Origin of the sequence: Citrobacter sp. Cpo069, from assembly GCF_030332785.1 — a bacterium.
Taxonomy (GTDB): domain Bacteria; phylum Pseudomonadota; class Gammaproteobacteria; order Enterobacterales; family Enterobacteriaceae; genus Citrobacter; species Citrobacter portucalensis.
On the sequence record NZ_JAOWHD010000050.1, the window covers coordinates 57,672 to 107,424 of the forward strand.

The window sequence follows — 49,753 nt, forward strand, 5'->3', positions numbered from 1 at the left end:
AGATCATTTTCGTTGGGGGTTAACGCCGCAGGGGCATTTTCAGTAAGCTGGCTGTCCAGCGCTACGGTAACACGGTGGGTGTTGCCCGCGCTGTCCGGCTGCGGCAGCTTTCGCACCTGCACGCGTGCCCAGTTATCCGGACCTTCAACAAACGTACGCGGCGGGTTAAAGCGCAAAAACGGCAGCGGCAGCCAGACGCCGTCGAGCACGTCCAGCGAATAGTGCAGCGTCTGAGTGCTTTCCGGCTTCACCACTTCGGGTTGCGCGCCGGTGCTGCCCGGTAGGGTATAGCGTCCTGACGTCAGATCGAAGTCTAGTCTCAGTAGCGGACCGTTTGCCGTTTTGCGCACAAAGCGTCCATGGTGCGCAGATTCCTGCGGCGTGAGGCCGAAATCCAGAAATTGCACACCGCTATTGGCGATGAGCGTCACGCTCTGTTTGTAATCACACAGATTCACCAACATAAAATCAGGCACCTATCTTTTTGATCGTCAGAGGGATTTCCGCGTGATCGTCATAACGCGCGGTACAGGCGGCGACGTCATTGGTTCCCGCTTTGCAGGTAATTTCAGGCATCGGATAACGTGAACCGTCGGTACAACGGGCATTGCCGCGACTCTTAATCATTAATTCACCCGACTGGTGCAAACCGGAGAAAATCTCGGCACGACAAACAATATTGTCACCATGCACCACGCGCGCAGTGCCTTTATTGGCCTGGATCTGATAGCGCAGCGACGGCGCTTTGCCGCTCACCGGATCTTTAACATCGACCATGACGCGCCAGTTACCGTTGAGAAAACGCGTCGTTCCTGCCTTCATCTGGTTGGCATCCATCACCAGCGCATCTTTTGGAATTGCGGCAATCACCACCGGTCCTTCGACAGGTTTCTCTTTCTTCGCAGCTGGAGTCACTTCAGCACGATGCAGGGGCAGTACAGATGTCAGTGCTGGCAGCGATGCCATATCAACCTTAGCGACTTCAATAGCGGCGACTGCGGGTACGGGCTGGGTGGTCTGTTGCTTCCACAGCAGCGGCCCAACGATGGCTGCAATAATCACTGCGACAACGGGTAGGCTCCACAGCGGCAGGCGGCGTATGGGCTTCTCCTGTACCGGCGGCGCAGTGACTTCAGGTTCGTTAACAATAACCGGGGGTTGAGGTTCAGGTTCAGCCGGTTTTGGCTGATCAACGACCGGCGTCAGTAAGGGGACATCGGCCTCGGCAAAGGTAATTTCCGGTGCGATTTCTTCTTCCTGTTCTGGCTCTGCTACGGTAACCACAGGAGGAACATCGGCAATGCGCAGGCAGTCGAGCACATCGTCGCGGGGATTTTCATTCAGATTGACGAAGCCCCAGAACGTAATAACGGGTTTGCCATCAACCAGAAACACGTGATTTTCACCGGGAAATTGGATGGCTTTTTCGAGCAGTGAGCCAAACAGCTGTAGGGAGGTTTTCCCCGATTGCAGACTTTTACGGCTCAGGGACGCCGCATTTTCCAGCGTGCTCCCCAGATAGCGCAGCGCACGAAAACGTGCTTCTTCATCAGCGGCTTTCCACGCCACGGCTTTCCCTTCTATCGGGGAATACCAGTCAACCCGATCGCCGTTGTCGTTAATTTGTGGGATCGCCAGACAATCCACCATCGCCTGCTGTTTACGCAGACGAAGCGTTTCACGAATTTGCAATGCTGAATCAAACACGGCCTGACCACCGCCGCCCACGGCCTGATAGTCATCCAAATTGCCGCTGCGCAAGAGAGTTTTTGCCACGTTGTTACCCCTTAGACTTCTTCACGTATCTACTTTACGTTTTATAAAAACGAGCAAACGGCGAAAGAGAGGCAAAAAGGGGCTAATTTTCATGGCATAGAGTGCCGGGAAAAATCTTGACGTTTTGAAAAAGACTTAAGGTAAATTAATTCGCTTGGAGTGATGAATTATTCAGCGAAATACACCGGATTAGAATAACCTGATAGTGATTTGTTATTGGTCAGTTTTTGTCAGCTATGCTCTGATATCCCTGTTAATAATAAAATAAGAAGGCTTATAACCATGATTGCAAGGAAAACGTTACTCGCGCTGGCTCTCAGCGCCGTCTTACCGTCAGGCGCTGCGTTCGCGGCCAATACTGACACCATCATCTATTGCTCTGAAGCATCTCCGGAGTCATTTAACCCGCAAATCGCCAGTTCAGGTCCTTCATTTGTGGCCAGTTCACAGGTGCTCTACAACCGACTCATCAACTTTGATCCGGTAAAGAATACCCCGATACCGTCTCTGGCGACGGACTGGACGATTTCCCCGGACGGTAAGACTTATACGTTTACCCTGCGTCAGGGCGTGAAATTCAACAGTAATAAATTCTTTAAACCGACCCGCGACTTCAACGCAGATGACGTGATTTTCTCGGTATTACGGCAGAAAGATGCCGATCATCCGTATCACAAGGTTTCTCAGGGAAGCTACGAATACTTTAACGATGTTGGTCTGGATAAACTGATTAAAGAAGTGAAGAAGGTCGATGATTATCATGTTCAGTTTGTCCTCAATGAACCTAATGCTGCGTTTCTTGCCGACTGGGGTATGGATTTTGCCTCTATCCTTTCTGCGGAATATGCCGACGCGATGCTGAAAAAAGGCACCCCGGAAAACGTCGATAACTGGCCGATTGGCACCGGGCCTTACGTGTTGCAACAGTACAAGCAGGACTCGCAAATCCGCTATCTTGCCAACCCGAACTACTGGGATGGCGCCGTTCCAACGAAGCACCTGATCTTCTCAATCACGCCAAACGTCCAGACGCGGCTGGCAAAACTGCAAACCAATGAGTGCCAGATAATCCCGGCACCAGCCCCCGTACAGTTTGACGAGATTAAAAAGAATAAAGATTTGACGCTGCATGCGGTTGAAGCGCTGAACGTCGGATATCTGGCGTTTAATACCGAGAAAAAACCGTTTGATAACGTGCTGGTGCGTCAGGCGCTAAACTACGCGACCGATAAAAAGGCCATTATTAACGCCGTCTTTTTAGGTTCCGGTACGGTGGCGAAATCGCCGATTCCGCCGAATATGATGGGCTTCAATAAAGATCTGCAGGATTACGCTTACGACCCGCAAAAGGCGAAAGATCTGCTGAAGCAGGCGGGGCTGGAAAACGGCTTTGAAGCGACGCTGTGGTCAATGCCGGTTCAGCGCCCTTACAACCCGAACTCCCGACGGATTGCTGAGATGATCCAGAGCGACTGGGCAAAGGTGGGCGTGAAGGCGAAAATTGTGTCGTACGAGTGGGGGGAATATCTCTCCGGAATGCGTAAAGGTGAGCATGACACCGCGTTGTTTGGCTGGATGTCAGACAACGGCGATCCGGATAACTTCGCCGATGTGCTGCTGGGCTGCGACAGCATAAAAACCGGATCTAACGCCGCGCGCTGGTGCGATAAAGAGTATAATTCGCTGGTTCAAAAGGCGAAGCTGGTGAGTAAACCGGAAGAGCGCGCCGCGCTTTACCAGCAATCGCAAGAGATTTTCTACCAGCAGGCTCCGTGGATAGCTCTGGCAAACGGTAAAACGTTCTACGCTACGCGCAGCAACGTCAGCGGATACAGCGTCAGCCTGATGGGCAGTGATTTTTCAAAAGCAAAATTAAATTAATGAGTTAAGGAGAGGTTATGTCGCATCTGGATGAGGTCAGCGCACGTGTTGATACCGCCATTGAAGAGAGCGTCATTACGCATATGAATGAATTGCTGATTGAGCTCAGCGATGATATCGCGTTGAGCCGGGAAGACCGCTATACCCAGCAACAGCGTTTGCGTACGGCTATCGCACATCATGGCCGTCAGCATAAAGAAGATATGGAAGCCCGTCGCGAACAGTTGACCAAAGGCGGCACAATCCTCTGATATTTCACTTATCCGACCTACAGGCACGTTCTGTAGGTCTGATAAGCGAAGCGCCGTCAGGCAATTAAAATGAACGTCTCGCCACCAGCCACGCCCCGATGACCAACAGCACCGCGCCACAGACCGGACCTACCAGCGCCCGCAGCGGCACGCCGTGACTACGTAGAATATCCAGCACCAGCCCGCCGATTAACTGGCTAGCAACCAGCACCGCGATAGTGGTAGCGGCACCCACATTTTGGTACCCACTGATGCTGGCGAAAACAAAGAACGATCCCAGCAATCCGGGGATGAGTGTCCACCAGCGCACGCTGGATACCAGTTCTCCAAATCCCACAGCTCCTTGCTTAAACCACAGTATGCTGACAAACAGCACGATCCCGACAAGCGAGTTAAGTAACATGGCGATGAGGATCGTCGAAGACGTCTGGGTGATGCGTACCATCAAGGTATTTTGCACCACCAGACCAATACCTGCGGCAATCAGAAAGGAGAGGGTCAGCGTCTGGTTCATCTACGGGCATCCGGATCGCGGCGATCGTCTAGCTGTAACTGCATGAAGGTCAGATCCAGCCAACGGCCAAATTTGGTTCCAACCTGCGGCATTTGCGCGGTGGTTTTAAAACCCAGCAAGCTGTGCAGATGCAGTGATGCCTGATTCTGAGACTCAATACCTGCCACCATCACATGCTTGCCGCATGCGCGGGCTTCGTCTATCAGTCTGCTGAGCAGTGCCCGTCCTAGCCCTTTTCCCTGATGTTCAGGATGAACATACACCGAATGTTCAACGGTATGACGGAAGCCATCAAAGTTACGCCAGTCGCCAAAGGAGGCGTATCCTGTAACCACGCCATTCTCTTCACTCACCAGCACCGGATACCCCATCAATTGGCGGGCTTCATACCAGGAAATACGGTTTTCGGCATCGACCGTTTGATCGTTCCAGATAGCCGCCGTATGCAGTACCGCATGGTTGTAGATTTCTGCAATGGCGGCGCAGTCTTCTTTGCTGGCAAATCGAATTGACATGTTGAACCTCAGGGGTTGTTCACTATAGTATTACAATATGAATACTATTGAAGACAGCATAAATCAACGGATCAGTGCAAGAATTCGCATTGAGCGGGAATCTCGCGGTTGGTCACTCACGGAACTTGCCGAGCGCGCGGGTGTGTCGCGGGCCATGATCCATAAAATAGAGCGCGGCGAGAGTAGTCCAACGGCTACGCTGCTGGGCAGGCTTTCCGGCGCGTTTGGCATCAGCATGTCTACCCTGATTGCGCGGGCTGAAATGCAGGAGGGTAAGCTATTGCGCTTCGTCGATCAGCCTGTTTGGCACGATCCACAAAGTCACTATCTGCGCCGCCATGTTTCACCACGCAGCGATCTGCCTATCGATCTGGTGCAGATCGAATTACCCGCCGGAAGTGATATCCCGATGCCAGCCTCTTCCTATGTGCTGGCCAGACAACTTATCTGGTTACAGCAGGGGGAATTAATCTTTGTCGAAGGGGACGCACGCCATGAAATGCAGGCAGGTGATTGCCTGGAACTTGGCCCGCCGAATGACTGTCGGTTTATCAATGAAGCCGCGCAACCCTGCGTTTACCTGGTTGTGCGGTTAAATCACGTCGTCAGCTAAATAGCAGGAATGGGCTGCTACTATTGATGGATTCATGCCAAAAGCAGAGGAGCACATCATGGGTCAACAGACTAATCGTAACCGTCGTTGGGTACTGGCTTCCCGCCCACATGGCGCGCCAGTCCCAGAGAACTTCCGTCTTGAAGAAGATGAAGTCGCAACACCGGGCGAAGGCCAGATGTTGTTGCGCACCGTTTATCTTTCCCTTGATCCCTACATGCGTGGCCGCATGAGCGATGAGCCATCTTACTCACCACCAGTAGAGATTGGTGGTGTTATGGTGGGGGGTACCGTAAGTCGCGTGGTGTCATCCCACCATCCGGACTACCAGCCAGGCGAATGGGTATTGAGCTACAGCGGTTGGCAGGACTATGACATCTCCGACGGCAACGGGCTGGTGAAGCTTGGCGATCATCCCGAGCATCCCGAGCATCCCTCCTGGGCGCTGGGAGTTATGGGTATGCCGGGGTTTACCGCTTATATGGGCCTGCTGGATATCGGTCAGCCAAAAGCCGGGGAAACGCTGGTGGTAGCTGCCGCAACCGGGCCGGTTGGCGCAACGGTCGGGCAGATCGGTAAGCTTAAGGGTTGTCGGGTGATCGGTGTGGCGGGTGGGGCAGAGAAATGCCGACATGCCACCGAGGTCTTGGGTTTTGATGTCTGTCTCGATCACCACGCACAAGATTTTGCGCAACAACTGGCAAAAGCCTGCCCGCAGGGTATTGATATTTATTACGAAAACGTCGGTGGAAAAGTATTTGATGCCGTTCTGCCATTGCTCAATACCTCAGCGCGGATTCCGCTTTGTGGCCTGGTCAGCGGTTATAACGCAACGTCGCTTCCGGCCGGACCTGACAGATTACCGCTGTTAATGGCAACGCTGCTGAAAAAGCGTATCCGCATGCAGGGTTTTATCATTGGTCAGGATTATGGACACCGTATTCATGAGTTTCAGCGGGAGATGGGGCGCTGGGTTAAAGAGGGCAAAATCCACTACCGCGAGCAGGTGACCGACGGTCTGGAAAATGCGCCACAAACCTTTATCGGTCTGCTGACTGGCAAAAACTTCGGCAAGGTAGTGATTCGTCTTGCTGAGGATTGATGCGTAAAGGTGGAAGACGGTGAATGCCTGTAACCAGGCCTGCTTCGTACAAAATGTAGGCCTGGTAAAATGCCAATGTCGTTATCTGGTATTCATGGAGAAAATAAGAAGGTTACTACCCGAAAGCGAATAAACACTCCACATTGAGATAAATAATGATTACTATTCTCATTCCTAAAAAGGCAAAACCATGATTTTGCTCATTGAAGCTATGTGAAGCAGTAACAAACGAATTTATCAAAGGGAGTCGTCATGTCTTTACGTCATCTGTTTTCGCCGCGTCTGCGTGGTTCTTTACTGTTAGGTTCACTGCTCGTTGCATCATCTTTTACTACGCAGGCTGCAGAAGAACTGCTGCGCAAAGCCGTCGGCAAAGGTGCCTATGAAATGGCGTACAGCCAGCAAGAGAACGCGCTGTGGCTGGCGACCTCACAGAGCCGCAAACTGGATACCGGCGGGGTGGTTTATCGTCTTGACCCGGTCACCCTCGAAGTGACCCAGGTGATTCATAACGATCTCAAACCGTTTGGTGCCACCATCAACAACGCCACGCAAACGCTGTGGTTCGGCAATACGGTAAACAGCGCGGTAACGGCGATGGATGCCAAAACGGGTGCGGTGAAAGGACGTCTGGTGCTGGATGCGCGTAAACGTTCTGAAGACGTTCGCCCGCTGCAGCCGCGTGAGCTGGTCGCCGATGATGCTACCAACACGGTATACATTAGCGGTATTGGTAAAGAGAGCGTGGTTTGGGTGGTGGACGGTGAGACGATCAAGCTGAAGAACACCATCCAGCATACCGGCAAAATGAGCACCGCTCTGGCTGTCGACAGCAAGGCTAAACGCCTGTACACCGCCAATGCGGACGGTGAATTCATTACCATTGACACCGCCACTAACAAAATTCTCAGCCGCAAAAAACTGCTGGATGACGGGAAAGAGCATTTCTTTATCAACCTGAGCCTGGACACAGCGGGCAACCGCGCATTTGTCACCGACTCTAAAGCGGCGGAAGTGCTGGTAATCGATACCCGTAATGGCAATGTACTGGCAAAAGTAGCCGCGCCGGAATCCCTGGCCGTGTTGTTCAACCCAACGCGTAATGAAGCCTACGTGACTCATCGCCAGGCCGGTAAAGTGAGTGTGATCGACGCGAAAAGCTATAAAGTCGTCAAAACATTCGAGACCCCAACGTTCCCGAATAGCCTGGCGCTCTCCGCCGATGGTAAAACCCTGTATGTCAGCGTGAAACAGAAATCTACCCGCGAGCAGGAAGCCACCCAGCCGGACGATGTTATTCGTATTGCGCTATAAAACATCCGGAGGGGGAAACCCCTCCTGTCATTTCTCTAAACCCCACGATACGCCTCGTTACACCCCGCCAGTAGCCTCACCCACTTCAGGGACTTACACTACGCCCTCAACGGCTAACTGAATAACGCAGGAATACCATGAAAAAGCCATTTATCTGTCTTTGTGCAGGCGTAATGCTGTTTACCCTTGCAGGATGCACCACCGATTACGTCATGACGACGAAAAGCGGACAAACCATCACCACCCAGGGTAAACCAAAACTGGATAAAGACACGGGAATGACCAGCTATACCGATCAGGATGGGAATGCGCGGGAAATTAACAGCAACGACGTCGCGCAGTTGATTGAAGCGAACTAAAAAAGAAGGCCTGAAGGGGTAACCTGTCAGGCCTTCTGCTGTTATGGCGCGGTGCGGTGGATTTCTGCAACGCGTTTACGAACGCCGAACCAGCCTGCAACCAGCAGGATAGCAATCAGCGGTAATGAGGCGATGGTATAGGTGCCGTTCGGATAATCAAACGCCATCAGCACCAGAACGCTCAGCAGGAACAGTAGGGTTAGCCACGAGGTAAACGGAGCGCCCGGCAGTTTAAAGCTGACGTCTGCCGTTTTACCTTCTTTTATGGCCCGGCGCAGACGCATCTGACAGACCATGATAAAGCCCCACGACGCAATAATGCCCAACGACGCGAAGTTCAACACGATCTCAAACACCTGCGACGGTACCAGATAGTTCAGAAATACCCCGACGACATAGACGACCAACGTGGCGAGGATCCCAGCCCAGGGTACTTGTTGACGGCTCATTTTAGCCATGAATTTAGGCGCCGATCCGCCCATCGACATGGAACGTAAAATACGCCCGGTGCAATACAGCCCAGAGTTAAGGCTGGAAAGCGCCGCGGTGAGCACCACAATATTCATGATACTGCCGATATACGGCACGCCCAGTTTGGAGAAGAAGGTAACAAACGGGCTTTGCCCCGCCTGATAGGCATTCCACGGCAGTAACAGAACCAGCAGAACGACAGAACCCACATAGAACAGACCAATACGCCAGATAACGCTATTGATCGCTTTTGGCACCATGGTTTGCGGATCTTTGCATTCTCCAGCAGCGGTGCCCACCAGTTCAATGGAGGCAAACGCAAAAACTACCCCCTGAACCAGTACCAGCGCTGGAAGCAGACCATGTGGGAAGAATCCACCGTTGTCGGTGATTAGGTGAAAACCGGTGGCGTTACCATCCAGCGGCTTTCCAGTGCCTAAAAAGACGGTACCCACCACCAGGAAAATCACAATCGCCAGCACTTTGACCAGCGCAAACCAAAACTCCATCTCCGCGAACCACTTCACGCCGATCATGTTCATGGTGCCGACAATGGCCAGCGCGCCGAGGGCGAACACCCACTGCGGTACATCACCAAATGCGCCCCAGTAATGCATATACAACGCCACCGCGGTGATATCGACAATGCCGGTCATCGCCCAGTTGATGAAGTACATCCAGCCAGCCACATAGGCGGCTTTCTCACCTAAAAATTCGCGAGCATAGGAGACAAAGCTGCCGCTGGAAGGGCGATGTAAAACCAGTTCACCAAGCGCACGCAGTATAAAGAACGAAAAAATACCGCACACCAGATAAACCAGCGCCAAAGCAGGACCCGCCATTTGCAAGCGTGCGCCAGCCCCTAAAAACAACCCGGTACCGATTGCGCCGCCAATGGCGATCATTTGTACCTGTCGATTACCCATCGCTTTGTGATACCCCTCTTCGTGGGCATTCAACCAGCGTCGTTTCGCCGCATGTTGTTCCGCGGCTTGCGTGTTGTTTGTGTTCATTACTTTTCCTGTTGACCTGACAAAAATACAAAATCCTTTTTGCCGCACCTGCTGCGGCGAAAACAGCCTTACCCTTCATTGTGTTACGGGGGAAAACTGCCGGCCGAGCATCCTACATTCAATTGTTCGGTTCCGCAAAGCCCCGATAACAAGAATTCAGCATTTTTGTACAGCCAGCACTGGCGCGGTGTGGCCTCGATTCAGCCAATAAAAGAGAAGGGCGTAAATACGTGGAGAGGTGTGCGCTTATCGAGACATTCACCCGATAAGCGCCGTAAGGTTATGCTGATACGCCAAAGACCTGAACGGCCTGCTGTAAGCGCGATGAACGTTGAGTCAGATCGGCGGTAGCATCGGTGACACGCTCCACCATCTCGGCGTTATTGTGTGTCATGGTGCCAACGCGTGAAATCGAATCGTTAATCAGATCCAGCGCCTGGGTTTGCTCACGCGTCGCCAGACTAATATCTTTGATCATCATCGACATCTGCAGGACATCGCCAATCATCCCAGTGAGATGCGTTTCCGTTTGCTCCACCATTTTGACGCCGCTATTGACGTTGGCGACGTTCTTCTCAATCAGCTGTTTGATCTCTTTTGCTGCAGACGCCGAGTGCTGCGCCAGATTACGGACCTCTGCCGCCACAACGGCAAAACCACGCCCGGACTCCCCGGCTCGCGCGGCCTCAACCGCGGCATTGAGCGCCAGAATATTAGTCTGGAAAGCAATGCTGTCGATAACGCCAATGATGTCGACTATTTGCCCGTTGTCACGCGATATCGCCTGCATCATGGCGATAGTTTGTTTCATAATATCGCCGCCTTCTGCCGCATTGGCGCTGGTTTTATCGGCCATGGTCATAGTATGAGCCGCAGTCTCAGCAGTTTGCTGTACCGCGCTACCAATTTCTTCAATGGCGGCAGCGGTTTGTTGCAGGTCGGCGGAGGTTTCTTCTGAACGCTTGTGCAGCGCCGTACCTTCTTTTGATACCCGCTGACTGATGGCGCGAATACCGGATATTTGCGTACTGACATCATCGACCAGGGAATTCAGATTAAGCCCGGACTGATTAACCAGACGCATCAGCATTCCGATCTCATCCACCCGATTTAAATGACAGTTATCAGGTTTTCTCCCGGATACCACTTTCTTCATTTGCGTCAGTAGCGTATTAACTGGCTGACAAATTTGATACTTAAGGTAAATAGCAAGCGTCAGAAATAAGAACAATAACCCTCCCGCCTGAATAAATGGATTAACAGGAGCGAAGAGAAATAGCACAGCGAGCAGGGCGATTACCCCTAAAGAATAATTGACGCGCTGGCTAATGCTCAGCCATTTAAACATTGATGCCCATGACAATATTCCGCGACGAATGATAATGCCTTTAAAAAGACGAAACCCTTTAAGCTGCTGATTATTAATTTTTTGATATAAGCTTTCGCTTTGAGTTATTTCATCGCGCGAAGGAACGGTACGCACCGAGATGTAGCCGGTGAGTTTTTCATTGTGCCAGACTGGCGTAACGTTGGCGCGAACCCAGTAATGGTCGCCATTCTGTCGACGGTTTTTCACCATCCCCGTCCAGCTGTCTCCCTGCTGTAGCGTGTACCACATATCGGCGAACGCCGCGGGAGGCATATCGGGATGGCGAATAATATTATGTGGTTCGCCCATTAACTGGTGTTCGTTAAATCCGCTGGCATCAATAAACGCGGAGTTGGCGTAGGTAATATGACTTTCTTTATCCGTCGTAGAAAGCAGCGTCGCTTTATCGTTAAGTGCGTGCTCAATTTGTGTAACGGGCATGTTACTTTTCATAGAGGTCCCATGGTGCTATGTATAATCCATACAAAAATCCCCGCAATAAAATCGGGGGATATTAAAATCTGTTTAAACCGTTTTAATAAGAACGTTGCATTCTCTACTAATCATCAATTCTGTGGAAGTAGTTAAAATAAAAATTCCTATGTAAATCATTCATCCTGTGTCATAAAAGTGAAACAATTAATACAAGCGCATAACGTGACAAGTCGTTTAAACTGACTTAACGTAAATCGCGTTAAAAAACCTTTTCGTAAAAAGAAAACTGGCATGAAATGATTTTGATGTTATTACCGTGATTCCAACGACCCTATTATATTTTGTAGGCTATTAATTGCGGGTGTTTTTCTGTTTAGCGTTACAACCAGTACTGGGCGATCCAAATTTTAACCCTGGCAGCGACAGGGGCTGTTATCTACTTTTTAGCTGAGCAAATGTGAATTAAATGTTTCAGTATAGCTATTTGATAAATTAATAATAAAGACATGTTAACAAACATAGGCTAGTAACATGTCATATCGCCTGAGTATTCTGGATAAAAGCCCCATCGGGGAAGGTGAAACTGCCGCGACCGCGCTTTCCCGGACGTTGCGCCTGGCGCAACTGGCAGAAGAGTGGGGATACCATCGTTTCTGGATCGCGGAACACCATAATACGGCACAGCTGGCCAGCCCATCGCCGGAGCTGGTGATAGCCTGGATCCTCGGGCAAACCCAGCATATCCGCGTAGGTTCCGGCGGCGTAATGCTGCAACATTACAGCCCGTACAAAGTGGCGGAAAACTTCAATCTTCTGGCATCGCTGGCTCCTGGACGTGTCGATCTCGGCGTAGGGAAAGCCCCTGGCGGCTTACCGCTGTCGACCCAGGCGTTACAGCATGGGCTGCATCAGGAAGAAAAAGGCAGTTTTGCCGACCAGCTTTCTTTGCTTAACGATTGGCTGGCGCTGAGCGGAACGGAAAGCGGGGAAACGGTATTCCCAACGCCAATTCCACCGATTTCACCGGAAAAGTTTGTACTGGGAGCCAGTGTGCAAAGCGCGCAGTTAGCAGCGCAATCCGACTGGGATTTCATCTTCGCAGCGCACCTCAATGGTGACAAAGCGTTATTGCATGACGTTTTGTCCTTCTGGCAGACCCACAGTGCACGCCCGACGATAGTCGCCGTGCAGGTAATTATGGCTGACAGTTACGACACCGCTGCGCAACTGGCGGAAAACGTACAAATCTGGGGCGTGGAGCTGGAAGATGGTCAACGTGTCACGGTAGCCAGCGAAGAACAGGCGCTGGCGTTTGCCGCTCAGTCTGGCAGTCCACCACGCAAAATCGCGCGTCGTGAGCAGGCGTTGCTACATGGCACCGCTCAGGAGGTGATGGCAAAGCTGAATGCTCTGCATACGCAATTTGGCATTGACGAGTTCATTATCGACACGCCAGTGGCGCAAGGGCATGCGCGTCTGACATCGCTGCGTTTGTTGGCGCAAGCCCATAACGCCGTGGAGGTGCTCTGATGACTCTCGGCTCAACGCTTATCGACTGGCGTCGTGAACTACATCAGCATCCGGAGCTTTCCCTGCAGGAGGAAGCAACCACGGCGCGCATTCACGCCTGGTTGCACGCTGCGGACGTCGATATTCTGCCGTTCGAGCTGAAAACCGGTCTGGTCGTGGAAATTGGTCAGGGAGAAGATGTCATCGCGCTGCGGGCGGATATCGACGCGCTACCGATAGAAGAAAGTGCCGACGTTCCGTTTCGCTCCCTCACGCCGGGCGTGATGCATGCCTGCGGGCATGACGTCCATACCAGCGTCATGCTTGGTGCAGCACTGCTGCTAAAACAGCAGGAAATAACCTTACCGGGGCGAGTACGTATTTTGTTTCAGCCAGCTGAAGAGAGTTTCGACGGCGCAAAAACGTTGATCCGCGCCGGTGCGCTGCAAAACGTAGCGGCTATTTTCGGTATGCACAATGAGCCCGGTTTGCCAGTGGGCGAATTTGCCACACGCGGCGGCGCATTTTATGCCAATGTCGATCGCTTCGTGCTGCGCATAAATGGCAAGGGCGCACATGCGGCGCGTCCGCATGAAGGTAAAGATGCCATCCTGCTCGCCAGCCAGTTGGTAACGGTGCTGCAAAGCGTTGCCAGCCGCGACATAAACACGCTGGATTCGGTGGTGCTCAGCGTGACCCGTATTCAGGGAGGAAACACATGGAACGTACTGCCGGAGTCCGTTGAGCTGGAAGGGACACTCAGAACGCACCGAACCCAGGTGCAGCAGCAGGTTAAGGCCCGCGTTAATGACATCGCCGCCGGATTTGCCCACGCCTTTGGCGCACAAATCGACGTAATCTGGCATGCGGGACCAACCGCATTGGTAAATGATGATCGTTGGGCCGATATTGCCACCGCGGTGGCGAAACAGTCAGGCTATACCACCCACCATGCCGACCTGCATATGGGCGGGGAGGATTTTGCCGTCTACCTGCAAAATACACCTGGCGCATTTGTCAGTATTGGCAGCGCCAGTGAATACGGATTACATCACCCGGGATTTAATCCGGACGAGCGTTTAATTGAACCTGCCGCGCACTACTTTGCGCAGTTAGCAAAAACGGCATTCGCACACCTTTAAGTTTACCTGTTGGGTAGGGGTTATTATGGCTGGAAATCGGCAACTACGGCTCGGCACTATTCTACATGGCGCATCTGGAAATATGTCCGCATGGCGCCATCCGGCGGCTCAGGCTGATGCCAGTATTAATTTTGATTTTGTCAAAGAGACGGCGCTTATTGCGGAAAAAGGGAAGCTGGATTTTATTTTTGTCGCCGATGGTCTGTATATTAATGAAAAATCAATCCCACACTTTTTAAATCGTTTTGAGCCGCTGACAGTATTATCCGCTCTGGCCAGTATCACCCAGAATCTGGGGCTGGTTGGCACGGTGTCCACATCATACAGCGAGCCGTTTACGACCGCACGGCAGTTCGCTAGCTTGGACCATCTCAGCCAGGGGCGCGCGGGTTGGAACGTGGTGACGTCGCCTCTGGAAGGTTCGGCAAAAAACTATTCTCGCGCTCAGCATCCAGAGCATGCCCAGCGTTATCGTATTGCTGATGAATATTTACAGGTAGTGAAAGGACTGTGGGATTCCTGGGAAGACGATGCTTTTACCCGTAATAAAACAAGTGGGGAATTTTTTAATCCGCAAAAACTGCATACGCTTAATCATCATGGAGATTATTTCCAGGTTGCCGGGCCCTTAAATATTGGGCGTACACCACAAGGTCGTCCGATTATATTTCAAGCGGGCGCTTCAGCAGATGGTAAAAAATTAGCGGCGCAGCATGCTGATGCCATTTTTACCCATCAGGAGTCGCTGGCAGAGGCTAAAGCGTTCTATCAGGATGTAAAAAGCCAGTTGGAAGTCGCCGGACGACATCCTGAACAACTGCATGTATTCCAGGGCGTCAGCGTTATTGTTGGCGACAGCGCAGAAGACGTTGAGCAGCAGTATCAGACTACCGCTGCGCTGGTCTCCGTTACTGACGCGCTGAACTATCTTGGCCGCTACTTTGAACATCATGATTTTGCCCAATATCCGCTGGACGCACCATTCCCGGATCTGGGCTCTCTCGGACAAAACAGCTTTCGCAGTACGACTGATGAGATCAAACGCAACGCACGCGAGCGAGGTTTAACACTTCGTCAGGTTGCTCTGGAAGCGGCCAGTCCACGTCCGCGTTTCAGCGGCACGCCACAACAGGTTGCCGACGGCTTGCAGCAGTGGTTCGACGAAAAAGCCGCAGACGGTTTTATCATCCAGGGCGGAACGCCGGATACCTTCCCGCGTTTTGTCGAACAGGTTGTCCCCGTGCTTCAGGCGCGCGGCCTGTTCCGCCATGAATATCCCGGTACGACCCTGCGCGCAAGCCTGGGATTAGCGACACCTGCAAATCAATTCACACAATAAGAGAAAAACGCTATGCAGAAAAAATCAGTATTTCTCGCGCTGTCACTGGCTTTAAGCGCGACCGTTTGGGCAAATGAGGTGACGATTAACGGCACCGGCGTAAGCCTGGAAGCCAATAAAGCGCCGATCAATACAGCTAAGAATCCGCAGGCGATTGCGCAGTTGCCCGCAAACCTGCACCTGGCCGTACCGGGTAAATTCACAGTGGCGATTGCCGGGCTCAGCCAGCCGCCGCTGACCGTATTTGCCGATGACAATAAAACGCTGATCGGCAGCGAGGCGGATATCGCGCGTCTGGTGGCTGACAGTTTGGGGCTGGAACTCAACGTTGTACCTACGTCATGGGAAGACTGGCCGCTGGGCGTCACTTCCGGCAAATACGATGCCGCGATCAGCAATATTACCGTCACCAAAGCACGCAAAGAAAAATTCGATTTCGCGACGTATCGGAAGGACTCTCTTGGCTTTTATGTCAAAACCGGTAGCAAGCTGAAGAAAATCGAGCAGGCGGAAGATATCGCAGGACTACGCATTATCGTCGGTTCGGGGACTAACCAGGAAGCCATTCTGTTGGCCTGGAACGATGAGAACGTGAAGAAAGGGTTACAGCCGTTTACGCCGGTATATACCAAAGATGATGCCGCGCAAACCCTGGCCCTACAGTCAGGCCGCGCCGATGCTTACTTCGGTCCTAATGTAATCGGCGCGTGGAAAGCTGCACTCAACGGTAAAACGCAATTAGTGGGTAGCGTTGATGGCGGTTGGCCAAAAGCGGCACATATCGCTGTGACGCTGAAAAAAGACAGCGGTCTGGTTCTGCCGGTACAAACCGCCCTCAACGGCGTGATTGGCAACGGCGACTATGACAAGGTGCTGAATCGCTGGGGAGAAGGGGTGGAACGCATTCCACAATCTGAAATCAACCCGGCCGGTTTAGGCGACTAAGGAGGTCATCGTGAGCGATCAATTTCGCGTGCTCTCTCCGGAAGCCAGCGAGCTGCAGCCCATTTTGAACGGTCTGTTCGGTGAATATGCCGCCCGCTATGGCGATTACTTTTCTCGCGACGCTGAAGTGGAACTGACCGAATGGTATCTGGCGCCGCAGGGACTTTTTGTGGTACTGGAGCGCCGCGGCGAAATTATCGCCACCGGGGCTTACAAACCTTACGACAAGGACACCGCCGAGATTAAGCGTATCTGGACAAAAAGCAGCCTGCGTCAGCAGGGGCTGGCGGCGCGCGTGGTGCAGGAACTGGAACGTAGAGCGCTGCTCGCAGGCTACAGCCGGATTTATCTGACCACGGGATTTCGCCAGCCGGAGGCCGTCAGACTTTATTTAAGCCAGGGCTACGATCCGCAATTTGATACGACGCGCGATCCCGAAGAGTACAGCCTGCCGCCGTTTGATGGACGACTGCGCTTTACCAAACTGCTGACTATTGCCGGTCAGGCCAGAATCGCCTGAGGAGAGAAAATGAAAACGACAGATAGCATTAGAGTCGTACCGGCACGTTATCCCATGCGTACCGTAGGCGCGGTCATTGCCTTATTTGCCCTTGCGGTAATTCTCCAGTCCGTGGCGTTTAATCCGCGCTGGGAATGGAGCGTGTTTGCCCGCTGGTTCTTTGATCCGGTTATCTTGTCCGGCCTCGGGCAAACGCTGTTACTGACGCTGATCGGGACGCTGTTGAGTATTGTCATCGGCGGTCTGCTGGCGTTGGCGCGGCTTTCATCTTCCTGGCTGTTGAACGGTCTGGCATGGGGATACATCTGGCTGTTTCGTTCGTTACCGCTGATTGTGGTGCTGATCGTTTTGTACAACTTCTCCTATCTGTACGACACGTTGACGATTGGTATTCCGTTCACTCCCATTCAGTGGGGAAGTTTTGAGACCATCAATGTACTCGGTCAGTTTTCCACTGCGGTGGTTGGCCTGACGCTGGTGCAAAGCGCCTATACCGCTGAAATTATTCGGGGTGGATTTTTAGGGGTCGATCACGGTCAGTATGAGGCAGCGGCAGCACTGGGCTTACCAGCAGGGCGACGTACGCTGCGGATTATTCTGCCGCAGGCGCTGCGTACCATTTTGCCTGCTGGATTCAATGAAATCATCAGCCTGGCGAAAGGGACGGCGATGGTATATGTGCTGGCAATGCCGGAGCTGTTCTACACCATCCAGATGATCTACAACCGCACGCAGGAAGTGATCCCGCTGCTGATGGTGGGTGCGGTGTGGTATCTGGTGATCACCAGCGTTTTGTCGCTAATTCAGCACCTGGTCGAACGTGCGCTGGCACGCAGCGAACGACGTTCAGCCATTAATACTGCCCGGATGAGTCGTGCAGAAAAACGCAGTCGTCAACGTCCACAGCAGGAGGCCGTCCATGTCCCGCTCGCCTGAAGGCCATATTTCTATTACCGGCGTTAGCAAATACTTTGGTCGCCACAAAGCGCTGGATAATGTGTCGCTGGAGATCCCTCCCGGTACGGTAACGGTTATTCTTGGCCCGTCCGGTTCAGGGAAATCCACACTCTTGCGGACCATCAACCATCTGGAACGCGTCGATGAGGGGTTTATTCAAATCGATGGCGATTACATTGGCTATCGTCGGCAGGGAGACAAGCTATATGAGCTGAAAGAGGCGGAAATTTTGCGCCAGCGTGTTAACGTCGGCTATGTGTTCCAGAACTTTAATCTGTTCCCGCACTTAACGGTTCTGGAGAATCTGATTGAAGCGCCCATTGCGCACGGACTGGCAACGCGTAAAACCGCCACCGAGCGGGCATTAACTCTGCTTGATGCGGTAGGGTTACGGAATAAAGCCGATGCCTGGTCGCGCCACTTATCCGGAGGTCAGCAGCAGCGTATCGCTATTGCCCGTGCGCTGGCGTTAAATCCGCGCGTCATGCTGTTTGATGAGCCTACATCTGCACTGGATCCTGAACTGGTCGGTGAAGTACTGGATGTCATTAAAGCGCTGGCGAAGTCGGGAACCACGCTGGTTGTGGTAACGCATGAGATTGGCTTCGCCCGGGAAGTGGCGGATCAGGTGGTGTTTATGGTCGATGGCAAAATCATCGAGCAGGGCAGCAGCGAGCAAGTGCTGAATCATCCACGCCACACGCGCACTCAGCAGTTTTTGTCGAAAGTGCTTTGAGACACATTGCGGCACAAGGCTGTGCCGCACAGAGGTTACAGAGTGACGACGATTTTGCCTACCTGGCCGTTGGCTTCCATGTATTGATGTGCCTCGACGATATCATCAAAGGCAAAGGTTTTATCAATCAGCGGCTTGAGCTGGCCAGACTGCAATCCTTCAAAGATAAACCGTTTCGCCCGCGCAAGTTTTTCTGCGTCCGTGGTGATTTCGAAAATCTCATAGCCGCGGAAGGTCAGATGGCGACCAAGTATCTCAATGACCGGGATAGAAAGGTCACGTGAATCAAGCGAACCATACTGGAAAAAGATCCCACCGGCTGGCATCACTTGGGCAATTTTTGCCACCGCTGGGCCACCGACCGGATCGAACACCACGCGGGTTCCTTTACCCTCAGTAATCCGCTGAATCTCGGCCACCAGATCCTGCTCCTGGCTTGCAATAACCTCTGCCGCGCCCAGTTGCAGCAACTGATCACGTTTCTCACTGGTCCGTGTCATCGCAATCGGTTTTGCTCCCCTCATGTTAGCAATCTGAATTGCCGCCAGTCCGACGCTGCTGGAAGCAGCATTGATCAGCACGTTATCACCGGGCTTAATATCCGCATATTCAACCAGCGCACCGAAAGCGGTCACATACATCATCCAGCTGGCAGCAGCCTCGGTAAAGCTCAGGTTTTGTGGATGCTTTACGACCGCGTGAGCGGGGGCATTAACGACTTCACCATACATTCCATATTGATGAAAGCTGAATGCCGGGATGACGCTAACGTAATCGCCAGGTGCAAACTCACGTACGTTGTCTCCCACTGATTCAATGACTCCGGCAGCTTCATAACCCAGTCGCGCCGGGAAATTAGGTTGGTAAATATACTGTCCGGTGCGGTACATAACTTCCGCACGGTTGATACCAATAGCCCGCACGCGGATCTGAACCTCATTTGCATCAGGCGCGCGAACCTGCATCTCCTGAATCTTCAGGACTTCAGCGCCACCAATTTGATTAAAAACTACAACCTTAGACATAGCAGACCTCAGTAAATTGTTCTGTATTGGGTCTGCACAATTTAACGACTCAGATGAGAGTGAAAAACCGTTGTTGCGGAACTTCACTATTACTTATTTTGTAATAATCCCTGAAGTCGCGGTTTTTGTTGGCTAAAAAGTTCGCATAACCAGTCAATGAATACCCGAACCCGAGGGGCGAGATGACGTCTGTCCGGGTAAAGCACCGAAACTGGTTTTGATTCTCCGGTATAATCGGCCAGCACCTCAACAAGCTGGCCTGACTGAAGATAGGGCGCAAGGACAGCATGAACGCCACGTATAATGCCGAGTCCAGATAAGCTGCCGGTCAACAGAATATCGGAGTTATCAACGCTTATCCGCCCTGCGGGGGTGAACGATTCGGTTTTACCTCTGTTGACGAAGGTCCATTCCAGTGCCTCGCGATGACGCTCGCTAAAAAAGTTAAGCGCCTGGTGTCGGGATAAATCCTCTGGTACCTGCGGCACCCCCTGCCTTTGCAGATAATCCGGTGAAGCACAGGTCACCATTTTGACCTCACCAAGCCGCCTGGAGATCAAGGTCGAATCTTGTAGCTCGCCAATACGGATCATGCAGTCGATGCCTTCGGCAAGCATATCGATTCTACGGTCGGTGGAGGTGAGTACCATCTCGATGTCAGGATATCGCGACTGGAAATCTTTCAGCGCAGGAACTAATACGGAGTGCGCCAGCGACAGAGGGGCATTAACCCTGAGTTTTCCGCGTGGCGGGCGGGCAGGTGAAAAAGAAGCCATGATGTCATCAACGTCACTGAGCAGGATTTTTGTGCGTTGGTAAAAGGCATCACCTTCTTCTGTCAGACTCACTTTACGAGTCGTGCGGTTAAGCAACTTTGCCCCCAGATCGTCTTCAAGATGTTGGATAGCTTTGGTCACCGCAGGGCGGTGCAGGTGTAACACATCTGCGGCTCTGGCAAATCCACCTTGCTCAACAACCTGTACAAAAATGTTCATGTATTCAAACATACTGGAACGCATTGCTTATTCTCTCCCGGTATTCGACCATTGTTATTATGAAAGTAATAATCATGCCTGCATAGGTTGTTGAATGCTGCTCTACACTTAGTGTTTTAACGTTGGGGGTTGCAGCATGATTAAGGTCTATGGGGTACCGGGCTGGGGATCGGCCATCAGTGAAGTGATGCTCACACTGGCGGAGATCCCTTACAGCTTTATTGATGTGGACGGTTTTGACAGCGATGGTCCTTCGCGGGAGTTGCTTAAAACAATGAATCCGCTATGCCAGGTGCCCACGCTGGTACTGGAAAATGGCAGCGTGTTGACGGAAACGGCGGCGATCGCGCTGATGATCCTCGATCGTCGCCCCGAACTTTCACCACCCGTTGGACACGCCGAACGCCAGCAGTTTCAGCGTCTGCTGATATGGTTGGTGGCAAATGTCTATCCCACGTTTACCTATGCCGATTATCCTGACCGATGGGTACCGGACGCCCCGGCGCAGTTGAAAAAGAACTGTATTGAGTACCGTAAATCCCTCTATATGTGGCTGAACAACCAGCTAATCGCCGAACCGTACGCATTCGGGGATCAGCTAACACTGCTGGACATTTACATTGCCGTTATGCGTACCTGGGGACCAGGGCATGACTGGTTTCAGGACAACACGCCGAATATTAGCGCTATCGCCGATGCGGTTTGTCAGCACCCACGGCTGCGTACTGTACTGAAAAACAATAAGATTATTTGAGTAAAAAACGCTGTTCCGCAGGAGTGCAAATCCCGGAACAGCGGGCGAACTATCGCCATAAGTTTTAAATTACGCGACAGAAGGGGTCAGCGTAATACGATCCAATGGACCCACGATAAACAGATAAGAAATCAGACCAATCAGCCCCATCGAACCGACGTACAGAATGGCGTAATCAAAAGACTGGGTATTCGCCAGAATGATGCCGATCACCAGTGGCGTGATGATACTGGCCATGTTGCCGCACATATTGAAAACGCCACCTGCAATACCGAGCACTTCTTTTGGCGAGGTATCGCTAAGTACGCACCATCCCAGATTGCCAAAACCTTTGGCGAAAAACGCCAGACTCATCGCCGCGATCACCACAAATTCTGACGAGGTGTAGTTGGCGATAACGATGACGCAGGAAAGCAGCATTCCGCAGATAACCGGCAGCTTACGGGCAATCGTCAGGCTGTAGCCGCGCTTTAAAAGCCAGTCGGAGAAAACACCGCCTAATAATCCACCGATAAAACCGGCAATGGCAGGGATACTGGCGACAAACCCCACTTTGAGGATCGACATGCCTTTCGCCTGATACAGATAAGTAGGGAACCAGGTCAGGAAGAACCAGGTAATTGATGTCACGCAGAACTGTCCGATATATACGCCAATCATCATGCGGTTGACGCAGACGCTTTTAATTTGCGCAAAGGTAACCTTCTGTGGCTCTTTTTTATTACCCAGCGACGGTTCACCACCGCCTTCCCGAATATAGTCAATTTCCTGCTGGTTCACCTTTGGATGATGCATAGGGTCTCTGACTTTGACCAACCAGAAGATGCCAAGAATAACGCCTATTGCCCCAATGTAATAAAACACAAAGTGCCAACTGAGATTATGCAAAATAATCGTCATTAGCGGCGTAATAATCCCTAACGAGATATATTGCGCGGCCTGATAGACAGAGGTAACAAAGCCCCGTTCGTTATTAGGAAACCACTGCACGCTTAATCGGCTGTTGGCCGGAAAGGCCGGAGCTTCAATCGCACCCATCAGTAATCGTAAGATAATCAATACGACAAGCGGGCTGGCGTACAGATAAATGGTGCCCTGAAACATCGTTACCAGCGACCAGCCAATCAGTGCGCAGCCGTATACCAGACGAGAACCATAGCGATCCAGGAGCCAGCCGCCGGGCAGTTGCATAATTACATAAGAAATACCGAAGGCAGAAAAGGCCAGCCCCATTGCTTCAGGATCAAAACCTAATTCTTTGCTCATAATCGGCGCCACGACGGATAACGTCGCGCGATCGGCGTAATTAAATACGGTCGCAAGAAACAGAAAAATCAGAATGCCGTAACGCACTTTTGTACGCTTTATTATTGTGTTCATCACCCACTCCTTTCATAAGGTTGAGAGCGTTTTTGTAGGGGAGGATGGCGGGTATTGCTTACCCGCCAAATTAATTAAGGACGTTTGCCAAACTCGCAGGTTAATTGCGTCCAGCGGCGCGCCTGCTCGCTGATGCTGAAGCCCAGACCGTGACGATCGGAAACCCACATCCGGCCATCGCGCAGCTCAAGTTGTTCGTTAAATAACGGGTTCAGCCATTCGAAATGCTCCAGCCATGGCTCAAGCGGATAAGCAGCGGACAGATGCAGGTGAACTTCCATAGCGAAGTGCGGAGCCAACTTGCGACCATGTTTAGCCGCCAGGTCCATAATTTTCAGGAACGGTGAAATCCCTCCCACACGCGGTGCATCGGGCTGCACAAAATCGCTGGCATTGCCGAGGATCAGCTGTTCATGCTCGCGGAAGCTGGTCAGCATTTCACCGGTGGCAATCGGGGTATCAAGCGCGGCGGCCAGTTGGGCGTGGCCCTCAACATCGTAGGCGTCCAGCGGCTCTTCAATCCAGATTAGATTAAACTGCTCCATTTTACGTCCCATACGGATGGCGGTTTCCCGATCCCACTGCTGATTGGCATCGACCATTAGCGGGAAGTCATCCCCCAGCGCTTCACGCACCGCGGTTAAGCGGCGAATATCCTCGGCGCAGTTTGGCTGACCAACCTTGAGTTTGATACCACCAATGCCGTTTTCACGGGAAATAACCACGTTTTTTAGCACCTGATCCAGCGGCGTATGCAGGAATCCGCCGGAGGTGTTGTAGCACTGCACGGAGTCCCGATGCGCGCCAAGCAGTTTTGCCAGCGGCAATCCTGCACGCTTGGCTTTCATATCCCATAATGCGATATCGATAGGGGAGATGGCTTGTACCGCCATGCCGCTGCGCCCCACGGAAGCGCCAGCCCACAGCAGCTTGGTGTAGATCTTGTCAATATCGTTTGGATCTTCGCCTAACAGGTTATCGGCAATTTCTTTGGCATGCGCATAGATTCCCTGGCCGCCAGCCCGCTTGGAGTAACTAAATCCCACGCCTTCAAACCCGTCGCGGCTGCGGATCTCGGCGATGATTATGGCGACTTCAGTTAGCGGTTTCTGGCGACCGGTGAGCACTTTGGCATCGCTCACGGGTGTTGCCAGAGGAAGGAAAGCCAGAGACAGTTTTACCCATTCAATACGGTCACCGGTTTCTGCTGCGGTTTTAGCGTTAGCCGATTTGGCATAGGTCACGGCATCGGAATTGGCACTTAAAGACATATTGTTCTCTCCTGGTGATAACAAATGATTGCGCTATCATTTTTAATGTTAGCGCAATCACTGTGCCAGCGAATTGACTGCGATTTGAACAATTGCTCACAAATTCAGAGAGAGAAGGGTGGTAAATTATAAACGACGTCACATTCCAGTACTTTATGGAGAAATGCACAAATCATTGTGATTGCGCTATCATTTTGAGTGGCGATAATTAACTAAGCTGCTGTTTTCCCTGCGTTATCACTGAGCAACGCTGGCAATAGCCAAAATCATGATGAATAATGCCAGGATAAATCAGCGATTTTTGACAAGGGCATCGACAGTGAAAAATCCCAAACCACCGCGCGCTCCCACGCTGGAAGATGTTGCCCGTACCGCGGGATTGTCACCCATGACGGTGAGCAGGGCGTTGAATACCCCGCAGCTGGTGCGCCCGAAAACGGTTGAAAAAGTGATGCAGGCGGTGCGCGCCACCGGCTATATTCCCAACGCACTGGCTGGGGGACTGGCGTCGCGTCGCAGCAAGCTTATCGCCGTGGTTATTCCGCAAATTAACAACAATATGTTTGTCGATACCATCCAGTCATTAAGTGATGAACTGGCAGAACGCGGATACCACATTTTGCTTTGCGTGTCGGGTTATACACCGCAAACTGAGGCAGAGCTGGTGGCGACGCTGCTTTCTCGTCGCCCGGATGGTGTAGTACTCACCGGTATTCATCATACCGCTGAGCTGAAAAAAGTGATTCTTAATGCGGCCATCCCGGTCGTGGAAATCTGGGATTTAACCCCAACACCCATCGATATGCTGGTCGGTTTTTCGCATGAAAAGGTCGGGCAAGCGGTGGCAGACTATCTGCTGAATAAAGGCTATCGACGTCCGGGGTTGTTATGGACTGCCGATCGCCGGGCAGGCCAGCGTAAACAAGGACTGTGCGATGCGTTGAGTCGTCATGGTATTGCGGCTGACGCACAGGTGGACGTCCCGCTACCGGCCTCTCTGGCATTGGGACGCACTGGATTAACGCAGCTATTGGCGGAGCGCGAGTTTGATGTCATTGTCTGTAGCTCTGATACGCTAGCCCAGGGGGCGATCATGGAGGCCGAAAGTCGCGGTATACGCGTGCCGCAAGAGTTGGCGGTAATCGGTTTTGGCGATCTGGATTTTGCTGCCAGCAATCGGCCCGCCATCACCACCGTCAGCGTCGACAGACGGGCCATCGGGCAACGTGCTGCCTCACTGCTTGCCGATCGTATCGAACAAATTCCGCGTGAAGACGATATTATTGATGTCGGTTTTCATCTGGTAGAACGAGAGTCCGCATAAGTTACCTGCAACCCAAAACAATAAGGAATCTGCTATGCCGCACGTTGATATTAAATGTTTTCCTCGCTCTCTTACCGACGAACAGAAAACCGCCCTGGCGGCGGATATTACCGAGGTTATTATTCGTCATTTGCAAAGCAAAGACAGTTCAGTCAGCGTGGCGCTCAATGAAGTTGAGCCAGAGGCGTGGCAGGCCGTGTGGGATAAGGAAATTGTGCCGCAGATGGCGAGATTAATTAAAAAACCTGGCTACAGTATGTAAGAAAAAACGGGCGGATTTCCGCCCGTTTTCGTTGTGCTTATGGCGTAACGATGTTGAACCAGAATTCGAATTTATCCATATAGCCGAGCATGGCATCAAGCTTGGCGCCGTCACCGGTTATCTTCACGTCACCGCTGTCTTGTGCCTGTTTCAGCGTCACTTCCTTGAGGATGATTTTGTTCAGCGTATCGCGATTAAGCGTGATCGTAGCATCGGCATCTTTCGCTTCGGCATTGGCGGTATGGTTCAGGACGCCATTCTCCAGCTCAAGCTTATATTTACCGCCATCACTGCCAAGATCGATGTTAAACACCGACTTCGCATCACCCGCTTTTTGTCCGTTAATATGCACTGCCAGATAATCGAAGAACATTTCCGGCGTCATAGCACGAACGGTATCCGGGCTGGCGGTATTCGGGGTTGGGCCTTTGACCACGCCGTTACGCAGCTCTTGCGCGCCGGTCAGGTAGAAGTTACGCCACGGGCCGGATTCAGCCTGATAACCCAGTTGCTCAAGCGCATCTGCTTCCAGATTACGTGCGGCCTGGTTATTTGGATCGGCAAACACGACTTTGCTTACCACCTGTGCCACCCAGCGGTAGTTGCCCTGGTCATAGTCGGCTTTAGCTTTCTGCAAAATGGCGTCCGCACCGCCCATGTAGTCGACAAATTTCTTCGCAGATTCTTCCGGCGGCAGCTCATCCAGCGTTGCCGGGTTGCCGTCAAACCAGCCGAGATAGAGCACATACGTCGCTTTTACGTCATGGCTCACGGAGCCATAGTAACCGCGGTTAGCCCAGGTATGTGCCAGTGAGTCCGGCAGCTTAAAGTTGGCAGCGATTTCATCGCGGGTCAGACCTTCGTTAGCCATGCGTAGCGTCTGGTCGTTGATGTAACGATACAGATCGCGCTGACTTTTCAGCAGGCTGACCACCTTATCATTACCCCAGGTTGGCCAATGGTGCTGCGCCATCAGCACTTCGGCTTTATCACCCCAGCGCACAATCGCTTCGTTGATGTATTTGGACCACGGCAGCGGCTCACGAATTTTGGCTCCGCGCAGGGAGTAGGTGTTGTGCAGGGTGTGGGTAACATCTTCTGCGGATTCAATCAGTTTCTTCTCTTCGATGTACCACAGCATTTCCGATGGTGCTTCGGAACCCGGGGCCAGCATGAAGTCATAGGTCAGGCCGTCGATGACCTCTTTTTGTCCATCTTTCTCAATGATATTTGTTGGCGCAATCAGGGTAACGGTTCCCGCGGAGGTCGTGGTTCCCAGTCCCGCGCCGACCTGGCCTTTGGCATCAGGTTTTAACAGGTTGCCGTACATGTAGCTCGCGCGGCGGCTCATGACGTTACCGGCCATGATATTCTCAGCGACCGCGGCTTCCATAAAGCCGGCTGGCGCATAAACTTTCACTTTTCCCGCTTTAACGTCGGCTTCATCGACAACGCCGCGTACGCCGCCGTAATGGTCAACGTGGCTGTGGGTATAAATCACCGCAACAACTGGTTTTTGACCGCGGTTTTTAAAGTAAAGATCCATCCCGACTTTGGCCGTTTCTGCCGAGACCAGCGGGTCAACAACGGTGATGCCTTCTTTACCTTCAATAATGGTCATGTTTGACAGATCGAGGTTACGAATCTGGTAAACGCCATCCGTTACTTCAAACAGCCCGCTGATGTTGATCAACTGAGATTGACGCCACAGGCTCGGGTTTACCGTATCCGGGGCTTTATCGCCTTCTTTGATGAACGCGTACTGCTGCGGATTCCAGATAACATTTCCCTGCTCGCCCTTGATCACGTCCTGCGGGAGTGGGGCGATAAAGCCTTTGTGGGCGTCGGTAAAGTCGGTGTTATCGGAGAAGGGCAGTTGATTGTAAAGCGCGTTGTTGGCTTGTTGCGTGGCGGCTGTAGCGTCTTTGGGGGCTTCAGCCGCCATAAGGGGAACAGAAAACGATGTGAGTAACCCAGCAAGTATAAAACTTTGTGCGATTCTATTAAGTTGCATCGTAAAACCTCTCTGACACTTCAAAAGTACAGTTGGGGATGCTGCTTTGACGGATAGCGTTTTGATTAGGTATTTGAGTTAGTGCAAGATTAACTATAATTCACATGAATGATTAGGCAAGGAAGGCAGAGTAATTTATCTAACTGGTTTTTCAGAAGTTTTAAGAAAACAGTTGCGGATGACAGAGCAGAACTGCCATCCGTTAGCATACTATCATTCACCTGCGATAATGCGTTTCCCGCTGGAGATAAACGTTCCTGCCCCAAGGTGATGCAGAGTATTGAGCTTGCCATCATCAAACTGCCAGCGTCCTTCCACGAAGGCTCGCTCATCAGCGGCAGCGGAGACCACTTCCCCAAACAGAGTGTCATATTTTTCCTGCGCCGCCGTGGCTGGCAACAGGCGACACTCCATCCAGGCCAGACATTTCGCTTCTATCAGCGGTAAACCTAGCACGGGTCCTTGCACCACGGGAATGCCGTAACAGTTGAATTTATCTTCCACGCGACCGGAAACGCTGCCTACGGCCCAGGTCCAGTTGACGGCGGCGATACCCGGAATAACGATGCCGAATTTACCGCTACGTTCAATGAGATCCCGCGACCAGGCGGTCTTATCAACAACAATTGCTACCCGCGGCGGCTCAAATTCCACGGGCATTGACCATGCCGCAGCCATCACATTTCGCCGCTCGGTATGCTCATCCCGGCTGGTTATCAATATCGTTGGGCCATGATTGAGTAGCCGGCTGGCATGTTTTAATTCGATCGGACGAAAATGGCTCATGGATGCTCCTTGGCTGAGAGATAACACACCACAATAAACATAGATATTAACGGTATTAGCGATTTTGTCGCCTCACAGGAATTAACAACGCACAAAATCGACAGCGTAAAACGAAAAATACGTTATAAGTACTGCATTAATCGAACAGGAACTCCGTATGACGCCTTTTTTAACCGCTTATTTTGCCCGTATTGGCTGGTCAGGTTCGGCCAACGTCAACCTTGAAACCTTGCAAGCGCTACATCTACTGCACAACAGCGCAATTCCCTTTGAAAACCTGGACGTATTATTGCCAAGAGAGATGCAGCTTGACGATTTGTCGCTGGAAGAGAAGCTGGTAACGGCGCGTCGTGGCGGTTATTGCTTTGAACAGAATGGCGTGTTTGAGCGCGCGTTACGCGAAATCGGTTTTAACGTACGTAGCCTTCTCGGTCGCGTGGTACTGGCAAATCCGTCAAGTCTGCCGCCGCGCACGCATCGTTTGTTGCTGATTGAATTACAGGGTGAACAGTGGATCGCCGACGTTGGCTTTGGCGGGCAAACGCTGACAGCACCAATTCGTCTGCAGGCCAACACTGAGCAGAAGACGCCACACGGCGAATATCGGCTGATTCAGGAAGGTGAAGATTGGATCCTCCAGTTCCGTCATCACGAACACTGGCAGTCAATGTATCGTTTCGATCTGGTCGTGCAGCATCAGAGCGATTATCTGATGGGCAACTTCTGGTCCGCACACTGGCCGCAATCACATTTTCGCCATCATCTGCTGATGTGCCGTCATCTGCCCGACGGCGGGAAATTAACGTTAACCAATTTTCACTTTACCCATTATCAGGATGGACATGCGGTAGAGCAGATTAATTTGCCTGATGTCGCCAGTTTGTATGCGTTGTTGCAAGAACGATTTGGACTGGGTGTGGATGACGTGAAGCATGGGTTTACCGAAGATGAGCTGGCGACGGTCATGGCGGCGTTTGATACGCATCCGGAGGCGGGGAAATAGGGGCATCGGAAGTCATGCCGGATACGGCGTCATCGCCTTATCCGGCCTTCGGGAACAATTAAAAATCTATCGCCCATTCTGCGTGAAACAGGATCACCGCCGAACCGGTAATGGTGACTTTTTCCGGCTGGTTTTCACGGATAGTCACCGTCACATCAACAATCCCGTCGCGCCCGAGCGCACGGCCCTGATGCCCCTGAACACGTAACGTTTTCCCATCATGCGCCATCAGCCCATGGTGGACCAGCCACGCGCCCATTGGACCGTTGGCATTGCCGGTAACCGGGTCTTCCACAATACCAATAGCAGGTGAAAACATGCGGCCATCAGTGGCGTTTTCGCCCTCGCGGATTTGAAAAGGGAAAAAGCCGTTACAGCCAATTTGCTGGCTGAGGGCGGTCAAAGCCGGTAAATCAGGGGAAAGGGCGTCAAGGTCCACCTCGGGTTTCAGTGGAATCATCACTTTCGAATGTCCGGTCGTGGCAACCTGAATGGGTAAGCCTGCCAGCATATCGTCTTCGCTCAGGTGCAGCGCACCGAGAATCGCAGTACGAACAGCGCCCTCCAGCGGAGGTTCAAAACCCGGTTCACCTTGCTCAAGGCTAATGCGATAGTCATTCCCGGTAGCGTCAATATCCACCCGATGACGTCCGGCCAGCGAGGTTTGCCAGACCGTGCAGTTGCCCAGACCCAGCACCTTAGCCCGCACATAATGCGCGGCGACGGTAGCATGCCCACAGATAGGAACTTCGACCGTCGGGGTGAAATAGCGGATGCGAACATCGCTGTCGTTACTGGTCAGCAGAAATGCGGTTTCTGAATGACGCAGCTCGCGAGCGATGAGCTGCATCTGCGCGTCACTCAGTCCATCAGCATGTAAAACCACACCTGCTGAGTTGCCGCGAAAAGGGACCGGGGTAAAGGCATCGACGTGGTAAACCTGTGGTTTCATTAGTGTTCTCCCTGAAATGGAGAAGCATCATAACGTACAAAAAGCGGGATAGCGATGCAGGCCCGGTAAGCGCAAGCGCTACCGGGCATCAGAGTTCAATTATCGGCGGGAACGCACTATCTGATAGCGGCGAGTGAAGTACTCAAACGGCGCACTCCATACGTGGACCAGACGGGTGAACGGGAATAGCAGGAAGATAGTCATCCCCAGAACCAGGTGCACACGGAAAATCAACGCCACGCCATCCAGATGTGCAGATGCGCCGCCCTGGAAGGTCACCACTGACTGCGCCCAACCAACCAGTTTCAGCATTTCACTGCCGTCAGGATGCTGTGCGGAGAACGGGATGGTGGTTAAGCCGAGGATACACTGAATCAGCAGAACGCAAAGGATCAGAATATCAGCGGTGGAAGACGTTGCACGAATGCGCGGGTTGGTCAGACGCCGCACCAGCAAACCTGCGCCACCAACCAGCGTCAGTACGCCACAAAGCCCACCGGCAATCATCGCCATCTGTTGTTTCACCGCAATCGGCAGGAACCAGGCATACATCCAGTGCGGCGTTAGCATGCCGAACAGGTGACCGAAAAAGATCCCCAGAATGCCGATGTGGAACAGGTTTGACCACAGCACCATGCCGCGTTTGTCCAGCATCTGGCTGGAAGAGGCGCGCCAGGTGTATTGCCCGTAGTCATAGCGTAGCCAACTGCCGAGGATAAACACCGTACCGCACAGGTACGGGTAGATATCGTAAAAAAAGACGTTCAGGTACTGTATCATTTCGGGCCTCCCGCGCTGACGTCGACATACTGCGGCGCCACGTCCTGGCTAAAGCGTCGTTGATAGTTTTGTAACGGTGAACTGTCGCAGGCGGTGGCGTTATCCTCGATAAACTTCACCTGTTCCTCTTCCCACACCGCATCCAGCGCCTGACGGGTATCATCGCGGGTTTCAGCACCAACCTGCTTAGTGACACTGTCACTTGATAGAGGACTTCCGGCAAGCAGCAGCAGGGCGTCAAACAGTTGATACCATGGCGTATCGCGCTGTTTTAAGCGCCCGCCCAGCAGAGCCAGAATCGGTGCAACGTTCTGCAGTCCTTCTTTGGCCTGGTCCTCCGGCAACACGCTCAAATACTCCAGATACAGCGGCAGATGATCCGGCAGTTCGCGGCAGTCGAGCTGTAGCCCGACCTTTTCGTACTGCGCCAACAGATCAACCATCGCCTGACCACGGTCACGGGACTCGGCGTGCACATGCTCAAACAGCAGCAGAGAGGTGGCCCGGCCCCGGTCAAAGATTTCGCACCATTCCGCTTGTTTATCCAGCAGTGGCGCATTGAGCAATCCCTGGCTAAATTCGGTAAGCATGGGGGCATCGCTGGCCACAAGCGCCAGCGCGTCGTCTTTACACTCCCACAGCAGCTCGTCGGGATATTCCATCAGCAGGCCGATAACCTTCAGGATTTGCATTATTCACCCTCCGCTTTATCGCGCACTTCGGTGATGTCGATGGCATCAATACGACTGCTGTTAAACAGATTGAATTTGGTATCTGAACCATGGCAGCCGTCACCGAAGGTAAATCCACAGCCGTTTTTCTCCGGGAAGGCGTCGCGCGCCATTTCACGGTGGCTGGTTGGGATCACGAAGCGGTCTTCATAGTTGGCGATGGCCAGATAGCGATACATCTCTTCAACCTGCTCAACGGTCAAACCTACTTCCTCAATCGCGCGGGTGTCCGTCACGCCTTCCACTGTTTGCGCACGCATATAGTGGCGCATGGCCATCATACGTTTCAGCGCGCGCAGCACCGGACCGGTATCACCCGCACTGAGCATGTTGGCGAGGTACTGAACCGGAATTCGCAGCGACTCAACCGCCGGCAAAATGTTGCCATTGTGCGGCAGTCCGCCCGCGTCGGCGACCGACTGAATCGGTGACAATGGCGGTACATACCAGACCATCGGCAGGGTGCGATATTCCGGGTGCAGCGGCAGCGCCAGTTTCCAGTCCATCGCCATTTTGTAGACTGGCGAACGTTGGGCCGCTTCGATGACGTTGTGCGGAATACCTTGTTTTAACGCCTCTTCAATGACCGCCGGATCGTGCGGATTGAGGAATACATCGCACTGACGCTCATAGAGATCGGTCTCATGCTCGGTGCTGGCCGCTTCTTCGATGCGGTCGGCGTCGTACAGCAATACGCCGAGATAACGGATACGTCCAACGCAGGTTTCCGAACATACCGTCGGCTGGCCAGACTCAATACGCGGATAGCAGAAAATGCACTTCTCTGACTTACCGCTCTTCCAGTTAAAGTAGATTTTTTTGTACGGACAGCCGCTGATGCACAAGCGCCAGCCGCGACATTTGTCCTGGTCGATCAGCACAATGCCGTCTTCTTCACGCTTATAGATGGCACCGCTCGGGCAGGTGGCGACACAGCTTGGGTTCAGGCAGTGTTCACAAAGTCGCGGCAAATACATCATGAAAGTGTTTTCGAACTGGCCGTACATCTCTTTTTGCATCTTCTCGAAGTTACGGTCGCGGGCACGTTTTGAAAATTCGCCGCCAAGCAGTTCTTCCCAGTTTGGACCCCAGATAATCTTGTCCATCCGCTTACCATCGATCAGCGAACGCGGACGCGCGGTGGGCTGATTCTTGCTTTCCGGCGCGCTATGCAGATGCTGATAATCGTACGTAAACGGCTCATAGTAATCATCGATTTGCGGGATTACCGGGTTGGCGAAAATTTTGGTGATGACGCCCATCTTACCGCCCAGACGCGGTCTTATCTTGCCGTTAACATCGCGAACCCAGCCGCCTTGCCACTCTTCCTGATCTTCCCAGTTTTTTGGATAGCCAATCCCCGGTTTAGTCTCGACGTTGTTAAACCACGCATATTCCATCCCTTCACGCCCGGTCCAGACGTTTTTACAGGTGACGGAGCAGGTGTGGCAGCCGATGCACTTATCCAGATTAAGAACCATGCCTACCTGTGAGCGTATTTTCATTTTTTCGCCTCCTGTACCTGATCGCGACCTTCATCATCCAGCCAGTTAATATTTTTCATTTTTCTAATCATGATGAACTCATCGCGGTTAGAGCCGACCGTACCGTAATAGTTGAAGCTGTATGCCAGCTGCGCATAGCCACCTATCATGTGCGTGGGTTTCGGGCAGACGCGGGTCACCGAGTTATGGATCCCGCCGCGCATCCCGGTCACTTCTGAGCCAGGGATATTCATGATTCGCTCCTGAGCGTGATACATCATGGTCATTCCCGGTGGCACGCGTTGACTCACCACTGCACGCGCGGTGAGCGCACCGTTGGCGTTGAAGGCTTCAATCCAGTCGTTATCCTCAATGCCCAGCTCTTTGGCATCGGTCTCGCTGATCCAGACAATAGGTCCGCCGCGCGACAGCGTCAGCATCAGCAGGTTTTCGCTATAGGTGGAGTGGATCCCCCATTTCTGGTGCGGCGTCAGGAAGTTGAGCGCTTTTTCCGGGAAGCCGTTAGGCGGAACCTCGCGCATTTCACTGACGCTGCGGGTATCGATAGGTGGACGATACGCCACCAGACTTTCACCGAACGCTCGCATCCACGCGTGATCCTGATACAGCTGCTGGCGACCGGACAGAGTACGCCATGGGATCAGCTCGTGGACGTTGGTATAGCCTGCGTTATAGGAAACATGTTCACTTTCCAACCCGGACCAGGTGGGGCTGGAGATGATTTTGCGCGGCTGCGCCTGGATATCGCGAAAACGGATCTTTTCGTCTTCTTTGTTCAACGCCAGGTGCGTATGGTCGCGTCCGGTCATCGCCCCCAGCGCTTCCCAGGCTTTCACCGCCACCTGACCGTTTGTTTCCGGTGCCAGGGCGAGGATCACCTCAGAGGCATCCAGCGCTGTGTCAATCAGCGGGCGTCCTTTTGCCGGGCCTTCGCGCTTGGTGTAGTTCAGCTTGCCGAGGAAATCGACTTCCGCCTGGGTATTCCACGCAATACCTTTCCCGCCGTTACCGAGTTTGTCCATGAGCGGGCCAAGTGAAGTAAAGCGTTCGTAGGTGGCGGGGTAGTCACGCTCCACAACGGCGATATTCGGTGCCGTTTTGCCCGGGAGGAGATCGCATTCGCCTTTGCGCCAGTCCTGAATGTCAAACGGCTGCGCCAGCTCTGCCGGAGAGTCATGTTGCAGCGGTTGCAATACCACATCCGTTTCTTGTCCAAGGTGTCCGACGCAAACCTCAGAAAATACTTTGGCGATGCCTTTATAAATATCCCAGTCGCTCTTCGATTCCCATGCCGGGTCGACCGCCGCAGACAACGGGTGAATAAACGGATGCATATCCGAGGTATTCATATCGTCTTTTTCATACCAGGTAGCGGTTGGCAGAACGATATCGGAGAACAAACAGGTACTGGACATACGGAAATCGAGCGTGACCAGCAGATCGAGCTTGCCCTCTATCGCCGCCGACTGCCATTCAACCTCTTCAGGTTTAATACCCTCGCTTGAACCGAGTGCTTCCCCCTGGATCCCGCTTTCGGTACCCAGCAAATATTTGAGCATGTATTCATGCCCTTTACCGGAGGAGCCGAGCAGGTTAGAGCGCCAGACGAAGAGGTTGCGCGGATGGTTTTTGCCGTTATCTGGCTGTTCGCAGGCAAAACGAATATCACCTGACTTCAGCGCCTGTGCGGTGTATTGCGCAGGAGATAGCCCTGCTTGTTCGGCTTTTGCTTTAACGGTCAAAGGGTTGAGGTTAAGCTGCGGCGCAGACGGCAGCCAGCCCATCCTTTCAGCCCGCACGTTAAAGTCAATCAAATGTCCGCTAAACTTCGACGCGTCGGCCAGCGGAGAGAGGAGTTCCTGCGCGGTGAGTTTTTCATAACGCCACTGGCTGGAGTGGTTATAGAAAAACGAAGTGCTGTTCATCTGACGCGGTGGTCGGTTCCAGTCCAGCGCAAAGGCCAGCGGCAACCAACCGGTTTGCGGCCGTAATTTCTCCTGACCCACATAGTGCGCCCAGCCGCCGCCGCTTTGTCCCACACAACCACAGAACACCAGGATATTAATCATCCCACGGTAGTTCATATCCATGTGATACCAGTGGTTGACGCCAGCCCCGAGAATGATCATCGAACGGCCATGCGTTTTGTGCGCCGTATCGGCAAACTCACGGGCGATCTGTTCGATATGACGGCGTGGCACACCGGTAATTTGCTCGCCCCAGGCCGGGGTGTAGGCTTTCACTTCGCTGTAATCTTGCGCGCTATGAACGTCATCCAGACCACGATCGAGGCCATAATTCGCCAGCACCAGATCATAGACGCTCACCACCGGGCAACGGCTACCGTCAGCGAGGGTAAGATGTTTTACCGGCAGTTGACGGATCAGCACCGGTTCTTGTTTTACACTGCGAAAATGTGGGTTTTCGTTGCCGCCAAAATAGGGGAATGCCACGCCGGTCACTTCATCATGCTGACCAAGCAGCGAAAGAGAAAGTTCAGTTTCAGCGCCAGCCGCCAGTGGTTCCAGGTTCCATTTGCCTTTTTCCCCCCAGCGAAAACCGATAGATCCGTTCGGGACAACCAGTTCGCCAGCGCTGTTAAAGGCTACCGTTTTCCACTCTGGATTGTTGCTTTCTCCCAGACCATCGACAAGGTCTGAAGCACGCATCATGCGTCCAGGCACGTAGCTGCCATCTTCGCGGGCATCCAGTAAAACCAGCATCGGCATGTCGGTATAGCGACGACAGTAATTGAGGAAATAATCGCTGGGATTGTCGAGGTGGAACTCTTTCAGGATGACGTGGCCCATCGCCATTGCCAGCGCGCTGTCTGTCCCTTGTTTGGGTGCCAGCCACTGATCGCACAGTTTAGCGACTTCCGAGTAATCCGGCGTAATGGCAATCGTCTTGGTGCCTTTGTAGCGTACTTCTGTGAAAAAGTGCGCATCCGGGGTACGGGTCTGCGGCACGTTAGAGCCCCAGGCGATGATATAGCTGGAGTTATACCAGTCGGCGGATTCAGGAACGTCGGTCTGCTCGCCCCAGGTCATCGGTGACGCGGGCGGTAAGTCGCAGTACCAGTCATAGAAACTCAGACAGGTTCCGCCGATTAGCGAGAGATAGCGAGTGCCGGCGGCATAGGAAACCATCGACATCGCCGGGATCGGGGAGAAGCCGACCACGCGATCCGGGCCGTAGGTTTTCACCGTCCAGACGTTGGCGGCAGCAATCAGCTGATTAAGCTCTTTCCAGTTCGAACGGATAAATCCACCGCGCCCGCGTACCTGCTTGTAGCTCTGGCATTTTTGCGGGTCGTTCATAATGGATTCCCAGGCCAGCACCGGATCGGGCTGGCGGGAGAGGGCGTCGCGCCACAATTCGATTAAGCGTTTACGCACCAGGGGATATTTCAGGCGGTTAGCGCTATAGAGATACCACGAGTAGCTGGCGCCGCGTGGACAGCCACGGGGCTCATGATTTGGCAGGTCAGGACGAGTACGCGGGTAGTCGGTTTGCTGCGTTTCCCAGGTCACCAGCCCGTTTTTAACGTAGATCTTCCAGCTGCATGAGCCGGTACAGTTAACGCCGTGGGTAGAACGCACAATTTTGTCGAACTGCCAGCGCTGACGATAGCTGTCTTCCCAGTCCCGGTTGGTGTGCATCACTTGCCCGTGCCCCTCGGCAAACGTATCGCCCTTTTGTTTAAAGTAGCGAAAGCGGTCTAACAGTTTACTCATGACATAACTCCTGCTTCGATAATATTGCCGACGGTGAATCGAACTCCAGGCCTGATCCGACCTACCTAAATGTCCGATCCTGCGGTATCCATTTTGTTATTTTTTTTGTGATTTACGGCCATAGACCAACCAGGTCACCAGCACGCAGACGATGTAAAACACGAGGAATATTTTCATGGCACCCACCGGAGAGCCGGTCAACGCCAGCGATGAGCCAAACGCTTTAGGAATGAAGAAGCCCCCCACTGCGCCAATAGCGGAAATAAATCCCAGGGCGGCGGCGGTATCGGTTACCGCTTCCCGCTGAGCCTGTTCTTCGGTACCACCATGCAGCTTCACCCGATAAATTGTGATTTTGCGAAAGATCACCGCAATCATCTGGAAGGTTGAACCGCTGCCCAGACCCGCGGTCAGGAACAAGCCCATAAACACCAGGTAAAACGCGATAAAGCTACCTTCGCCCGAGCCGGGCAAAGTGAGAAACAGCAGGGCGCTGAACAGTGCCATAAAGATGAAGTTAATTAAGGTGACACGCACACCACCAAACTTGTCAGAGATAACACCGCCCGCCGATCGTGCAAGCGCGCCGATGAAGGGGCCGAAGAACGCCAGTTGCAGGATATTCACGTCGGGGAACTGGGTTTTCGCCAGCATGGCAAAGCCTGCCGAAAAACCGATAAATGAACCGAAGGTGGCGAGATACAGCAGACTTAATAACCACAGATGAAAACGCTTGAGTACCGGTAACTGGGAGGCAATTGAGGCCTTCGAGCTGGCAATGTCGTTCATTCCCATGCCCGCTGCCACGGTGGCTATCAGCAGTAACGGCACCCATATCCATGCTGCATTGGCCAGCGACAATAACGAGCCGTCAGCTTGCGGTACGCCCTGTACGCCCAAAAAGGTAAATATGGGCAGAAAGATCACCAGTGGCGCGATCAACTGCATCACGCTGACGCCGAGGTTGCCGAGACCACCGTTAACGCCTAATGCGCTACCTTGCTTCGCTTTGGGGAAGAAAAAGCTGATATTGCCCATGCTGGAGGCAAAGTTAGCGCCAGCAAAACCACACATCAGCGCAATGAGTATAAATACTCCAAACGGAGTAGCGGTATTTTGCACGGCAAATCCGAGCCAGACGCAGGGAATAACCAGAATAATCGTGCTAAAAATGGTCCAGCGACGACCACCAAATATAGGTACCATAAAGGAGTAGGGTACGCGCAATATTGCACCAGAAAGAGATGGCAATGCCGTTAATAAAAACAGTTGGTCGGTGGTGAAATTAAAACCAATTTTATTCAGATTGACGGCTACGGCACTGAACAGCATCCAAACGCAAAACGCAAGAAGCAGGCAACTCACTGATATCCAGAGGTTTCTACGCGCAATGTGCTTGCCTTTATTTTCCCAAAAGCCGGGGTTCTCTGGTTTCCAGTCAGTTAAAAGATAACGATTATTTTTCTCATTTGATGATGACATATTATTCTCCATGCACATGCCGTTCATGAAAAAGAAATAAACGCATGCAGCGCCGCGCGGCTTCTTTTTAGAAACTATTGAAAAGTTTTAGGAATATTGACTGAAAGAATAGATAAAAAAGTGCAATAACGCGGCGTGATAGGAGAATTACACGTTGCTTAAGTGTTACCAATTGTAAACATAAAAGATGTATTGTTAATCCATCTATTACATCAAATAAATAACTCCTGCGTTATCATACGATCAAGGTGACGATCGAATGCAGGATCGGCCATTTCCTCAATACCTAATATGTACATACCATCCAGGCCGCAGACTAATGCGATTAAGCGCCATGCGACGTCGGCGGCATCAGGCGCGGATGAGAACTCACCGGCTTTCTGTCCTTGTGTAATGATGTTGGCGGTTTCTTCGTGCCACATTCGCATGGTCAACAGGTAGGCGCTTTTAATTTCCGGATCTTTACCCGCAACAACCTGTGCTTCACGCCATAGCTTAATATAGGGTTCCAGACCACCATCTTCACTGCCTAGCATCGCATGCAGTCGCTCACGGAAACTGGCGTCTTCGCTGACCAGTTCGGCATCAAGTAGGGTGCGGATAAGGCGCACAAATGCCTGGGATTTGAGTTCGCCGGCAGAGGCGAAATGGTGATGTACCTGGCCCGTCGCGACGTGAGCTTCTGCAGCAATGCGTCGAACCGTCATGGCGGAAAATCCTTCTTCAAGTGCGACACGCATTGCTGCTTGCAGAATCACTTCCCGACGTTCATCCCGATTTAGATAGCTCATCATTCCTCCTGTACCCGTATAGATCGCAGTCTAACAAAAAGTTGGACATATGTTCAATTTTCCGTAGGATCGCTAAAGCTGGACATGTGTCCAGTTTTGGTTTCGTTAGGGAGTTTTATGTTTCGTCAGTGGTTAACGTTAGTCATTATTGTGCTGGTCTACATCCCTGTTGCGATTGATGCAACGGTGCTGCACGTTGCCGCGCCCACGCTGAGTATGACGCTGGGTGCCAGTGGTAACGAGCTGCTGTGGATCATTGATATTTATTCCCTGGTAATGGCCGGAATGGTATTGCCAATGGGTGCGCTGGGGGATCGCATCGGCTTTAAACGTCTGCTGCTGTTAGGCGGTGGATTATTTGGTCTCGCATCGCTGGCGGCCGCTTTTGCTCATAGCGCAAGCTGGCTGATTGCCACCCGGGCGGTATTGGCGATTGGTGCGGCGATGATTGTTCCGGCAACGCTGGCGGGTATTCGCGCCACGTTCGCTGAGCAACGGCATCGTAATATGGCGCTCGGCGTCTGGGCAGCGGTCGGTTCCGGCGGTGCGGCGTTTGGCCCACTGGTTGGCGGGATGCTGCTGGAGCACTTCTACTGGGGGTCCGTATTCTTAATTAATGTGCCAATTGTCCTGGTGGTAATGGCCTTAACCGCACGCTTAGTGCCACGCCAGGCCGGACGTCGCGATCAATCGTTAAATTTTGGTCATGCGATAATGCTGATTGTTGCCATTCTGCTGTTGGTTTACAGCGCTAAAACTGCGCTGAAAGGGCATACGGCGACCGTTGCCATCGCCCTGACGCTGTTAACCGGCGCTTTACTGTTGTGGCAGTTTGTCCGTATCCAGCTTGCGGCAGCTCGCCCGATGATTGATATGCGTCTGTTCACGCATCGCATTATCTTGAGCGGTGTAGTGATGGCGATGACCGCGATGATAACGCTGGTAGGTTTTGAGTTGCTGATGGCTCAGGAACTACAGTTTGTTCACGGTTTAACACCGTATCAGGCTGGATTGTTCATGCTGCCAGTGATGCTGGCAAGTGGTTTCAGCGGACCGATTGCCGGTATGTTGGTTTCACGCCTGGGATTACGTTGTGTGGCAACGGCGGGCATGGCGCTGAGCGCCGTCAGTTTTTACGGCCTGGCGATGACGGATTTCAGTAGCCAACAGATACAAGCCTGGATTTTGATGGCTTTGCTCGGCTTCAGCGCCGCCAGTGCGCTTCTGGCTTCAACGGCGGCTATCATGGCAGCAGCGCCGGCGGAAAAAGCCGCCGCCGCGGGTGCCATCGAGACAATGGCTTATGAACTGGGGGCAGGACTTGGGATCGCTATCTTTGGTTTACTGTTGAGCCGCAGCTTTTCTGCATCGATTCTGCCGCCAGCCGGACTTAATCCGCAGGAAGTAGAACGAGCCACATCGTCAATGGGGGAGGCGGTACAACTGGCGCACTCGCTCCCGTCGTCACTGAGTGAGGCATTGCTGACGGCTGCCAGAGAAGCGTTCACCTGGTCACATAGCGTGGCCTTAAGCAGCGCCGGCAGCATGCTTATCATATTAGCGATAGGAATGTGGTTCAGTCTGGCAAAGGTACAACGTTAATAACTAGTGAGCTAAATGACAGGGGTAATCCATCTCTTCGACTTCTTTCCCACTCAGTCGAGCGTATTGCCCCGTCAATCTCCAGAACGCAGGCTGTGTTTCCGTATAGATTTCTGCCGCTAATATCAGGCGGCGGCGATCTACCTCATTAAGTTCCAGAAGTGTCCATGGAATAAAGTAGCGATCGCTGTCCGTCAACGTAAACCACAGTGGGCATCCGCAGCCGGAACAGAAGAACCGTTCACCACGATTTGAAGAAGGAAAGTGCGAAGGTTCTGCCGATTCTGGCGACATCAGCGGGTGAGTGCTGGCTTCCAGATACATGGCGATGCCGCCTGACCATTTCTGACACAGCGTACAGTGGCAGGCATAGACATCCAGCATTTCGACGTCAACGGTAAAATGACTCTGTCCGCAAAGACAACGACCAGTGAATGTCTGCACGGCATACTCCTTATGACCGAGTCTACATTAAGAGAAAAAGCCAGCCCTTGAAGGACTGGCTTTGTATTCAGACTACAACAAAATTAGAACTGGTAGTTCAGACCAACAGCCACGATGTTGTCAGTGCTGATCTGCGCAACATTTTTAGTGAAGTTAGTGTCATCCAGCAGGTTGATTTTGTAATCAACGAAGGTGGACATGTTTTTGTTGAAGTAGTAGGTAGCACCCAAGTCTACGTATTCAACCAGATCCTGGTCGCCGTATGCACCCAGATCTTTACCTTTGGATTTCAGGTAAGCGATGGACGGACGCAGGCCGAAGTCGAACTGGTACTGTGCAACAGCTTCAAAGTTCTGAGTTTTGTTAGCAATACCGTCGATTTTACCGAATGTGGTCATATTGCGGGTTTCGGAGTAGGTGGTCGCCAGGTAGATGTTGTTCGCATCATACTTCAGACCAGCAGCCCACACTTCCGCATTCTGACCTGAAGCGTAAAGACCGTTGGTGCCGTTGCGCACTTGACGATCGGTACGGTCAGATTTCGCATAGGTAGCACCAACGCCGAAACCTTCGTATTCATAGGTAGTAGACAGACCGAAACCATCACCGTTCGCTTCAACTTCATCGGTACGATCGTTTTTGCCCTGGTACTGAGCGGCAAAGTTCAGACCTTCAACCAGACCGAAGAAATCGGTGTTGCGGTAGGTAGCAACGCCGGTAGCACGCTGGGTCATGAATACGTCGGTCTGGGTCCAGGTATCACCACCGAACTCAGGCAGGACGTCGGTCCATGCGCCGATGTCGTAAGCTACGCCGTAGTTACGACCGTAGTCGAAAGAACCGTATTCAGCGAATTTCAGGCCAGCGAATGCCAGACGGGTTTTGTCTGCTTCGGAACCCTGGCTTTCGGAACGGTTGCCTTTGAATTCGTATTCCCACTGACCAAAACCAACCAGCTGGTCATTGATCTGAGTTTCGCCTTTGAAGCCCAGACGCGCGTAGGTTTTGTCGCCATCGCTGCTGGTGTCGTCAGAGAAGTAATGCTGAGCGTGAACTTTACCGTAGATATCCAGTTTGTTTGCGTCTTTGTTATATACCTCAGCTGCGTTTACCGCACCTGCCGCCAACAGGCTAGTCACTGCCACTGCAACTAATTTAAGTTTCATTCTAAATAATCCTTATAATTTTTTCTTGGTGTGTTTCCTAAACCATTGCTAAACGAAGGGGTTCGTCAATGGCAAACTATTTTTAAATGACGCAGTGGTATAAGTTCAATAATAAGTTTCATAATATTGCGAAATATTTGAATTTGTGTGATCCAGATCTACATAATATAGCTGATTGTATTAATCTTTATATGTGACAAATCTGAATGGGTATATTTACGTAGGGGACTATTGTGCCGTCTATGGTTTAAATGACGTTAGTCACGCAGGTATAATATATACATACTGAGGAATATAGATAAGCATGCAATATTTTCGGGAGTTGATTAACCACCAATTATTTAACATTAAATTAAACAAAAACAAACATAAACCACAAGTGGAATGAACATTTATTATTCATTAATTTGATTACAGTGTAGCCGGGTTTTAGATTTGCGCGATAAAACCCGGATTTTTTTTCAGGCGCGGCGTGTTGCCAACCAGCAAAGTAGCGAACCCGCACAAACCATCAATGCACCCTGCCAGAAAGATAGCGACAACGGGGCGCTGAGTAACACAGCAGCCAGGGCGGAGGAGAGCACTGGGGTAAAATAGGAACCTACGGCCATGATGGTCACGTTGCCATGCAAAATGCCAATATTCCACGCCGCATAGGCAAATCCTAACGTTAATGCCGCTGAGAACATTTTAATAGTCACCGAAGTGCTGAAATTCATTTCTGGTTGCGGAGTCATAAAATAGTAAACCCACAAACTTGCAGCCGTTAGTAACACGAATACGGTAATACCGTTAAAGCCTTTTGCGTATTTATTGGTCACCGTGCAATACATTGCCCAGATAAATGCGCCAAGAAAGGCGAGGAAATAGCTCAGCGGGCTGCTGGCAACGTTGTTTATAATTTCACCAGGATTAAGGCCATTTTCGCCACCCAATACCCAACAAACCCCGGTCAATGCGATAATTAATCCTGGGATTACCAGCCAGGTTGTTTTTTGACCATTAAATAAAATAGCAAACAATATCGTCAGACTCGGCCAGAGATAATTAACCATACCGACTTCAATAGCCTGGTGACGAGTAGCCGCATAACCGAGAGCCAGCGCTAAACATATTTCATAAGTAACAAAAAGCACGCTACCCGCGATTAAATAACGCACAGGAATTTTTCTGATATTCGGAAAGCCGACGGTAAAAATCAGCAACAGGCCACTTAACGAAAAAATCATTGCTGCGCCACCTGCAGGACCCAGTCCTTCACTTACCCCACGCATTAGCCCGACCATCGTGCTCCAGAGCACGATGGCAATGAGCCCAATTAACGTCGCTTTATGTTTTGTCATTCTGATTATCTGTCCATGGTGCTGGTAAAAATTTAAGCTGAAATTTATAGCACTTTTACACCGTAGCGCGCTAACTAATTACCTTTTATCTACCCCCTTATAGGTACAAAGGTTAAACAAAGTGCACTATTTAGTAGCGGAACCGTTTCGTTATTGATTTGACGCAAAAAAAATATGGATATAGCTGATAGTTTCGTCGCGAAGTTGTACATGTCATCTTTCAATTATGCCGCGCTGGCGCGATTTGAGAGATGTCCTGTACGAATCCCTGCAAAAAAGAGGAAAGCAATGGACGTCAGCCGCAGACAATTTTTTAAAATCTGCGCGGGCGGTATGGCGGGAACAACAGTAGCTGCTCTGGGTTTTGCACCCAAAATGGCACTGGCTCAGGCGCGAAACTATAAACTGTTACGCGCCAAAGAGATCCGAAACACCTGCACATACTGTTCCGTAGGTTGCGGGCTATTAATGTATAGCCTGGGAGATGGAGCAAAAAACGCCAAAGAGTCGATTTACCATATTGAAGGGGATCCGGATCATCCGGTGAGCCGTGGGGCATTATGCCCTAAGGGCGCAGGATTACTGGATTACGTGCACAGTGAAAACCGTCTGCGTTACCCGGAATACCGTGCACCAGGTTCCGACAAATGGCAGCGTATCAGCTGGGATGAAGCATTCACCCGTATCGCGAAGCTGATGAAAACTGACCGTGACGCCAACTTTATTGAGAAGAATGAGCAGGGCGTAACGGTAAACCGCTGGCTTTCAACCGGGATGCTGTGTGCATCTGCGGCAAGTAATGAAACCGGCATGCTGACGCAAAAATTTGTGCGCTCACTCGGCATGCTGGCAGTAGACAACCAGGCGCGCGTCTGACACGGACCAACGGTAGCAAGTCTTGCTCCAACATTTGGTCGCGGTGCGATGACCAACCACTGGGTTGATATTAAAAACGCTAACGTCGTGATGGTGATGGGCGGTAACGCCGCTGAAGCACATCCAGTGGGATTCCGCTGGGCGATGGAAGCCAAAAACAACAATGATGCAACGCTGATTGTTGTTGACCCTCGTTTTACACGTACAGCTTCGGTGGCGGATATCTATGCGCCAATTCGTTCCGGCACGGATATTACGTTCTTGTCCGGCGTCTTGCTGTACCTGATTGAAAACAACAAAATTAACGCTGAATACGTTAAGCATTACACCAACGCCAGCCTGCTGGTGCGGGATGACTATGCTTTTGAAGACGGTCTGTTCAGCGGGTACGACGCGAAAAAACGCCAATACGATAAATCGTCCTGGAACTACCAGTTCGATGAAAACGGCTACGCGAAACGCGATGAAACGTTAAGCCATCCTCGCTGTGTCTGGAACCTGCTAAAACAGCACGTTTCCCGCTACACGCCGGATGTGGTGGAAAACATTTGTGGTACGCCGAAAGAAGACTTCCTGAAAGTCTGCGAAGTGCTGGCTTCCACCAGCGCAGCCGATCGCACCACCACGTTCCTGTATGCGCTGGGTTGGACTCAGCATACCGTCGGGGCGCAGAACATCCGCACCATGGCGATGATCCAGTTGCTGCTCGGCAACATGGGGATGGCAGGTGGCGGTGTCAACGCCTTGCGCGGCCACTCCAACATTCAAGGGTTAACCGACTTAGGTCTGCTCTCTACCAGCCTGCCGGGCTACCTGACGCTGCCATCAGAGAAACAGACAGACCTGCAAACCTATCTGGCCGCAAACACGCCAAAAGCGACATTGGCCGATCAGGTTAACTACTGGGGCAACTATCCGAAGTTCTTCGTCAGCCTGATGAAATCTTTCTACGGCAATGCAGCGCAGAAAGAAAATGACTGGGGTTTTGAGTGGCTGCCGAAGTGGGATCAGTCCTACGACGTCATTAAATACTTCAACATGATGGATAGCGGGAAAGTCACCGGCTACATCTGTCAGGGCTTTAACCCTGTTGCGTCCTTCCCGGACAAAAACAAAGTGGTGCAGAGCCTCAGCAAACTGAAGTATCTGGTGGTTATCGATCCGCTGGTGACCGAAACTTCAACGTTCTGGCAGAACCACGGTGAATCAAACGACGTTGATCCGGGGTCGATTCAGACCGAAGTTTTCCGTTTGCCTTCTACCTGCTTTGCGGAAGAAGACGGCTCCATCGCCAACTCCGGCCGCTGGCTGCAGTGGCACTGGAAAGGTCAGGACGCACCGGGTGAAGCCCGCAACGACGGCGAGATCCTTGCCGGTATTTACCACCGCCTGCGCGACATGTATCGCACTGAAGGCGGTAAAGCTGTAGAACCCGTTCTGAAAATGAGCTGGAACTATAAGCAGCCGGACGAACCGCACTCCGAAGAAGTGGCGAAAGAGAACAACGGCTATGCGCTGGAAGATCTCTATGATGCCAACGGCGTGCTGGTTGCGAAGAAAGGTCAGTTGCTCAACAGCTTTGCGCTGCTGCGCGATGATGGTTCTACGTCATCATCCTGCTGGATTTATACCGGCAGCTGGACCGAGCAGGGCAACCAGATGGCCAATCGCGATAACGCCGACCCGTCAGGCCTCGGTAATACGCTGGGCTGGGCCTGGGCATGGCCGCTGAACCGTCGCGTGCTGTATAACCGCGCTTCGGCGGATCCGCAGGGTAAACCGTGGGATCCAAAACGCATGCTTATCCAGTGGAACGGTACGAAGTGGACGGGGAACGATATCCCTGACTTCAATACCGCAGCACCGGGCAGTGGCACCAATCCGTTTATCATGCAGCCGGAAGGGCTGGGGCGTCTGTTTGCTATCGATAAGATGGCGGAAGGTCCGTTCCCGGAACACTACGAGCCGATGGAAACGCCGCTTGGCACTAACCCGCTGCACCCGAATGTGATCTCCAACCCGGCAGCGCGTCTGTACGAAGCGGATAAACTCCGTATGGGCACGAAACAGGACTTCCCGTACGTCGGGACGACCTATCGTCTGACCGAACATTTCCATACCTGGACCAAGCACGCATTGTTGAATGCGATTGCCCAGCCGGAGCAGTTTGTGGAAATCAGCGAAACGCTGGCGGCAGCGAAGGGGATCAACAACGGCGATCACGTGAAAGTCAGCAGCAAACGTGGATTTATTCGCGCAGTTGCCGTGGTCACTCGTCGTCTGCGTACCCTGAACGTCAACGGTCAGCAGGTAGAAACGGTTGGGATCCCAATCCACTGGGGCTTTGAAGGAGTCGCGCGTAAAGGCTTTATCGCCAACACCCTGACGCCGAACGTCGGTGATGCAAACTCGCAAACGCCGGAATACAAAGCGTTTTTAGTTAACATCGAGAAGGCGTAAGGGAGGCGAACATATGTCTATGGAAACGCAGGACATCATCAAACGGTCCGCAACAAACTCCATCACGCCGCCGCCTCAGGCTCGTGATTACAAAGCAGAGGTCGCGAAGCTGATCGACGTTTCCACCTGCATAGGCTGTAAAGCCTGTCAGGTGGCATGCTCAGAGTGGAACGATATCCGCGATGAGGTAGGCCACTGCGTCGGGGTTTATGACAACCCCGCCGATCTCAGCGCCAAGTCCTGGACGGTGATGCGATTTACCGAAACCGAACAGAACGGCAAGCTGGAGTGGTTGATTCGTAAAGACGGCTGTATGCACTGTGAAGATCCGGGCTGCCTGAAGGCGTGCCCGTCTGCCGGGGCCATCATCCAGTACGCCAACGGGATTGTCGATTTCCAGTCAGAGCACTGCATTGGCTGCGGCTACTGTATTGCCGGGTGTCCATTTAATATTCCGCGCCTCAATAAAGAGGATAACCGCGTGTATAAATGTACGCTGTGTGTGGACCGCGTCAGCGTCGGGCAGGAACCTGCCTGCGTGAAAACGTGTCCGACCGGGGCAATACATTTCGGCACCAAGCAGGAAATGCTGGAAATGGGCGAACAGCGTGTGGCAAAACTGAAAGCTCGCGGTTTTGAACATGCCGGTCTCTACAACCCGGAAGGTGTGGGCGGCACGCACGTCATGTACGTTCTGCATCATGCCAACCAGCCTGAACTGTATCACGGTCTGCCAAAAGACCCGCAGATAGATACCTCTATCAATCTGTGGAAAGGGGCGCTGAAGCCGCTGGCCGCTGCCGGATTTATCGCCACCTTCGCCGGACTGATTTACCACTACATTGGTATTGGTCCGAATAAGGAAGTGGACGACGACGAGGAGGATCATCATGAGTAAGTCGAAAATGATTGTGCGCACGAAATTTATCGACCGCGCCTGTCACTGGACGGTGGTGATCTGCTTCTTCCTGGTAGCGCTGTCGGGGATTTCATTTTTCTTCCCGACTCTGCAATGGCTGACGCAAACCTTCGGTACGCCGCAAATGGGACGCATTTTGCACCCGTTCTTCGGCATACTGATCTTCGTGGCGCTGATGTTCATGTTTGTACGCTTTGTGCACCACAACATCCCGGATAAGAAAGATATTCCGTGGCTGAAAAACATTGTGGAAGTACTGAAAGGCAATGAACACAAAGTGGCGGATGTGGGCAAATACAACGCCGGGCAGAAAATGATGTTCTGGTCGATTATGAGCATGATTTTCGTGCTGCTGATTACCGGTATCATTATCTGGCGTCCGTACTTTGCGCAGTTCTTCCCGATGCAGGTCGTGCGCTATAGCCTGCTGATCCATGCGGCTGCGGGGATTATCCTGATGCACGCCATCCTCATCCATATGTATATGGCATTCTGGGTGAAAGGATCGATTAAAGGTATGGTCGAAGGGAAAGTGAGCCGTCGTTGGGCGAAGAAACATCACCCACGTTGGTATCGCGAAGTTGAAAGACAAGAAGCGAAAAAAGAGAGCGAGGAGGGGGTTAACTAATCCCTGATGTTCCCTCTACGCAATGGCGCTACATCGGTAGCGCCATTTTTTGTGCACAGAAAACCCCCAGCTAGGCTGGGGGTTCCGGAAAGCTTTCAGCTTTGGGCCAGTTATTAAAACCCCTTTTGATTTGTTAAAACACCTTGCGGTCTGGCAACTGCAAGGGTTAAACAAGAAATCAAAAGGGGGTCCCAATGGGGGACGAAAAGAGCTTAGCGCACACCCGATGGAACTGTAAATATCACATAGTTTTTGCGCCCAAATACCGAAGACAAGCATTCTACGGGGAGAAACGTAGGGCGATAGGCAGCATCTTAAGAAAGCTGTGTGAGTGGAAAAACGTGCGGATCCTGGAAGCGGAATGCTGTGCAGATCATATCCATATGCTTGTGGAAATCCCGCCCAAAATGAGCGTATCCGGTTTTATGGGTTATCTGAAAGGTAAAAGCAGTCTGATGTTGTATGAGCAGTTTGGTGATATGAAGTTTAAATACAGGAACAGGGAGTTCTGGTGTCGTGGGTATTACGTAGATACGGTGGGTAAGAACACAGCAAGGATACAGGAATACATAAAGCACCAGCTTGCAGAGGATAAAATGGGCGAGCAGTTATCGATCCCTTATCCGGGTAGCCCGTTTACGGGCCGTAAGTAACGAAGTCTGATGCAAATGTCAGATCGTATGCGCCTGTTAGGGCGCGGCTGGTAACAGAGCCTTATAGGCGCATCAGAAAAACCTCCGGCTATGCCGGAGGATATTTATT

At 52.2% G+C, this 49,753-nt stretch carries 44 protein-coding genes (1 of these 44 running past the window's edge); 22 read left to right on the forward strand and 22 right to left on the reverse strand.

What is annotated here, in order from left to right:
• Together OGY08_RS12585 and OGY08_RS12590 are read right to left on the reverse strand one after the other, a co-directional pair.
• Positions 1–464 carry the beginning of a virulence factor SrfB gene (locus tag OGY08_RS12585; protein ID WP_060683725.1) on the reverse strand. It extends 2,518 nt beyond the left edge of the window, so the window shows 464 of its 2,982 coding nt (coding positions 1–464); the start codon lies at positions 462–464; its stop codon lies off the left edge, out of view.
• A 4-nt stretch (positions 465–468) separates the two neighbouring features.
• Positions 469–1,776, reverse strand: a complete 1,308-nt coding sequence (locus OGY08_RS12590; RefSeq protein WP_128316895.1) for an SrfA family protein — start codon at positions 1,774–1,776, stop codon at positions 469–471.
• Between the two features lie 282 nt (positions 1,777–2,058).
• Here OGY08_RS12590 and OGY08_RS12595 point away from each other — a divergent pair, with 282 nt between their 5' ends.
• A complete protein-coding gene (locus OGY08_RS12595) occupies positions 2,059–3,657 on the forward strand; it encodes an ABC transporter substrate-binding protein (RefSeq protein ID WP_032943514.1) in 1,599 nt (532 codons plus the stop codon).
• 17 nt (positions 3,658–3,674) lie between these two features.
• Positions 3,675–3,908, forward strand: coding sequence for a YdcY family protein (locus tag OGY08_RS12600; protein WP_125363261.1), 234 nt, complete (start codon positions 3,675–3,677; stop codon positions 3,906–3,908).
• Positions 3,909–3,972: 64 nt separating this feature from the next.
• Here the strand turns inward: OGY08_RS12600 and OGY08_RS12605 are convergent, their stop codons facing one another.
• On the reverse strand, positions 3,973–4,422 hold the full coding sequence (locus OGY08_RS12605) for a DMT family transporter (protein WP_048235334.1): 450 nt from the start codon (positions 4,420–4,422) through the stop codon (positions 3,973–3,975).
• Positions 4,419–4,937: a GNAT family N-acetyltransferase gene (locus tag OGY08_RS12610; protein WP_048235335.1), complete on the reverse strand. Its 519-nt coding sequence runs from the start codon at positions 4,935–4,937 to the stop codon at positions 4,419–4,421. Before OGY08_RS12610 ends, OGY08_RS12605 begins: the two co-directional genes overlap by 4 nt.
• A 37-nt stretch (positions 4,938–4,974) precedes the next feature.
• Here OGY08_RS12610 and OGY08_RS12615 point away from each other — a divergent pair, with 37 nt between their 5' ends.
• The 4 genes from OGY08_RS12615 (at position 4,975) to OGY08_RS12630 (ending at position 8,325) form a co-directional block, all read left to right on the forward strand.
• A complete protein-coding gene (locus OGY08_RS12615) occupies positions 4,975–5,550 on the forward strand; it encodes a helix-turn-helix domain-containing protein (RefSeq protein ID WP_125363262.1) in 576 nt (191 codons plus the stop codon).
• A 58-nt stretch (positions 5,551–5,608) separates the two neighbouring features.
• Positions 5,609–6,652, forward strand: a complete 1,044-nt coding sequence (gene curA / locus OGY08_RS12620; RefSeq protein ID WP_125363263.1) for an NADPH-dependent curcumin/dihydrocurcumin reductase — start codon at positions 5,609–5,611, stop codon at positions 6,650–6,652.
• 252 nt (positions 6,653–6,904) lie between these two features.
• Positions 6,905–7,966: a 7-bladed beta-propeller protein YncE gene (gene yncE, locus OGY08_RS12625; protein ID WP_125363264.1), complete on the forward strand. Its 1,062-nt coding sequence runs from the start codon at positions 6,905–6,907 to the stop codon at positions 7,964–7,966.
• Positions 7,967–8,103: 137 nt separating this feature from the next.
• Positions 8,104–8,325, forward strand: coding sequence for a YgdI/YgdR family lipoprotein (locus tag OGY08_RS12630; protein ID WP_003020157.1), 222 nt, complete (start codon positions 8,104–8,106; stop codon positions 8,323–8,325).
• Between the two features lie 41 nt (positions 8,326–8,366).
• On the opposite strand, the gene ansP is transcribed toward OGY08_RS12630, so the two are convergent.
• Entirely contained in the window at positions 8,367–9,809 is a 1,443-nt protein-coding gene (gene ansP / locus OGY08_RS12635; protein ID WP_003833088.1) for an L-asparagine permease, read from the reverse strand.
• Positions 9,810–10,089: 280 nt separating this feature from the next.
• A complete protein-coding gene (locus tag OGY08_RS12640; RefSeq protein WP_219013529.1) occupies positions 10,090–11,631 on the reverse strand; it encodes a methyl-accepting chemotaxis protein in 1,542 nt (513 codons plus the stop codon).
• A 513-nt stretch (positions 11,632–12,144) separates the two neighbouring features.
• On the opposite strand from OGY08_RS12640, the gene OGY08_RS12645 reads away from it, so the two are divergent.
• The 7 genes from OGY08_RS12645 to OGY08_RS12670 are packed head-to-tail and all read left to right on the forward strand — an operon-like array spanning position 12,145 to position 18,761.
• The gene (locus OGY08_RS12645) at positions 12,145–13,143 is read left to right on the forward strand and encodes an LLM class flavin-dependent oxidoreductase (protein ID WP_125363266.1); all 999 of its coding nucleotides are present in this window, start codon (positions 12,145–12,147) and stop codon (positions 13,141–13,143) included.
• Positions 13,143–14,264: an amidohydrolase gene (locus OGY08_RS12650; protein ID WP_125363267.1), complete on the forward strand. Its 1,122-nt coding sequence runs from the start codon at positions 13,143–13,145 to the stop codon at positions 14,262–14,264. Before OGY08_RS12645 ends, OGY08_RS12650 begins: the two co-directional genes overlap by 1 nt.
• Before the next feature lie 25 nt (positions 14,265–14,289).
• Entirely contained in the window at positions 14,290–15,603 is a 1,314-nt protein-coding gene (locus tag OGY08_RS25305; protein WP_125363268.1) for an LLM class flavin-dependent oxidoreductase, read from the forward strand.
• 12 nt (positions 15,604–15,615) lie between these two features.
• Positions 15,616–16,548 (forward strand): ABC transporter substrate-binding protein, encoded by a 933-nt coding sequence (locus OGY08_RS25310; protein ID WP_079934057.1) that lies wholly within the window; start codon positions 15,616–15,618, stop codon positions 16,546–16,548.
• 10 nt (positions 16,549–16,558) lie between these two features.
• On the forward strand, positions 16,559–17,068 hold the full coding sequence (locus OGY08_RS12660) for a GNAT family N-acetyltransferase (protein ID WP_003833076.1): 510 nt from the start codon (positions 16,559–16,561) through the stop codon (positions 17,066–17,068).
• A gap of 9 nt (positions 17,069–17,077) precedes the next feature.
• A complete protein-coding gene (locus tag OGY08_RS12665) occupies positions 17,078–18,004 on the forward strand; it encodes an amino acid ABC transporter permease (protein ID WP_125363269.1) in 927 nt (308 codons plus the stop codon).
• Positions 17,988–18,761: an amino acid ABC transporter ATP-binding protein gene (locus OGY08_RS12670; protein WP_008784819.1), complete on the forward strand. Its 774-nt coding sequence runs from the start codon at positions 17,988–17,990 to the stop codon at positions 18,759–18,761. Before OGY08_RS12665 ends, OGY08_RS12670 begins: the two co-directional genes overlap by 17 nt.
• A gap of 35 nt (positions 18,762–18,796) precedes the next feature.
• On the opposite strand, the gene OGY08_RS12675 is transcribed toward OGY08_RS12670, so the two are convergent.
• Positions 18,797–19,786: a zinc-dependent alcohol dehydrogenase family protein gene (locus tag OGY08_RS12675; RefSeq protein WP_125363270.1), complete on the reverse strand. Its 990-nt coding sequence runs from the start codon at positions 19,784–19,786 to the stop codon at positions 18,797–18,799.
• Positions 19,787–19,875: 89 nt separating this feature from the next.
• Positions 19,876–20,805 (reverse strand): LysR family transcriptional regulator, encoded by a 930-nt coding sequence (locus OGY08_RS12680; RefSeq protein ID WP_219013528.1) that lies wholly within the window; start codon positions 20,803–20,805, stop codon positions 19,876–19,878.
• Positions 20,806–20,917: 112 nt separating this feature from the next.
• Here OGY08_RS12680 and OGY08_RS12685 point away from each other — a divergent pair, with 112 nt between their 5' ends.
• Positions 20,918–21,535 (forward strand): glutathione S-transferase family protein, encoded by a 618-nt coding sequence (locus tag OGY08_RS12685; RefSeq protein WP_125363272.1) that lies wholly within the window; start codon positions 20,918–20,920, stop codon positions 21,533–21,535.
• Between the two features lie 69 nt (positions 21,536–21,604).
• Here the strand turns inward: OGY08_RS12685 and OGY08_RS12690 are convergent, their stop codons facing one another.
• Positions 21,605–22,915 (reverse strand): MFS transporter, encoded by a 1,311-nt coding sequence (locus OGY08_RS12690; RefSeq protein WP_100272444.1) that lies wholly within the window; start codon positions 22,913–22,915, stop codon positions 21,605–21,607.
• A 74-nt stretch (positions 22,916–22,989) separates the two neighbouring features.
• Positions 22,990–24,186, reverse strand: coding sequence for an L-talarate/galactarate dehydratase (locus OGY08_RS12695; protein WP_032943493.1), 1,197 nt, complete (start codon positions 24,184–24,186; stop codon positions 22,990–22,992).
• 319 nt (positions 24,187–24,505) lie between these two features.
• Between OGY08_RS12695 and OGY08_RS12700 the strand changes: the two genes are divergently transcribed.
• On the forward strand, positions 24,506–25,510 hold the full coding sequence (locus OGY08_RS12700; RefSeq protein WP_162623432.1) for a LacI family DNA-binding transcriptional regulator: 1,005 nt from the start codon (positions 24,506–24,508) through the stop codon (positions 25,508–25,510).
• A 34-nt stretch (positions 25,511–25,544) separates the two neighbouring features.
• The gene (gene pptA / locus OGY08_RS12705) at positions 25,545–25,772 is read left to right on the forward strand and encodes a tautomerase PptA (protein ID WP_032943490.1); all 228 of its coding nucleotides are present in this window, start codon (positions 25,545–25,547) and stop codon (positions 25,770–25,772) included.
• A 37-nt stretch (positions 25,773–25,809) separates the two neighbouring features.
• Here pptA and OGY08_RS12710 read toward each other — a convergent pair whose 3' ends face one another.
• Positions 25,810–27,786 (reverse strand): alkyl/aryl-sulfatase, encoded by a 1,977-nt coding sequence (locus OGY08_RS12710; protein WP_008784811.1) that lies wholly within the window; start codon positions 27,784–27,786, stop codon positions 25,810–25,812.
• Positions 27,787–27,999: 213 nt separating this feature from the next.
• Entirely contained in the window at positions 28,000–28,572 is a 573-nt protein-coding gene (locus tag OGY08_RS12715; protein ID WP_003833054.1) for a flavin reductase family protein, read from the reverse strand.
• Between the two features lie 157 nt (positions 28,573–28,729).
• On the opposite strand from OGY08_RS12715, the gene nhoA reads away from it, so the two are divergent.
• Positions 28,730–29,575 (forward strand): N-hydroxyarylamine O-acetyltransferase, encoded by an 846-nt coding sequence (gene nhoA / locus OGY08_RS12720; protein WP_057068215.1) that lies wholly within the window; start codon positions 28,730–28,732, stop codon positions 29,573–29,575.
• A gap of 58 nt (positions 29,576–29,633) precedes the next feature.
• On the opposite strand, the gene OGY08_RS12725 is transcribed toward nhoA, so the two are convergent.
• From OGY08_RS12725 to OGY08_RS12755, 7 genes are all read right to left on the reverse strand, one after another.
• The gene (locus tag OGY08_RS12725; protein ID WP_286565894.1) at positions 29,634–30,527 is read right to left on the reverse strand and encodes a PhzF family isomerase; all 894 of its coding nucleotides are present in this window, start codon (positions 30,525–30,527) and stop codon (positions 29,634–29,636) included.
• Between the two features lie 99 nt (positions 30,528–30,626).
• Positions 30,627–31,307, reverse strand: coding sequence for a respiratory nitrate reductase subunit gamma (gene narI / locus OGY08_RS12730; RefSeq protein WP_003833047.1), 681 nt, complete (start codon positions 31,305–31,307; stop codon positions 30,627–30,629).
• Complete coding sequence (narW, locus tag OGY08_RS12735) at positions 31,304–31,999, reverse strand: nitrate reductase molybdenum cofactor assembly chaperone (RefSeq protein WP_003833045.1); 696 nt, start codon at positions 31,997–31,999, stop codon at positions 31,304–31,306. The genes narI and narW overlap by 4 nt, the downstream gene beginning before the upstream one ends.
• A complete protein-coding gene (gene narH / locus OGY08_RS12740; protein WP_008784807.1) occupies positions 31,999–33,543 on the reverse strand; it encodes a nitrate reductase subunit beta in 1,545 nt (514 codons plus the stop codon). Before narH ends, narW begins: the two co-directional genes overlap by 1 nt.
• The gene (locus OGY08_RS12745; RefSeq protein WP_125363275.1) at positions 33,540–37,280 is read right to left on the reverse strand and encodes a nitrate reductase subunit alpha; all 3,741 of its coding nucleotides are present in this window, start codon (positions 37,278–37,280) and stop codon (positions 33,540–33,542) included. Before OGY08_RS12745 ends, narH begins: the two co-directional genes overlap by 4 nt.
• 96 nt (positions 37,281–37,376) lie before the next feature.
• Entirely contained in the window at positions 37,377–38,762 is a 1,386-nt protein-coding gene (locus tag OGY08_RS12750; RefSeq protein WP_125363276.1) for a NarK family nitrate/nitrite MFS transporter, read from the reverse strand.
• A 212-nt stretch (positions 38,763–38,974) separates the two neighbouring features.
• A complete protein-coding gene (locus OGY08_RS12755; RefSeq protein WP_057068227.1) occupies positions 38,975–39,553 on the reverse strand; it encodes a TetR family transcriptional regulator in 579 nt (192 codons plus the stop codon).
• A gap of 117 nt (positions 39,554–39,670) precedes the next feature.
• Here OGY08_RS12755 and OGY08_RS12760 point away from each other — a divergent pair, with 117 nt between their 5' ends.
• Positions 39,671–41,155, forward strand: a complete 1,485-nt coding sequence (locus OGY08_RS12760) for an MFS transporter (RefSeq protein ID WP_125363277.1) — start codon at positions 39,671–39,673, stop codon at positions 41,153–41,155.
• A 3-nt stretch (positions 41,156–41,158) separates the two neighbouring features.
• Here the strand turns inward: OGY08_RS12760 and OGY08_RS12765 are convergent, their stop codons facing one another.
• The 3 genes from OGY08_RS12765 to yddG form a co-directional block, all read right to left on the reverse strand.
• Positions 41,159–41,599, reverse strand: a complete 441-nt coding sequence (locus OGY08_RS12765; RefSeq protein ID WP_008784802.1) for a GFA family protein — start codon at positions 41,597–41,599, stop codon at positions 41,159–41,161.
• 83 nt (positions 41,600–41,682) lie between these two features.
• Positions 41,683–42,765 (reverse strand): porin OmpD, encoded by a 1,083-nt coding sequence (gene ompD / locus OGY08_RS12770; protein WP_008784801.1) that lies wholly within the window; start codon positions 42,763–42,765, stop codon positions 41,683–41,685.
• Positions 42,766–43,226: 461 nt separating this feature from the next.
• Positions 43,227–44,108: an aromatic amino acid efflux DMT transporter YddG gene (yddG, locus tag OGY08_RS12775; protein WP_125363278.1), complete on the reverse strand. Its 882-nt coding sequence runs from the start codon at positions 44,106–44,108 to the stop codon at positions 43,227–43,229.
• A 288-nt stretch (positions 44,109–44,396) separates the two neighbouring features.
• On the opposite strand from yddG, the gene fdnG reads away from it, so the two are divergent.
• From fdnG to tnpA, 4 genes are all read left to right on the forward strand, one after another.
• Positions 44,397–47,444 carry a formate dehydrogenase-N subunit alpha gene (gene fdnG / locus OGY08_RS12780; RefSeq protein ID WP_148101307.1) on the forward strand — a complete coding sequence of 1,016 codons (3,048 nt, stop codon included), beginning with the start codon at positions 44,397–44,399 and terminating at the stop codon, positions 47,442–47,444.
• A 13-nt stretch (positions 47,445–47,457) separates the two neighbouring features.
• Positions 47,458–48,342, forward strand: coding sequence for a formate dehydrogenase N subunit beta (fdnH, locus tag OGY08_RS12785; protein ID WP_003833024.1), 885 nt, complete (start codon positions 47,458–47,460; stop codon positions 48,340–48,342).
• A complete protein-coding gene (gene fdnI / locus OGY08_RS12790; RefSeq protein ID WP_003020054.1) occupies positions 48,335–48,991 on the forward strand; it encodes a formate dehydrogenase-N subunit gamma in 657 nt (218 codons plus the stop codon). The genes fdnH and fdnI overlap by 8 nt, the downstream gene beginning before the upstream one ends.
• A 194-nt stretch (positions 48,992–49,185) precedes the next feature.
• Positions 49,186–49,644, forward strand: coding sequence for an IS200/IS605 family transposase (tnpA, locus tag OGY08_RS12795; protein WP_057069660.1), 459 nt, complete (start codon positions 49,186–49,188; stop codon positions 49,642–49,644).
• Positions 49,645–49,753 lie beyond the last annotated feature (109 nt).

Excerpts from the sequence above, each read along its gene's own strand:
- OGY08_RS12595 (WP_032943514.1), top strand. The coding sequence starts at position 2,059 with ATGATTGCAAGGAAAACGTTACTCGCGCTGGCTCTCAGCGCCGTCTTA.
- OGY08_RS12600 (WP_125363261.1), top strand. The coding sequence starts at position 3,675 with ATGTCGCATCTGGATGAGGTCAGCGCACGTGTTGATACCGCCATTGAA.
- OGY08_RS12605 (WP_048235334.1), bottom strand. The coding sequence starts at position 4,422 with ATGAACCAGACGCTGACCCTCTCCTTTCTGATTGCCGCAGGTATTGGT.
- OGY08_RS12610 (WP_048235335.1), bottom strand. The coding sequence starts at position 4,937 with ATGTCAATTCGATTTGCCAGCAAAGAAGACTGCGCCGCCATTGCAGAA.
- OGY08_RS12615 (WP_125363262.1), top strand. The coding sequence starts at position 4,975 with ATGAATACTATTGAAGACAGCATAAATCAACGGATCAGTGCAAGAATT.
- curA (WP_125363263.1), top strand. The coding sequence starts at position 5,609 with ATGGGTCAACAGACTAATCGTAACCGTCGTTGGGTACTGGCTTCCCGC.
- yncE (WP_125363264.1), top strand. The coding sequence starts at position 6,905 with ATGTCTTTACGTCATCTGTTTTCGCCGCGTCTGCGTGGTTCTTTACTG.
- OGY08_RS12630 (WP_003020157.1), top strand. The coding sequence starts at position 8,104 with ATGAAAAAGCCATTTATCTGTCTTTGTGCAGGCGTAATGCTGTTTACC.
- ansP (WP_003833088.1), bottom strand. The coding sequence starts at position 9,809 with ATGAACACAAACAACACGCAAGCCGCGGAACAACATGCGGCGAAACGA.
- OGY08_RS12640 (WP_219013529.1), bottom strand. The coding sequence starts at position 11,631 with ATGAAAAGTAACATGCCCGTTACACAAATTGAGCACGCACTTAACGAT.
- OGY08_RS12645 (WP_125363266.1), top strand. The coding sequence starts at position 12,145 with ATGTCATATCGCCTGAGTATTCTGGATAAAAGCCCCATCGGGGAAGGT.
- OGY08_RS12650 (WP_125363267.1), top strand. The coding sequence starts at position 13,143 with ATGACTCTCGGCTCAACGCTTATCGACTGGCGTCGTGAACTACATCAG.
- OGY08_RS25305 (WP_125363268.1), top strand. The coding sequence starts at position 14,290 with ATGGCTGGAAATCGGCAACTACGGCTCGGCACTATTCTACATGGCGCA.
- OGY08_RS25310 (WP_079934057.1), top strand. The coding sequence starts at position 15,616 with ATGCAGAAAAAATCAGTATTTCTCGCGCTGTCACTGGCTTTAAGCGCG.
- OGY08_RS12665 (WP_125363269.1), top strand. The coding sequence starts at position 17,078 with ATGAAAACGACAGATAGCATTAGAGTCGTACCGGCACGTTATCCCATG.
- OGY08_RS12670 (WP_008784819.1), top strand. The coding sequence starts at position 17,988 with ATGTCCCGCTCGCCTGAAGGCCATATTTCTATTACCGGCGTTAGCAAA.
- OGY08_RS12675 (WP_125363270.1), bottom strand. The coding sequence starts at position 19,786 with ATGTCTAAGGTTGTAGTTTTTAATCAAATTGGTGGCGCTGAAGTCCTG.
- OGY08_RS12680 (WP_219013528.1), bottom strand. The coding sequence starts at position 20,805 with ATGCGTTCCAGTATGTTTGAATACATGAACATTTTTGTACAGGTTGTT.
- OGY08_RS12685 (WP_125363272.1), top strand. The coding sequence starts at position 20,918 with ATGATTAAGGTCTATGGGGTACCGGGCTGGGGATCGGCCATCAGTGAA.
- OGY08_RS12690 (WP_100272444.1), bottom strand. The coding sequence starts at position 22,915 with ATGAACACAATAATAAAGCGTACAAAAGTGCGTTACGGCATTCTGATT.
- OGY08_RS12695 (WP_032943493.1), bottom strand. The coding sequence starts at position 24,186 with ATGTCTTTAAGTGCCAATTCCGATGCCGTGACCTATGCCAAATCGGCT.
- pptA (WP_032943490.1), top strand. The coding sequence starts at position 25,545 with ATGCCGCACGTTGATATTAAATGTTTTCCTCGCTCTCTTACCGACGAA.
- OGY08_RS12710 (WP_008784811.1), bottom strand. The coding sequence starts at position 27,786 with ATGCAACTTAATAGAATCGCACAAAGTTTTATACTTGCTGGGTTACTC.
- OGY08_RS12715 (WP_003833054.1), bottom strand. The coding sequence starts at position 28,572 with ATGAGCCATTTTCGTCCGATCGAATTAAAACATGCCAGCCGGCTACTC.
- nhoA (WP_057068215.1), top strand. The coding sequence starts at position 28,730 with ATGACGCCTTTTTTAACCGCTTATTTTGCCCGTATTGGCTGGTCAGGT.
- OGY08_RS12725 (WP_286565894.1), bottom strand. The coding sequence starts at position 30,527 with ATGAAACCACAGGTTTACCACGTCGATGCCTTTACCCCGGTCCCTTTT.
- narI (WP_003833047.1), bottom strand. The coding sequence starts at position 31,307 with ATGATACAGTACCTGAACGTCTTTTTTTACGATATCTACCCGTACCTG.
- narW (WP_003833045.1), bottom strand. The coding sequence starts at position 31,999 with ATGCAAATCCTGAAGGTTATCGGCCTGCTGATGGAATATCCCGACGAG.
- narH (WP_008784807.1), bottom strand. The coding sequence starts at position 33,543 with ATGAAAATACGCTCACAGGTAGGCATGGTTCTTAATCTGGATAAGTGC.
- OGY08_RS12745 (WP_125363275.1), bottom strand. The coding sequence starts at position 37,280 with ATGAGTAAACTGTTAGACCGCTTTCGCTACTTTAAACAAAAGGGCGAT.
- OGY08_RS12750 (WP_125363276.1), bottom strand. The coding sequence starts at position 38,762 with ATGTCATCATCAAATGAGAAAAATAATCGTTATCTTTTAACTGACTGG.
- OGY08_RS12755 (WP_057068227.1), bottom strand. The coding sequence starts at position 39,553 with ATGAGCTATCTAAATCGGGATGAACGTCGGGAAGTGATTCTGCAAGCA.
- OGY08_RS12760 (WP_125363277.1), top strand. The coding sequence starts at position 39,671 with ATGTTTCGTCAGTGGTTAACGTTAGTCATTATTGTGCTGGTCTACATC.
- ompD (WP_008784801.1), bottom strand. The coding sequence starts at position 42,765 with ATGAAACTTAAATTAGTTGCAGTGGCAGTGACTAGCCTGTTGGCGGCA.
- yddG (WP_125363278.1), bottom strand. The coding sequence starts at position 44,108 with ATGACAAAACATAAAGCGACGTTAATTGGGCTCATTGCCATCGTGCTC.
- fdnH (WP_003833024.1), top strand. The coding sequence starts at position 47,458 with ATGTCTATGGAAACGCAGGACATCATCAAACGGTCCGCAACAAACTCC.
- fdnI (WP_003020054.1), top strand. The coding sequence starts at position 48,335 with ATGAGTAAGTCGAAAATGATTGTGCGCACGAAATTTATCGACCGCGCC.
- tnpA (WP_057069660.1), top strand. The coding sequence starts at position 49,186 with ATGGGGGACGAAAAGAGCTTAGCGCACACCCGATGGAACTGTAAATAT.